Genomic DNA, 56,424 nt, shown 5'->3' on the forward strand with positions numbered 1-56,424 from the left:
GGCACGCTGACGGCACCCCGGACTTCGGGGCTCCCGGGCGCTCCTGAGCGGGTTTCCACACGGCTCCTGCGGGGCCCGCCTTCCGGCCGGAACCGGCGGGTCCCCGCGTACGGAACGGCGGGTCTGCCGTGCGGAAGCGGCGAGGCTCCTCGGGCGGGAACCGGCGGGTCTCTTCCCGTCGGTTCCGGAGCCGGAGAGGCCCCGTCATTTCCGGAGCCGGAGAAGCCCCCGTAGGTTCCGGCGGAGGAGTCGACGACCTCGCCGGACGGGCACCCGGGATGTGGTCACCCGGGACGACGCGAAACGCCCTGGACGGCGGATGTCAGGCCCCGCACCGGCCTCGAGGCGGAGCCCGCCTCGCGGAGGGCCCGGCCGACCACGCTCCAGGCCGAGAAACAGAAAAAACCCCAGATGCACTGGGGTTTTTCTCTGGTGTCCGAGGGGGGACTTGAACCCCCACGCCCGATAAAGGGCACTAGCACCTCAAGCTAGCGCGTCTGCCATTCCGCCACCCGGACCGGGTGTGTCTCCCGGGCCTTGCCCGTTCCGACGTGGAAAACCATAGCAAACATTCGAGGGTGCTCGATCACGCCCCCGGTCACGTGAAAGGCGTATGACGGGAGCCGGGCGGCCTTGGGTGCGCGGGCCGGGCGCGGGAGGATGAGGGGGAGTACGACCGCGACAGTGGAAGGAAGCAGCGTGAGCGAGACCAACCCGGCTCCGGCCGGCATCGGCACAACCGCCGAGAACGAGGTCGTGGACCTCTGTCGTGACCTGATCCGTATCGACACCAGCAACTACGGCGACCACTCGGGGCCGGGGGAGAGGGCCGCCGCCGAGTACATCGCGGAGAAGCTGGCCGAGGTCGGGCTGGAACCGCAGATCATCGAGTCCCACAAGGGCCGCGCCTCCACCGTGGCCCGGATCGAGGGCGAGGACCCCTCCAAGCCCGCACTGCTCATCCACGGGCACACCGACGTCGTCCCCGCCAACGCGGCGGACTGGACGCACGACCCCTTCTCCGGGGAGATCGCGGACGGCTGCGTGTGGGGCCGCGGCGCGGTCGACATGAAGGACATGGACGCGATGACGCTCGCGGTCGTACGCGACCGGATGCGGACCGGCCGCAAGCCCCCGCGTGACATCGTGCTGGCCTTCCTCGCGGACGAGGAGGCGGGCGGCACGTACGGGGCGCGCCACCTCGTGGACAACCACCGCGACCTCTTCGACGGCGTCACCGAGGCGATCGGCGAGGTCGGCGGCTTCTCCTTCACCGTCAACGAGAACCTCCGCCTCTACCTCGTGGAGACCGCGGAGAAGGGCATGCACTGGATGCGGCTCACCGTGGACGGCACCGCGGGGCACGGGTCGATGACCAACACCGACAACGCGATCACCGAGCTGTGCGAGGCCGTCGGCCGCCTCGGCCGCCACAAGTGGCCGGTCAGGGTGACCAAGACCGTGCGGTCCTTCCTCGACGAGCTGTCCGACGCGCTCGGCACCCCGCTGGACCCGGAGGACATGGAGGCGACGCTCGCCAAGCTCGGCGGGATCGCCAAGATGATCGGCGCGACCCTGCGCAACTCGGCGGCCCCCACCATGCTCGGCGCCGGTTACAAGGTCAACGTGATCCCGGGGCAGGCCACGGCACACGTCGACGGCCGGTTCCTGCCCGGTTTCGAGGACGAGTTCCTCGCGGACCTCGACCGGATCCTCGGCCCGAAGGTGAAGCGCGAGGACGTGCACGGCGACAAGGCCCTGGAGACCAGTTTCGACGGCTCCCTGGTCGACGCGATGCAGCTCGCGCTGAAGGCGGAGGACCCGATCGCCCGCGCGGTGCCCTACATGCTCTCCGGCGGCACCGACGCGAAGTCCTTCGACGACCTCGGCATCCGCTGCTTCGGCTTCGCCCCGCTGAAGCTGCCGCCGGAACTCGACTTCGCCGGCATGTTCCACGGCGTGGACGAGCGGGTTCCCGTCGAAGGCCTGACCTTCGGCGCCCGGGTGCTCGACCGGTTCATCGATCACTCCTGACCCTGCCGGGTGATCACATTCGCCCGCCTGTGCGCACCTCACCGGAAAGGGTGAAAGGGGCCGCTCGCTCGTAGCCCCCTCACCCCCTCCTCGTTACACGTGATGCGGTCCGCGGCTGGGACCGCACTTGTCAACCAGGAGGAATAATGATCAAGAAGGTCGTCGCAATCGCGGCTGCTACCGGCGGTCTCGTGCTCGCGGGTGCGGGTATGGCTTCCGCCGACGCCGGCGCCCAGGGTGCCGCCATCGGCAGCCCCGGCGTGCTCTCGGGCAACGTCGTCCAGGTGCCGGTCCACGTTCCGGTGAACGTGTGCGGTAACACCATCTCCGTGATCGGTCTGCTGAACCCCGCCTTCGGCAACACCTGCGTCAACGCGTGACGATGCGCGTCAACCCGTGAGGGTTTGAGCCCGGTCGGCCCCGGAGTGCGCGCCATGCACTCCGGGGCCGCTGGGCATTCGGCCCCCGCGCGGCTGTGCCGGGGGCATTTCGGTAGGCAGAAGGCAGGAAAGCAACCTATGCGACAGGTCACACGCAAAGGCCTGATCACCATGGCAGCGGCGGGCGGCGTGCTCGCGCTCGGTGGTGGCTACGCACACGCCGACGCGGGAGCGTCCGGCGGTGCGTCGAATTCACCGGGAGTGCTCTCGGGGAACTCGATCCAGGTCCCGGTCGACGTCCCCGTGAACGTGTGCGGAAACTCCGTGAACGTCGGCGGACTGCTCAATCCCACGAGCGGCAACGAGTGCGGAAACGGCTCCTCGGACTCCGCGCACACCTCCGGCCACGGCGGCGACTCCGCGTCCGGCCATGGCTCCGGCAGCCACGCGTCCGGACACCAGGACGGACGCGAAGGCGGTGAGGGGACCGGCAGGCACCGGGCCTCCAGCACCTCCGCGCAGGCGGAGACGACCGGTTCGCCCGGCATCCTCTCCGGCAACCAGGTGCAGGTGCCGGTCGAGATCCCCGTGAACGTCTGCGGCAACAGCGTCACCGTCGGCGGACTGCTGAACCCAGTCTTCGGGAACGACTGCGAGAACGACAGTGAGACGGCCCCGCCTCCGGTCGTACCGCAGACGCCGCACACCCCGCAGACGCCGGCCACCCCCCATGCTCCCGAGCCCCAGCTCGTGACGGGCGAGCAGCTCGCGCACACCGGTGGAGGCGGGCTCGACCTGCTGATCCCGGCGAGCGCGGGCATGCTGCTCGCCGGTGCGGGCACGGTCCTGTACCGGCGCTCGCGCAGCGCCGCGTAACGGCAGCCCTACTCCGGGCGACGAGCGGGTTCCGCACACGCGGGACCCGCTCGGTGCTACCAGGTGGCCCGGAGCTGGCGGATGATCCGGCGGCGCAGCCGGACCCGGCGGCTGCCGTCCAGGCGCAGCGTCAGCCGGTCCAACTCCCAGTGCCCGTACTCGGCATGGTCGGTCAGCAGTCGGGCCGCCTCCTGGCGGGAGACCCCGCGCGGCACGTACACGTCGATGAATTCGTATTCCGGCATCGCATCTATTGTGCGGGCAGACCCCCGGTACGGATAGCGTCTGTCCCATGTCTGATGCTGCGCAGCCCACCGCTGCCGAGGTACGCGCCGCCGCCGATGCAGTCAAAACCGCGCTCGACCGCCACCTCGAGGCCGTCGAACGCCGTACCGGGGACGACGACCCCGCCGTCTACGACGCGTTCAACGCACTGGCCGCCGCTGCCGAGGTCTACGACGAACTGCTCTACGACCGCTACGACGAGGTCACCCCCTTCGAGATCCCCGGCGCGGAGGACTCCCTCCCGCCCTACGAGGGTCCCGAGGAGCCGCACGCGCTGAGCGTGCTGATCCGACGCGACTACGCGGTGGCGGAGCCCGCACGGCTGATCGCCCAGGCCCAGCGGCTCGCCGATCTCGACCCCGACGCGCAGGACAGCGCGTCGGTGGCGGTCGCCGGTGCCGGGGTGCATGCCGCGCTGGGCGTGCTGTTCGGGGAGTACGAGGCCGACGAGATCGCCTCCCGGCACAAGGAGTTCGGCCTGGAGGAAGGCGACTCCACGCTGTGGGTCTCCGCCGCCGACGAGCTCCCCGAGCCGGGGGAGTGGCTCGGGGCGCCTTTCGACGAGGCCGACCCCGCGCTGGTGGTCTGCCGCTTCGACGTCAGCGCGGTCTTCGACGAGGAGGACGAGCCGGACCCGGACCGGGGAGACCGGTCCTGACGGCCACGAGTCGTCCGGCGGGCCGCGCGGCCCTTTGACGGCTGCGCGGCCCTCCGGCCGTTACGAGGCGTCCGGCGGGGCTACGACGCCCTCCGGCGGTTTATGAGGCGCCCGGCGGGCTGCGAGGCCCGTCGGGGGTTACGCGAGGCGTCCGGCGAGGCCCCTCGGGGGTTACGACGCGGCCGGCGAGGCCCGTCGGGGGGTACGAGGCGTCCGGCGAGGCCCGCCGGGGGTTACGAGGCGTCCGGCGTCGGCAGCGCCTCCAGGAGGGGGCGCAGCCGGGTCGTACGTTCCTGGGCCGGGACCTCGGCCACCGCCCGGGGCAGGGCCTGGTCGACCCCGTGCACCACGGACAGATGCCGCTCCCCGCGGCTGAACGCGGTGTACACCCACGGCCGGCTGAGTCCCTGCGCGGCGTCGCCCGGCAGGACGACGACGGCGGCGGGCCACCTCATCCCGGCCGCCTGGTGCGCGCTGAGCGCCCAGCTGTGGCGCACGGAGGTATCCACACGGTCCGCCGGTACGACGACGGGGGTGCCCGCACAGTCCAGGTGCAGGCCCTCCGCGTCGGCCGAGACCACCGAACCGGGCACCACCCTGCCGGGGGCCGGGACGTGCACCACGCGGTCGCCCGGGTCGAAGCCGCCGAACCGCCCGGGTCCCGGGTTGAGCCGCTGCTTCAGTGCCGTGTTCAGCGCCTTGGTGCCCGCGGATCCGCCGTGCCCGACGGTGATGACCTGCGTGTCGTCCGAGGGCACGCCGATGGCGCGGGGGACCGAGTCGGCCACCAGCTGCACGGTGCGGTGGACGGCCTCGCCCGCGTCACGGACGGGCACGATCACGACCTCCTTGCCCGGCGCCTCGACCTGGGCGAGCTCTCCGATGCCGATGCCGGACACCAGCTCGCCGATCGGCCCGGGATCGGGCGTACGCGAGACCACGTGAGGGCAGGCGCGCGCGGCGATCACGTCCGCGAACACCCGGCCCGCGCCGGCGGACCCCAGCACCCCCGGGTCACCGCTCAGCACCAGACGCGTCCCGTCGGCGAGGGACTCCACCAGCATCGCGGCCGTCTCCACGTCGAGCTGTGGGGCGTCCAGGACGACCAGCAGGTCCAGCGCGAACGCGCCGTCCGCGTCCCGGCCCGGCCCGCTCTCTCCGGAGAGCAGTGCGGACAGGGTGACGGCGGACCGCGGGTCACCGACGGCAGCGGCCAGCCGGCGCTGCCCGTCCGCGCTGTGCGTGGTGCCGAGGGCCCGCAGACCGAGAGCGTGCGCCGCGGCGATCAGCGCGGCGGGCTCGGCACGGGCGCTCTCACCGCCGCTGTGCACGACGAGGCCCGTCGTGGCGGCCGTCCGGATCAGCTCACCCGCGGAGGGGGAAGGAGCGGCGGCCGCCGGCTCCGTCCAGTCGGCGCCCTTCTCGCAGGAGTTCACCAGCCGGCCCAGGCCGTCGGCGAGGCTCTCCTCGGCCAGCGCGTATCGATCGAGGCCCAGCAGGACCTGGACCGGCTCCTCCTCGTCCGCCGCACCGTCCTCGGCAACCTCGGCGTCCTCGTGGGACTCCGCCGTGCCGTCCGGTGCTCCCGTGCCTGCGGCGTCGACGCCTTCCTGGAAGACCAGCACGACACCCTCGGCGACGGCGTTCTGCACAGCCGCCTCCGGATCGGCCACGGCGAAGCCCGCCAGCCCCGCGCGGACCTCGTCCGCTTCCAGAGCGGTGTGACCACGCAGCGCGGCCCGCTCCAGCAGCCAGGCCACGAGCGCCGCCGTACGCATGCCGTCGTCCGGGCCGCACTCCGGGCCGAGCAGCGCGCGGGCGAAGCCGTCCGCCTGCTCCGGCCGCACGCCGGGCACGGACAACAGCTGCCAGGGGTCCTGCCGGAGGATGTCCGCGGCCTGCTCGCCCAGCGTCGCGGCGGCCGGGGCCGCCAGGGTCCCGGGGGCCCCGCCCTCCGTGAGCACCTGCGCGACCGACGCCGCGGCCTCGGGAGAAGCCGACCGTGCGGCGGCCGGCCGGGGGCCGGGGGAGGGCCGGTGGGGCGTGGGCGCGGGTGCGGGAGCCCTGCGGGGGGCGGGGGCCGGTGAGGGGGAGTCGAAGAACGCGGTGCCCGGCTTCTCGCCGCTCTCCACGGCCCGCACGGCCGCGAGCAGATCGGCGGCCGGGCCGCTCAGCTTGGCGCCGGCCTCGATGGGACCTTCCTTCTCGGCCTTGCGCTGCTCGATCCGACGGCGGAGCTCCCGCTGTGCGGCCAGCTCGGCCTCGGCCTCCGAGAGCTCGGCCGTGCCGGAGCCCTCCTTCGTCTCCTGCGCGCCCGTCTCCTGCGCGCCCGTCTCCTGCGCGCCCGCCTCTGCCGCGCCCGTCTCCTCCGCGCTTGCCGCGTCCGCGTCCTGCGCGTGCTCGGCGCCGGCGTCCCGCGCGTCTCCCGTGCCGGTGCCGGTGCCGGTGCCCGTCGCGACCGCGCTGGTCCCGTCCGTGTCCGCCGCGGTGGTCGCGTCGCCCTCGTCGGCCGCGGCGTCAGCCGTGCCGGGCGTCCCGGCGGCCGGGGTGCCGGTCTCCTCGCGGTCCTCTTCGTTCTCGGCCGCGGAGTCCGGGGCCTCTCCCCGGGGATGCGCAGTCACAGCGTGCTCCAGTCCTGGTCGGGATAGCGGTGCACGGGCGCCGACACATCGTCGAGCGCCTGGCAGATCTCGTCAGGAAGACTAAGCGCCTCCACTGACAACGCCTCCGTCAGCTGCTGCGCGTTGCGCGCGCCGACCACCGGGGCCACCACTCCCGGCCGGTCCCGCACCCAGGCGAGGGCGACCTGCAGAGGCGTCGTGGCGAGGCCGTCGGCGGCCGTGGCCACGGCGTCCACGATGCTCCTCGCCTGGGCGTCGAGATACGGCTCGACGAACGGGGCCAGGTGCTCGGAGGCGCCGCGCGAACCCGAGGGCGTGCCGGTGCGGTACTTGCCCGTCAGCACGCCCCGGCCGAGCGGGGACGACGGCAGCAGGCCCACCCCGAGGTCCAGCGCCGCCGGGAGCACCTCCCGCTCGATGCCCCGCTGAAGCAGCGAGTACTCCATCTGGGTGCAGGCGAGCCGCGTGCGCAGCCCGGGCGCGGCGAGCTGCCAGGTGGCCGCCTTGGCCAGCTGCCAGCCGCTGAAGTTGGACACCCCGGCGTAGCGGACGCGGCCGGACGAGACCGCCAGATCCACGGCCTGCAGGGTCTCCTCCAACGGCGTCACGGGGTCGAAGGCGTGGATCTGCCACACATCGACGTGATCGGTCCCGAGCCGCCGGAGCGAGGCGTCGAGCGCGGCGAGCAGGTGCCCGCGCGATCCGTCGTGGCGGCGGTAGGGGTCGGGCACGCTGCCCGCCTTCGTCGCGATGACCAGATCCTGCCGCGGCACCAGGTTGCCCAGGAGCCGCCCCAGCACGTACTCGGCCTCCCCGCCGCCGTACGCGTCCGCGGTGTCGACGAGGGTGCCGCCCGCGTCCCAGAAGGCTTTCAGCTGGTCGGCGGCGTCGTGTTCGTCGGTGTCCCGGCCCCAGGTGAGGGTGCCCAGCCCGATCCGGGACACGCGAAGGCCGGTACGGCCGAGATGCCTCTGCTCCATGGGCGCTGAGATTACTGGCCAAGGCCCCACCGGGTGGAAGCCTGTGGACGACGGACCGCACCCGGGCGAGCCTGCCGGAATCCGGCACCCCGCGCTAGAGTCCGGGACACAGGAACGTTACTGATCAGTAGAGGGAGCGTGGGTATGCGGCTCGGCATCAATCTCGGTTACTGGGGAGCGGGCATGGACGGCGACAACCTCGCCGTCGCCCAGGAGGCCGACCGGCTCGGCTACGACGTCTGCTGGGCGGCCGAGGCCTACGGTTCCGACGTACCGACGGTGCTGGCCTGGGTCGCGGCACAGACGGAGTCCATCGACGTGGGCTCCGCCATCATGCAGATCCCGGCCCGCCAGCCCGCCATGACGGCCATGACCGCGGCCACCCTCGACTCGCTGTCCGGCGGCCGTTTCCGCCTCGGCCTCGGCGTCTCCGGACCGCAGGTCTCCGAGGGCTGGTACGGCGTCAAGTTCGACAAGCCGCTGGCCCGCACCCGCGAGTACGTCGAGATCGTGCGCAAGGCGATGTCCCGCGAGCGGCTCTCCTACGAGGGCGAGCACTGGACCCTGCCGCTGCCCGACGGCCCCGGCAAGCCCATCAAGCTGACCGTCCACCCGCAGCGCGAGCACATCCCGCTCTACATCGCCGCCATCGGCCCGAAGAACCTCGAGCAGACCGGCGAGATCGCCGACGGCGCCCTGCTGATCTTCCCGTCCGCGGAGCACATCGAGGAGACCGCGGTGAAGCACCTGCGGGCCGGGCGCGAGAAGGCGGGGAAGACCATGGAGGGCTTCGACGTCTGTCCCACCCTGCCGCTGGCCGTCGGCGACGACATCAACGGGCTCGCCGACATGTTCCGCCCGTACACCGCCCTCTACGTCGGCGGCATGGGCAGCCGCAAGCAGAACTTCTACAACCAGCTCGCCCAGCGCATGGGGTACGAGAAGGAAGCGGCCGAGATCCAGGACAAGTACCTCTCCGGGGACAAGGCCGGGGCGGCGGCGGCCGTGCCTCACGAGCTCATCGACCGGACCACGCTGCTCGGCTCGGTGGAGCGCATCGCGGACCGCATGCAGGCCTACGCGGCCGCAGGCGTCACGACGCTGACCCTCGCTCCGGCCGGCTTCACGCTCGACGAGCGGATCGCGGCCCTGCGCGCCGGCACCGACGCCCTGGAGCGCTCCGGCCTCGCCGCGTAACCCGGGCAGCACTACGGCCGTGGTGGGGGCTCGGGGGGCCTCCCCGCCACGGCCGTCGTAGGGAACAACGCGCCGCGCGTCTCCCGGTTACGCTCCGTCCCCCTCCCGGGGCGCCGGAGCAGGTCCGGGCGCCGCGCGGCGCCCGTTCGGACCTGTCCGGGCACCGCTCGTGTTGCCTACCCACGCGTACCGACTTTGACTGTTCCTCTGCGGACACCGGTGCGAAAGGTGGCAGTGATGCTCTCGGCAAAGAGTCTGTTCCAGGAGATCCTCGACGACGACGCGTCGTTCCGGCTGTTCTGCTCGATCGCCGCCGGCGGGGAGTCGCAGGGCGGCTGGGAGAACGGGCGCATCTCCGCCCTCGTCCCCGCCGGACAGCGCGAACTCGCCCCCAAGGTCGCCCGGCACGGTGCCGACGAGGACAAGCACGGCCGTATCTTCAACGCCCTGCTGAAGCAGCGCGGGCTGGAACCCGTCGCGGTGCCCTACGAGACGGACTACACCCTCCTGCTGGAGCGCCAGGGCATCGGCCTCGCCCACGACCGGCTCAGCCGCGAGGAGCCGCTCACCGAGCGGGACATCATCGTCTACCTCGCCCACAGCCGGGTCACGGAACAGCGTGCCTCCGAGCAGATGCGTCTCCTGCTCAAGCACTTCGCCGGCCACCCCACCCTCGGCCGCGCCGTGAAGATGATCTCGCGGGACGAGGACAACCACCTCGCCTACTGCCACGAGGAGCTCCTCCGCTTCGCCCGGGCCGGGCACGGCCGGACGATCCAGTCCGTGCTGCGTGAGTGCGCGCACGCCGAGATCCGGGTGTACCGGGACGTCAGCCTCGCCGTGATGAGCCACATGGGCCGCCTGCTGCGCTGGCCCCGTGCCAAGGCGGCCGTCCTCGCGGCGGGGATCCACGCGATGTACGCCTACGAGCGGCTCGTGGGCTGGCGGCGCATGGTGAGCCTCGAACAGCCCGCACTCCGCGACGCGCTGGGCGGCCAGGCCGTACCCGAGAGCGAGTACGCCTGACACGGGCCGGACGCACCCGGGCCCCGCCCCGCCGCCGGGGCCCGCGCTACAACCAGCCGCGTCGCTTGAACAGGCGGTGCAGGCCGAAGACCGCGAAGGCCATCAGGGCTATCACCGCCGGATAGGTCCACACGTAGTCGAGCTCCGGCATGTGGCGGAAGTTCATGCCGTAGATCCCGGCCACCATGGTCGGGACGGCCGCCATGGCGGCCCATGCCGAGATCTTCCGCATGTCGTCGTTCTGCCGCACGCCCACCTGCGCCAGATGCGCCGACAGGATGTCCGAGAGCAGGCGGTCGAGCCCTTCCGCGTGTTCGACGGCGCGGGTCAGATGGTCGTTCACGTCCCGGAAGAAGGGCTGCGAACCCGCGTCGACGAACGGCACGCCCGCTCCGGCCAGCCGGGCCATGGGGGCGCCGAGCGGATTGGTCGCCCGCCGGAATTCGAGCACCTGCCGCTTGAAGGTGTAGATGGCCGCCGCGGTGTTGGAGGAGTCCCCGGCGCCGGTCGGGGCGAACACCTGGGCCTCCAGCTCCTCCAGGTCGATCTGGAGCTCGGCGGCGACCTCGATGTAGTGGTCCACCACCGCGTCGCTGACCGCGTAGAGCACCGATGTGGGCCCGTGCTTGAGGACCTCGGGCTCGGCCTCCAGCCGTTGGCGTACCGCCGCGAGAGGCGCGCCCTCACCGTGCCGCACCGTCACCACGAACGAGTCACCGATGAACAGCATCAGCTCGCCGGCGCTGACCGTGTCGTTCTCCGGCTCGTAGACCACCGGCTTGATGACCACGAACAGTGAGTCGTCGTAGATCTCGAGCTTGGGCCGCTGATGGGCGCGCAGTGCGTCCTCGACGGCCAGCGGATGCAGTGAGAACTCGCTGGTGACGAGGTCGAACTCCTTCTCCGTGGGTTCGTGCAGCCCGATCCAGAGGAACGCGTCCCCGCTCGCGCGTGCCTCGTCGAGGGCATCGGAGAAGTCGGCGGGACCCTCGGTCCTGCGCCCGTCCCGGTAAATTCCGCAGTCGACGATCACCCCGCGCATTCTTCCCTGCCGCGCGCCTTTCACGCACCTCTACGCTGGCAGGTATGCCCACGCTCATCCTCGTACGTCACGGACGCTCGACCGCCAACACCTCCGGAGTGCTCGCCGGGCGGACCCCCGGCGTCTCCCTCGACGAACGCGGCGCCGGACAGGCCGCCGCGCTGCCCGGACGCTTGGCCGCCCTGGACCTCGTCGCGGCGGTCAGCAGCCCGCTCCAGCGCTGCCGCGAGACCCTCCAGCCGCTGCTCGACGCCCGCCCGGCCCTCCCGCTGCACATCGAGGAGGGGATGAACGAGTGCGACTACGGCGACTGGTCGGGACGCAAACTCGCCGAGCTCTCCGACGAACCGCTGATGACCGTCGTGCAGCAGCACCCCTCCGCCGCCCGGTTCCCCGGCGGGGAGTCGATGCGGGCCATGCAGGAACGGGCCGTCGGGGCCGTGCGGGAGTGGAACGCGCGTATCGGCGCCGAGCACGGCGAGGACGCCACCTACGTGATGTGCTCGCACGGCGACATCATCAAGTCGGTCGTGGCCGACGCGCTCGGCATGCATCTCGACCTCTTCCAGCGCGTCCACGTGGACCCGTGCTCCGTCACCGCGATCCGCTACACGCGGCTGCGCCCCTTCCTGCTCCGGCTGGGCGACACCGGTGACTTCGCCTCCCTGGCGCCCCACGAACGGTCCACCGGGGCCGACGCCGACGGTGACACCGCAACCGATGCGGCCGTCGGGGGCGGCGCTGGGGCACCGTGATCTCTCCGCGCAGTAGGGTGGACGCGCCGTAGAGGCCTCGTGGGAGATCCCGTGGGGCCCGGGGCCGCCCACCCGCCATCACACTCGCAAGGGAGACAGGACGTGTCCCGTCAGGTGTTCCTCTACGACCCGCCGGACCGTTTCGTGGCCGGCACGGTCGGGCTGCCTGGACGCCGTACGTTTTTCCTGCAGGCATCCTCGAGGGGACGGGTCACCAGCGTGGCCCTGGAGAAGACCCAGGTTGCCGCGTTGGCGGAACGGATCGACGAGCTCCTCGACGAGGTCGTCCGGCGGACCGGCGGCAATTCACCGGTGCCCGCCGTGGCCCCCATGGACGTCACCGACACCGCTCCGCTCGACGCGCCCGTCGAGGAGGAGTTCAGGGTCGGCACGATGGCGCTCGCCTGGGACGGCGAGGAGCAGCGCATGATCGTCGAGGCCCAGGCACTCGTCGAGCTGGACGCCGACTCCGAGGACGACCTCGCGGAGGCCGAGGAAAGGCTTCTGCAGGACGAGGAGAACGGCCCGCCGATGCTCCGCGTCCGCCTCAGCGGCGCGCAGGCGCGGGCGTTCGCCAAGCGCGCCCTGGACGTCGTGAACGCGGGCAGGCCGCCCTGCCCGCTGTGCAGCCTGCCCCTGGACCCGGAAGGACACGTATGCCCGCGCCAGAACGGATACCGTCGCGGGGCCTGACGGAGGCCGGGCTGCGCACCCTGCTCGCCGAAGGGGAGCTCACCGTCCTCGGCCAGGTCCGTGGCGCGTCGAACGCGGTGCTGTACTGCACGGTCGCCCACGAGGGCGAGCAGCGCACCTGTGTCTACAAACCCGTGGCGGGCGAGCAGCCGCTGTGGGACTTCCCGGACGGCACCCTCGCCCAGCGAGAGGTCGCGGCGTACGAGATCTCCGAGGCCACCGGATGGGGCCTCGTACCGCCGACCGTGCTGCGCGAGGGCCCCTACGGCGAGGGGATGTGCCAGCTGTGGATCGAGGCGGACGAGAGCGCGAGCGCCGCCGGGGCCGGTGCGGACGAGAGAGCGAACGCCACCGGCGCCGGTGAGGCGCACGGGCTGCCGCCGCTCCTCGCGCTCGTCGAGGGCGAGGAGCCGGGGGACGGCTGGAAAGCGGTGGGTTTCGCCGAAGTGGGGGAGGGGAGGACCGCCCTGCTGGTGCACGCCGACGACCCCCGGCTGCGCAGGCTCGCGGTCCTCGACGCGGTGATCAACAACGGTGACCGCAAGGGCGGGCACCTGCTGCCCGCGCCCGGTGGCCGCCTGTACGGCATCGACCACGGGGTCACCTTCAACGCGGACGACAAGCTGCGGACCCTGCTGTGGGGCTGGGCGGGCGAGCCGCTGACCCCCGAGGCAGCCGAGGTGCTCGACCGCCTGGGGGCGGACCTGGCGCCCGGCACGGCGCTCGCCACCCGGCTGGGGGAACTGATCACGGCGGCGGAACTCGACGCCCTGCGGGCCCGCGTGGAGGACCTGCGCAGGTCCGGCCGTCACCCGCAGCCCAGCGGCGAGTGGCCGGCCATCCCCTGGCCGCCGGTGTGACCCTGCCCGTCGGGCAGCCGGTCGACGGGGGCCCCGGGGCGGCTCACGGGAGGCCATGGGGCACGTGCCCCCGTCGCGCAAGACCGCCTCTTCAGCCACGATCTGCCATCCGGTTCGTATCCGGAAGCATCATCCGGTTACGCTCATGACATGCATGCCTGGCCCGCTTCTGAGGTCCCCGCCCTGCCTGGCAAGGGCCGCGACCTTCGGATCCACGACACCGCGACCGGCGGACGGATCACCCTTGACCCCGGTCCCGTCGCCCGCATCTACGTCTGCGGCATCACGCCGTACGACGCGACCCACATGGGTCATGCGGCGACCTACAACGCGTTCGACCTCGTTCAGCGCGTGTGGCTCGACACCAAGCGGCAGGTTCACTACGTCCAGAACGTGACCGACGTGGACGACCCGCTACTGGAGCGGGCCGTGCGCGACGGCGAGGACTGGACCGAGCTCGCGGAGCGCGAGACGGCCCTCTTCCGGGAGGACATGACCGCGCTGCGCATGCTCCCCCCGAAGCACTACATCGGTGCGGTGGAGGCCATACCCGGCATCGTTCCGCTCGTCGAACGGCTCCGCGACGCCGGCGCCGCCTACGAACTCGAAGGCGATGTGTACTTCTCCGTCGAGTGCGACCCGCACTTCGGCGAGGTCTCGGGTCTCGACGCCGACGCGATGCGTCTGCTCTCCGCCGAGCGCGGCGGTGACCCGGAGCGACCCGGCAAGAAGAACCCGCTCGACCCCATGCTCTGGATGGCGGCCCGTGAGGGCGAGCCGAGCTGGGACGGCGGCAGCCTGGGACGCGGCAGGCCCGGCTGGCACATCGAGTGTGTCGCCATCGCGCTGGACCACCTCGGCATGAGCTTCGACGTGCAGGGCGGCGGCTCCGACCTCGCCTTCCCGCACCACGAGATGGGCGCCTCGCACGCCCAGGCGCTCACCGGCGAGTACCCCTTCGCCCGCGCCTACGTGCACGCGGGCATGGTCGCCCTGGACGGCGAGAAGATGTCCAAGTCCAAGGGCAACCTCGTCTTCGTGTCGGCGCTGCGCAGGGCCGACGTGGACCCCGCGGCGATCAGGCTGGCGCTGCTCGCGCACCACTACCGAGCCGACTGGGAGTGGACCGACCAGGTGCTCGCCGACGCCGTCGAGCGTCTCGCGCGGTGGCGCGCCGCGGTCTCCCGGCCCGACGGAGTCTCCGCGGACGCACTCGTCGAAGAGGTGCGGGAGGCGCTGGCCGACGACCTGGACGCCCCGGCCGCACTGGCCGCGGTGGACCGCTGGGCCGCACGGCAGAGCGCGGACGGCGGGACGGACGAGGGAGCTCCCGGTCTCGTCTCGCGCACGGTCGACGCCCTGCTGGGTGTAGCCCTTTAACCCACGCACACGCACAGGACGGCCCCGGACTTCGCGAGCGATCGCAGCAAGTCCGGGGCCGTCCCTGTGTGGTCCGGCTGTCCGGGGCCGTCCTGTGTTGCTCCGGCGGTCCGGGGCCGTCCCTGTGTGCTCCTGCTGTCCGGGGCCGCCCGGGCCGGTACGGGGCCGGCGCCGGCGAGGACCGGACGGGCGGACCCGGGCGCCGTGACGGGTCAGCCGTCCGAGGGGTCCTCGTCCGGGCCGGTGGCCGGCGGGTCGTCCGGCGCGCCGCCCTCGCCGCCTTCCTTCGGCCGCCCCTTCTCGGGGCGCTGCGGCTTGGGCGGTCTGTTACGTCCGCCGGAGGTGTCCCGCAGATAGGGCACGTCCCCGCTCTCCGTGGCATGACCGCCGGGCGCCTGGCCGGGACCGCCGTCCCTGCGCCGCAGGTACCGCTCGAACTCACGGGCGATGGCCTCGCCGGACGCCTCGGGGAGCTCGGCGGTGTCCCGTGCCTCCTCGAGCGTCTGCACGTACTCCGCGACCTCGCTGTCCTCGGCGGCCAGCTGGTCCACCCCGAGCTGCCAGGCGCGGGCGTCCTCGGGCAGCTCGCCCAGCGGGATCCGCAGTCCGAGCAGGTCCTCGAGGCGGTTGAGGAGAGCCAGCGTGGCCTTCGGGTTCGGCGGCTGCGACACGTAGTGGGGCACGGCGGCCCACAGGCTCACCGCGGGCACGCCCGCGTGCGTGCAGGCCTCCTGGAGGATGCCCACGATGCCGGTCGGGCCCTCGTATCTCGTCTCCTCCAGATCCATGGTCCTGGCCAGATCGGGGTCGGAGGTGACCCCGCTGACCGGTACCGGCCTGGTGTGCGGGGTGTCGCCGAGCAGCGCGCCCAGGATGACGACCATCTCGACGCCCAGTTCATGGGCGAAGCCCAGGATCTCGTTGCAGAACGAACGCCAGCGCATGGAGGGCTCGATGCCCCGGATCAGGACCAGGTCACGGGGTTTCTCGCCGCCGACCCGGACCACGGACAGCCGTGTGGTGGGCCAGGTGATCTTGCGCGTCCCGCCGTCCATCCACACAGTGGGCCGGTTGACCTGGAAGTCGTAGTAGTCCTCGGCGTCGAGCGCCGCGAAGACCTCGCCCTTCCATTCCCGGTCCAGATGCCCGACCGCAGTGGAGGCGGCGTCGCCGGCGTCGTTCCAGCCCTCGAACGCGGCCACCATGACCGGGTCGATCAGCTCGGGTACCCCCTCGAGCTCGATCACCCAGGCCTCCTTCCGAAGTTCCCTTGTGTACAGACCAACCTTACGGCTTCCGCCCTGGTGTGCCGCAGCCCGTTTGCCCCGAGAGCTGAACCGTGCAACCGATGGAATCATCCGAGCTGTGCCGACCCGAAGTGATCAAATTTCGCCCGAACCCTGGACTTCTGCCCCTGCGGGGAGTTATACATCGGATGACCGTAGAGAGATCCGATGTTAATTCTTTGGGGGCACACGCATGAGTCCGACCGTCACGGGCTTCGAGGTCGACGACATCCGGTTTCCCACCTCGGAACAGCTGGACGGCTCGGACGCGATGAACCCCGACCCCGACTACTCCGCCGCCTATGTCGTGCTGCGCACGGACGCCACAGGCGGCCCGGACGGCACAGGCGAGGAAGGACACGGGTTCTGCTTCACCATCGGCCGTGGCAACGATGTCATGGCAGCCGCCGTCGAGACGCTCCGGCACTACGTGGTGGGGCGGCCCGCGCCGCGTACCGCCGCCGATCTCGCCACGCTCCACCGCGCGCTCACGCACGACTCCCAGCTGCGCTGGCTCGGCCCCGAGAAGGGCGTGATGCACATGGCGGCCGGAGCCGTCGTCAACGCGGCCTGGGACCTCGCGGCGAAGCTCGCCGGGAAGCCCGTCTGGCAGTTCCTCGCCGAGATGACGCCCGAGGAGCTCGTCTCCCTCGTCGACTTCCGCTACCTCACGGACGCGCTCACCCCGCAGGAGGCGCTGGCCATCCTCCGCGACGCGGAGCCCGGCAGGGCCGAGCGCTCGGAGCGGTTGCTGGCCGAGGGGTATCCCGCGTACACGACCTCGCCCGGCTGGCTCGGATACGACGACGACAAGCTCGTACGCCTGGCCGAGGAGGCCGTCGCCGACGGTTTCACCCAGATCAAGCTGAAGGTCGGCGCCGATCTCGACGACGACATCCGCCGGCTCTCGCTCGCCCGGAAGGCCGTCGGCCCCGGCATCCGGATCGCCGTCGACGCCAACCAGCGCTGGGACGTGGCCGACGCGGTGTCCTGGATGAACGCGCTCGCCCCGTACGACCCGTACTGGATCGAGGAACCCACGAGCCCCGACGACGTGCTCGGCCACGCCGCCGTGCGCGCCGGGCAGCCGGTCAAGGTCGCCACCGGTGAACACGTCGCCAACCGCGTCGTGTTCAAGCAGCTGCTCCAGGCCGGCGCGGTCGACTTCGTCCAGATCGACGCCGCACGGGTGGCCGGCGTCAACGAGAACCTCGCGGTGCTGCTGCTCGCCGCCAAGTTCGGGGTCCCGGTCTGCCCCCACGCGGGAGGCGTCGGCCTGTGCGAACTGGTCCAGCACCTCTCGATGTTCGACTACGTCGCCGTGTCCGGCAGCCAGGAGGACCGCGTCATCGAGTACGTCGACCACCTCCACGAGCACTTCGCCGACCCGGTCGTCATCGAGGGCGGCCGCTACGTCACCCCGCGCGCACCGGGATTCTCGGCGCGGATGCTCCCCGCGTCGATCGCCGCGCACCGCTACCCGCAGGGCCCCGTCTGGCAGGCCCGGCGCACCCCCGAGGAGAGGGACCGATGACTGGTACACGAGATTTCGACGGACTGTCCGCCCTGGTGACGGGCGGTGCATCGGGTATCGGCGCCGCCGTGGCGACCCTGCTGCTCACCCGCGGAGCGCGCGTCGCCGTACTCGACCGCGATCCGAAGGGCGCGCCGGACGGGACGCTCGCCCTGGAGGCGGACGTCACGGACGACGCGGCCGTACGGGACGCGGTCGACCGGGCCGCCTCGGAACTGGGAGGGCTGCACACCCTGGTCTCCAACGCGGGGATCGGCTCGATCGGCACCGTGGAGGACAACGCCGACGACGAGTGGACCCGTGTCCTGGACATCAACGTGCTCGGCATGGTCCGCGCCGCCCGTCACGCCCTGCCTCATCTCCGCCGGGCCGCCCCCGCGCGGCCGGGGGCGGTGTCGATCACCCAGACCTGCTCGATCGCCGCCACCGCCGGTCTGCCGCAGCGCGCCCTCTACAGCGCGAGCAAGGGAGCCGTCCTCTCCCTGACCCTCGCGATGGCCGCCGACCACGTGCGCGAGGGGATCAGGGTCAACTGCGTGAACCCCGGGACCGCGGACACCCCGTGGATCGGCCGGCTGCTCGGGCAGGCGGACGACCCCGTCGCCGAGCGTGCCGCGCTCGACGCCCGCCAGCCGCTGGGACGTCTCGTGTCCGCCGACGAGGTGGCCGCCGCCGTCGTGTACCTGGCGAGCCCGTCGGCCGCGTCCGTCACCGGCACCGCGCTGGCCGTCGACGGGGGGATGCAGGGTCTGAGACTGCGGCCGGCCGGCCCCTCACAGAGTTGAACGCAGCCACTGCTCCACGCTGGCCACGTGAACCGTCGCCCAGGACCGGGCCGCCTCCGCGTCCCGGTCCCGCAGCGCGGCGACGATCGCCCGGTGCTCGTGCAGGGTGCGGCTGACGGCGTCCTCCTGGGTCAGTCCGCGCCACACCCTGGCCCGGGTGGTCGGGCCGGACAGACCGTCCAGCAGCGAACAGAGCACCGAGTTGCCGGAGGACCGGACGATGCCGCGGTGGAACTCCAGATCACAGGCGACCAGCTCCTCCACCGAGGGGGAGTCGCCCAAGGCGTCCAACTGGGCGCTCAGCGCGTCCAGCTGCGCCTCCTCGATGCGGAGCGCGGCCATCGCCGTCGCCGCGGGCTCCAGGATGCGGCGGACGGCGAGGAACTCCAGCACGGTGTCGTCGCGGTGGAAGTCCACCACGAAGCTGAGGGCCTCCAGGAGGAGTTGCGGGTCGAGGCTGGTGACGTACGTGCCGTCGCCCTGCCGGACGTCCAGGATCCGGATCAGCGACAGGGCGCGCACCGCCTCGCGCAGCGAATTGCGGGACAGGCCCAGCTCGGCCGCGAGCTCGCTCTCCTTGGGAAGCCGGTCCCCGGGGCGCAGAGCGCCCGAGACGATCATTCCCTTGATCTTCTCGATCGCTTCGTCGGTGACGGCCATGGAGGGCCTCCTCGTACACAAGACATCCGATGTATCTGCCTCATTATGCGGCCCATGACCGATGCTGTGCCCACCCCGTCCGTTCAGCGGTGCTCCACGCCTGCCCCGCGGGTCGCGCGAGCGGGAGCGGAGGCCCGGCCGCGCCGGAGCCTCACGGCGGGCGCACTCGACTGCCGGCACCGGACATGGCTAGTCTGACCGGCATGGACGACGGACAGAATCTCACGCAGCGACGTCATGTCGACCTCGCACGTGTGGCCAGTGCGTTCTGTTGTCGCGGAGTCTGAGAAGTCCCTCCTCCGCGCGCCGTCCGGCGGCGCCACGATCCTGACGGATCGGCCCGCGCCGGTGAAGGGCTCTCCGGCCCGGTGACCCGGCCGGTTGGCCTGCGCCCCCGTGCTCCTGGCCTCCGTGCTCCTGGCCTCCGTACCCCGCCGGGGCCCCGCGCCGCTCCACACCCCCGCTCCGCGCCGGTCCACGCCTCCGCTCCGCGCTGCTCGTGCGCTTCATGCGGTGGTGCTCTCCGGCGTACGCGACACCCCGGCGCGGCGCTCCGCGCACCCCGCACGCTTCCCGCCCCCGACGGCGCCCGTCCTGCCACTGCCCGCTGTGACACCCGAGATCGGAGATCACCGGTGACTCTCACCTTCCACTGGTTCCTGCCCACCAACGGCGACAGCCGCCACGTCGTCGGAGGCGGCCACGGTGCCCCCGTCACCGCGACCGGCGGCGACCGCCCGCCCGCTGTCCGCTACCTCGCCCAGATCGCCCGCGCCGCCGAGGACCTCGGCTTCGAAGGGGTCCTGACCCCCACCGGCGCCTGGTGCGAGGACGCCTGGCTGACCACGGCCATGGTCAGCCAGCACACCGAGCGGCTGAAGTTCCTGGTCGCCTTCCGGCCCGGTTTCGTCTCGCCCACGCTCGCCGCACAGATGGCCTCCACCTTCCAGCGCCAGTCCGGGGGGCGCCTGCTGCTCAACGTGGTGACGGGCGGCGAGAGCCAGGAGCAGCGGGCCTACGGGGACTTCCTCGACAAGGAAGCGCGCTACGCCCGTACCGGCGAGTTCCTGGAGATCGTCCGTGACCTGTGGGAGGGCAGGACGGTGAATCTGAAGGGCGAGCACCTCACCGTCGAGGACGCCCGGCTGACCCGCCTCCCCGACCCGGTGCCCCAGGTGTACTTCGGCGGTTCCTCACCCGCCGCCGGGGTGGTCGCGGCGCGGCACGCGGACGTCTACCTCACGTGGGGCGAACCGCCCGCGCAGGTGGCCGGGAAGATCGCCTGGATACGCGGGCTCGCGGAGCGGGAGGGGCGCACCCCGCGCTTCGGCATCCGGCTCCACGTCATCGCCCGGGACACCTCGGAGCTGGCATGGGCGGAGGCCGACCGCCTCCTCGCGGGCTTCGACCCCGCGACCGTGCGTACCGTCCAGGAAGGCCTGGCCCGCAGCGAGTCCGACGGGCAGAAGCGGATGCTCGCCCTGCACGGCGGCGGCCGTGACGGCCTGGAGATCCACCCCAACCTGTGGGCGGGCATCGGGCTGGTCCGCGGCGGCGCGGGCACCGCGCTGGTCGGCAGCCACGAGGAGGTCGCCGACCGCATCGAGGAGTACCACCGCCTCGGTATCGACGAGTTCGTCCTCTCCGGCTACCCCCACCTGGAGGAGGCGTACTGGTTCGGCGAGGGTGTCCTGCCCCGGCTCGCGGCGCGCGGGCTCTGGGCCCACCCGGACTCCCCGGCCGGCGCCGAGCCCGTCCCGGCCCAAGCCACGTCCGGGGCCTGAGGGCCGGACACCTGACCCGTCCGGCACCCGCCTCGGGGACCGGACGGGCCGGGCGCGGAGAGCGGCCCCGCACGGACCGTGCGTCACTCCTGGGGCGGGGCCGGGCGTGGGGCGCGGCCCGCGCGGTCCGTGCGTCACTCCCAGAGCGGGGACGGCACCTCGCGCCGCAGCACCGGGGCGACCTCCTCGGCGAACCGCTGGAGCGTCTCCAGCTGTTCGGGGTGCGACAGCCCGAAGCCGTCCACGGTGACCGACTGCAGGTCGTGCCGGTACACCGCGTGGTAACCGAGGATCTTGTCGATGATCTGCTGAGGTGAGCCGATGAGCTGGGGCCCGTCGGCGATCGCCTCCTCGATCGTGCGGAAGGGGGTGTTGTAGCCCGCCCTGCCCTCCAGATGCGGTCTGAACGACTGGGCGACCTTGGCCTCGTACAGCTCCTTGTAGCGGGTGACGGCCTGTCGCGCGGTGTCCGCGATCAGCAGCCCTCCGGACCCCGCCGCCACCCTCGCCCCGGCCGGATCGTGTCCGTAGGCCTCGAACCGCTCCCGGTAGTACGCGATCAGGCGGGCGTAGGCCCCACGGGGCTGGACCGCGTTGGCCGTGAACAGCGGATCGCCGTGCTTCGCCGCGAGCTCGGGGGAGTTGCGGCTGGTCGCCGAGCCGTGCCAGACGCGTGGCGCACCGGCGTACGGACGCGGCAGGGTCGTCACGCCCTTCAGCGGCGGACGGAACTCACCCTTCCAGTCCACCCCCTCCTCGGTCCACAGCCGCCGCAGCAGCTCGTACTTCTCCTTCTGCAGGTCCCACTGCCGCTCCTCGTCCAGTCCGAACAGGTCGAAGTGGCCCGCCTCCGCGCCCTTGCCCACGACCAGCTCGATCCGGCCCCGGGAGATCTGATCGAGAGTCGCGAAGTCCTCCGCCACCCGCACCGGATCGAGGATCGCCACGACGGTGACGCCCGTCAGCAGCCTGATCCGGGAGGTCCGCGCCGCCAGCGCGCCGAGGACCACGCCGGGGCTCGACGAGAGGAACGGACCGGCGTGCCGCTCACCGACCGCGTAGGCGTCGAAACCGAGGCGCTCCGCCTCCGCACCGGTCTCGATCACCTCGCGGAATCGCTGCGCGGCCGAGGGGAGTTCGCCCGTCAGCGGGTGCGGGGCATGCCCGACGAGGGAGAGCACGGAGAACTTCACGAGGGTTCCTTCCGTAGTCGCGGGTCCGGCGAAGAGGTGTCAGACAGCGGCGAGGCCGAGGTGGCCGCGCAGGGTCCGGGCGGTGTACCCGGTACGGAAGAGCCCGCGGCGTTGCAGCACGGGCACCAGCCCGGCGACGATCGCGTCCAGGTCGTCGGGGAGCACCGCGGGCCGCAGCCGGAAGCCGTCGGCGCCACCGTCGCGGAACCACTCCTCCAGGAGGTCCGCCAGGCCCTCGGGGGTGCCGGTGAACACGGCCGCGTCCGACGTGAAAGGAGTACCGGCGGCCTCGTCCAGTTCGGCCAGGCGCGCCTCGGCCGCCGTCGGGGTCTCGCCCAGTACGACGTTCACGTCGGCGAAGACACGCAGCGCTCCGGCGGGACGCCCCTCCTCCTCACGCAGCGCCTCCACCTCCGCGCGTATGGAGACCAGATGGGAGGTGTCCGCCGGGGTCACCAGGACGACGTCGCCGTGCGAGGCCGCCAGACGGTACGGAACGGTGGCGTGCGCGAGCAGCGTCACCGGCGGTCTGCCCTGCGGGGCCGGCACGTCCTTCTCCCAGGCGGCCGTCGCCTGCGTGAGGAACTCGGCCGCCCGTGCGAAGAGTTCGGCCACCCGGGCGTCCCCCTCGGGGGTCCCGAGCAGCGCCAGCAGCCGTGCGTGGTCCGGGCCGCTCGTCGTCGCCCTCGGCCGCACCCCCGCCCGTCCCTCGCTCAGCCGGTCGAGTGTCGCGACCCGCGTCGCCCAGGCCACGGGATCACCCGTCGTCGGCCCCAGCGGGACGAGCCCGATACGGTCGGTGACCTGCGCCGCCAGGGCGAGCAGCAGCCCGGAGTCGAGCCGCCCGGGGCCGTCCTCCACCGTGATGAAGTCCAGCAGCCCGGCCTCGGCCCCGCGCACCAGGGACGCGTACGCCCCGGGCGTGAACGGCCGCGCGGGAGCGGCGGGATGGGACCCGGCACCGTCGAGCGCCACCGACAGATGAATGTTCTCGTGTGCGGTCATCCTTCCACTGTCCCCGCGTCGTATTGCGCCCGTGTGGCCGCGGTGTGGCACAGCCCCGGGGCACGGCTGAGGGGCGGCTCCCCTCCGTGGAGCCGCCCCTCTTCCCGCTGCGGACCGTCAGCGCCTGTCGGCGAGCATGTCCTCGACGCCGGCCCGGATCTCGTCCGTCGCCAGGCCGCGGATCGTCAGTGTCGTGCGCCGGCGCAGGACGTCGTCGGCGGTCTCGGCCCACTCCCGGTCGCGTGCGTACGCCACCTGCGCCCAGATCTCGGGGGCGTCCGGGTGGACGCGCTCGGCCAGGGCCGGGTTCTCCTCCGCCATCCGCGCGATGTCGAAGGAGAGCGAACCGTAGTGCGTGGCGAGGTGCCGGGCCGTGTCCGCTTCCATCCGCGGGCCCGGAGTGCCGCCGCCGGCCAGCAGCCGGTGCGCGACCGCGTTCGGGCTGGCGATGCCGGGAAGGGGCATCTTCCTCGGCAGCCGGGCCATGGGCTCCATGTCCTCGGAGAGGGGGTGCCCGGGCAGTTCGGCCAGCTTGTTCATCACCGTGCGCCCGATGTGACGGAACGTCGTCCACTTGCCGCCCGCGACCGACAGCATCCCACCCCGGCCCTCGGTCACGACCGTCTCCCGCTTGGCCTTGGACGTGTCGCCCGGGCCGCCCGGCAGCACCCGCAGTCCTGCGAAGGAGTACGTGATCAGGTCACGGGACAGCTGCTGGTCGCGTACGGAGAACGCGGCCTCGTCCAGGATCTGCGCCGTGTCCTTCTCGGTGACCGCGACATCGGCCGGATCGCCCTCGTACTCCTCGTCCGTCGTGCCGAGCAGCAGCATGTCCTCCCACGGCAGGGCGAAGGTGATGCGGTACTTGTCGATCGGCGTCGCCAGCGCGGCCTTCCACGGGCGGGTGCGCTTGAGGACGAGGTGCGCCCCCTTGGAAAGGCGTATGGAGGGCGCCGCGTTCGGGTCCTCCAGCTTGCGCAGGTGGTCGACCCACGGGCCGGTCGCGTTGAGCACGAGCCGGGCGTTCACGCCGAACTCCGTGCCGTCCTGACGGTCCTCCAGCTCGGCCCCCGTGACCCGGCCCCTGGTGAACCGCAGTCCGGTGACCGCGGCGTGGTTGAGGACCACGGCGCCCGCGTCCACGGCCGCGCGGACCGTCATCAGCGCCATCCGGGCGTCGTTCATCTGGTCGTCGCCGTAGACCGCGACGGCCTTGAGGTTGTCCGTGCGCAGCTCCGGCACGTCTCGCCGGGCCCTGGCAGGGCTGATCACATGGCCGACGCCGTCACCGAACGCGGACAGCGCGGAGTAGGCGAAGACGCCCGCGCCGAGCTTGGCCGCGCCGTGCGGCCCGCCCTTGTAGACGGGCAGGTAGAAGGTGAGCGGGTTGGCCAGGTGCGGGGCGACCTGGCGGGAGACCGCGCGCCGCTCGAAGTGGTTCTCCGCGACCAGCTTCACCGCGCCGGTCTGGAGGTAGCGCAGGCCGCCGTGGAGCAGCTTGGAGGAGGCGGAGGAGGTGGCGCCGGCGAAGTCGCCGGCGTCCACCAGGGCCACCCGCAGTCCGGACTGCGCCGCATGCCAGGCGGTGGAGATGCCCAGGATGCCGCCGCCGATCACCAGGAGGTCGTACGTCGCCTCGGAAAGCCGCTCCCGGGTCTCGGCGCGGCTCGGGAGGGAGCCGGAGGCCGGATGCGTCCCGAGGGCGGGGACGCTCTGCAGGGTGGTCATGTCGATTGCTCCTCAGCTCTCTTCGTCCTCGATCCAGCCCATGGTCCGTTCGACGGCCTTGAGCCAGCTCTTGTACTCGCGGTCACGGGTGGCCGCGTCCATACGGGGGGTCCACTCGGCGGCCCGGCGCCAGTTGGCGCGCAGCGCGTCGGTGTCCGGCCAGAAGCCGACGGCGAGACCGGCGGCGTAGGCGGCGCCGAGGCAGGTGGTCTCGGCGACCATCGGGCGCACCACCGGTGCGTCCAGGAAGTCGGAGAGGGTCTGCATCAGCAGGTTGTTGGAGGTCATGCCGCCGTCGACCTTCAGCGCGGTCACCTCGACGCCGGAGTCCTTGGTCATGGCGTCGCTGATCTCGCGCGTCTGCCAGGCGGTGGCCTCGAGCACGGCACGGGCGATGTGCGCCTTGGTGACGTACCGGGTGAGGCCGGCGATGACACCGCGGGCGTCCGGCCGCCAGTAGGGGGCGAACAGACCCGAGAACGCGGGTACGAAGTAGGCGCCGCCGTTGTCCTCGACCGAGGACGCGAGCGTCTCGATCTCGGCCGCCGACTTGATCAGGCCCATCTGGTCGCGCATCCACTGGACCAGCGACCCGGTGACGGCGATGGACCCCTCGAGGGCGTACACCGCCTTCTGGTCGCCGATGCGGTACCCGACGGTCGTCAGCAGCCCGTTGTACGAGTTCACGGGGGTGTGGCCGGTGTTGATCAGCATGAAGGTGCCGGTGCCGTACGTGGACTTGGCCTCGCCCTGGGCGAAACACGTCTGGCCGAAGAGCGCGGCCTGCTGGTCGCCGAGCGCCGAGGCGACCGGCACACCGTCCAGCACCCCGCCCTTGGCGTTGCCGTAGACCTCGGCGGAGGACCGGATCTCCGGCAGCACGGCGGACGGGATGCCGATGGAGCTGAGGATCTTGTCGTCCCACTGCATCGTGTGCAGGTTCATCAGCAGGGTGCGCGAGGCGTTGGTGACGTCGGTGACGTGGACCCCGCCGTCGGTCCCACCGGTCAGGTTCCAGATGACCCAGGAGTCCATGGTGCCGAAGAGGATCTCGCCCCGCTCGGCGCGCTCCCGCAGCCCTTCGACGTTGTCGAGCAGCCAGCGGACCTTGGGACCCGCGAAGTACGAGGCGAGCGGCAGCCCGGTCTCGCGGCGGAAGCGGTCCTGGCCGACGTTGCGGCCGAGCTCCTTGCAGAGCGCGTCCGTGCGGGTGTCCTGCCAGACCAGCGCGTTGTGGACCGGCTCGCCGGTGTTCTTGTCCCAGAGCAGGGTGGTCTCGCGCTGGTTGGTGATGCCGATGGCCTTGACGTCGGCGGCGGTGATGCCCGCCTTGACGATGGCTCCGGCGACGACCTCCTGGACGTTCTCCCAGATCTCCTTGGCGTCGTGTTCGACCCAGCCCGGCTTCGGGAAGATCTGCTCGTGCTCCTTCTGGTCGACGGAGACGATCCGGCCGTCCTTGTCGAAGACGATGCAACGGCTGGACGTGGTGCCCTGGTCGATGGCCGCGATGAACGGGCCGGTGGTGTGTGCGTCGGTCACGGTGTGCTCCCGGAAGTCTGTGTGTGGTGCGGGCTGTGGCTCAGGCGAAGGCGAGGTTGTAGAGACCGCCCGCGAGCGCGGCCCCGATGAGCGGTCCTACCACCGGTACCCAGACGTAGCCCCAGTCCGAACCGCCCTTGTTCGGAAGCGGCAGCAACGCGTGCACGATCCGCGGGCCGAGGTCGCGCACCGGGTTGATGGCGTAACCGGTCGGGCCGCCGAGCGACAGGCCGATGCCGACGACCACCAGCGAGGTGATCAGGGCGCCCAGCGTGCCGAGGCCGTTGCCCTCGTTGTTGAGGCCCTGCGTGAGGATCGCCAGGATCAGCACGGCGGTGGCGATGATCTCCGTGACCATGTTCTGCACGGCGTTGCGGATCTCCGGGCCCGTGCTGAAGACGCCGAGCACGGGGCCGGCCTTCGGCGCCGAAGTCTGGTCGACCATGCCCTCCTCGCCCGGCTGGTCCCGGATGATCTCCGGATCCGTGAGGTGCGCGTGGAACTGGCCGTAGTACACGGCCCAGACCAGTACGGCACCGATCATCGCGCCGAGCAGCTGGGAGGCGAAGTACAGGGGCACGTCACCCCACGGGGTGCCGCCCTGGATCGCCAGGCCGAGCGTGACCGCCGGGTTGAGGTGGGCGCCGGAGACTCCGGAGGCGATGTAGGCGCCGGTCAGCACGGCGAAGCCCCACCCGAAGGTGATGGCCAGCCAGCCGGCGTTCTGCGCCTTGGAGCGCTTGAGCGTGACGGCGGCACAGACACCGCCGCCGAGCAGGATGAGTATGGCGGTACCGATGGTCTCGCCGATGAAGATGTCGGAGCTGGACACCCGCGACTCCTTTGTCCTTCGTCCAGGGGAAGGCGAAACACCGGGTCCCTCCGGTGGATCGCGCCCACGATGGGTACCCCTCCGGAGAGGGGGACACCGCCTGTAGGGCTTGACCGGCCCTCGGCACTGTCACACCCTAACGCGTATTGCCGTTAGGTGTTCGGCAATGCCGACCGGTGAGCGGCAATGTTTCTCCCCGACGAGGGGTGCGTCAAGAGGTGTGTGACGTGCGACTCGATCGTTACGAGGCCGGGAGCGCCCACGAGCGCGTTCCGCCGGTGCGCCGCAGCGCGCCGCAGCGGCACGTGTGCGGGCGTGGCCGGGGTGCGCCTCGGGGCCGTCGCAGGGCGCGTGCCGGCTGTCGCGGGGCGCTTACCGGGGAGCTCCAGGGTGGGTCAGGGGGCGGCGCGGGACGCTTCCCGGGGGAGCCCCGGGCGGGTCCGGCGGGCGGCACCGTGCGCCTCCCGCGAGCGTCGTGCGGGGGCTGTGCGGGGAAGTCCGCAGTACGTGGTGCCCGAACAGGGGGAGGCGCTCAGAAGCGTCCGGCGCCCAGGTCCCGGGAGACGGCGCGCGCGCAGTCCCGGACGGCCGCGACCAGTTCGGGGCGCAGCTCGCCCCCCGCGCAGACACGCTCCACCGCACCCGTCACCGCCACGGCGCCGACGGGCATCCTGCGCCGGTCGTGGACCGGGGCCGCCACCGCCGCCACGCCCTCCCAGGTCTCCTCCACGTCGGAGGCCCAGCCCTGTGCCCTGATCAGGTCGAGCAGGGACTCGAACTCCGTCTCGTCCGTGACGGTGCGCGGCGTGAAGGACCGCCGTTCCACCTCGGTGACCTCGCTGTGGGCGACCGGATCGTACGCGGAGAGGACCTTGCCCAGGGCGGTGGAGTGCAACGGCTGCATGGCTCCGACCTCGAGGACCTGGCGACTGTCGTCCGGCCGGAAGACGTGGTGGACGATCAGGACGCCGTGCTGGTGCAGCACGCCCAGGTGCACGCTCTCGCCGCTGGACCGGGCCAGGTCGTCGGTCCACACCAGCGCCCGTGCCCGCAGCTCGTGCACGTCCAGGTAGCTGTTCCCCAGCCGCAGCAGTTCGGCCCCCAGCTGGTAGCGGCCGGACGCCGCGTCCTGCTCCACGAAGCCCTCGTGCTGGAGCGTGCGCAGGATGCCGTGCGCGGTGCCCTTGGCCAGGCCGAGCGAGGACGCGATGTCGGACAGGCCGAGCCGACGCTCGCCGCCTGCCAGCAGACGCAGCATGGCCGCTGCCCGCTCGAGCGACTGGATGTTCTTCGCCATCGCGCCGTACTCCTCCACCTCGGTTCGACAATGCTGAACACTATCGGTCGATGCCGACCTCTGTCCGGTGGCGCGAAGATTATGCGTCACACCCCTGAGTGGGCCCGTTCCCCGCACAGCATGCAGTCCGCCCCGTGGGACACGGCGACCGCCCCGGTCGCCTCCCGGCTACGCTGGCCGCGTGCCCCCTCTGCAGAAGGGCGCAAAGCCGACAGCCGTCGCATCCCAGGGAGAACATCCATGGCCTCGTCGCCGACCCCCACAGCCGACAGCCGGAACCGAGCCGCAGCGCTCCGTGAGGCGCTCGCCACCCGGGTGGTGGTGGCCGACGGCGCCATGGGCACCATGCTCCAGGCGCAGGACCCCACCCTCGAGGACTTCCAGAACCTCGAAGGGTGCAACGAGGTCCTCAACGTCACCCGGCCCGACATCGTCCGCTCGGTGCACGAGGAGTACTTCGCGGTCGGCGTGGACTGCGTCGAGACCAACACCTTCGGGGCCAACGCCTCCGCCCTGGGTGAGTACGACATCCCCGGCCGCATCCACGAGCTCTCCGAGGCCGGCGCGCGCATCGCCCGCGAGGTCGCCGACCGGTTCACCGAGGAGACGGGACAGCAGCGCTGGGTGCTCGGGTCCATCGGGCCCGGCACCAAGCTGCCGACGCTCGGACACGCGCCCTACACCGTCCTGCGCGACGGCTTCCAGCAGAACGCCGAGGGCCTCATCGCGGGCGGCGCCGACGCCCTCATCATCGAGACCACCCAGGACCTCCTGCAGACCAAGGCCGCCGTGCTGGGCGCGCGGCGCGCGCTGGAAGCCATGGGCAGCGACCTCCTGGTGCTGTGCTCCCTCGCCTTCGAGACGACCGGCACCATGCTGCTCGGCTCCGAGATCGGCGCCGCGCTGACCGCGCTCGAACCGCTCGGTGTCGACATGATCGGCCTGAACTGCTCGACCGGCCCCGCCGAGATGAGCGAGCACCTCCGCTACCTCACGCGCCACTCCCGCATCCCGCTGCTCTGCATGCCGAACGCCGGGCTGCCCGTGCTCACCAAGGACGGCGCACACTTCCCGCTCGACGCGGAAGGCCTGGCCGAAGCCCAGGAGACCTTCGTCCAGGAGTACGGCCTCTCCCTCGTCGGCGGCTGCTGCGGTACGACGCCGGAGCACCTGAGGCAGCTCGTCGAGCGGGTCCGCGGCTCCGAGCTCACCCCCCGGGACCCCCGCCCCGAGCCGGGGGCAGCCTCGCTCTACCAGACCGTGCCGTTCCGCCAGGACACCTCGTACCTCGCGATCGGCGAGCGTACGAACGCCAACGGGTCCAAGAAGTTCCGCGAGGCCATGCTCGAGGCCCGCTGGGACGACTGCGTGGAGATGGCCCGCGACCAGATCCGCGAGGGCGCGCACATGCTCGACCTCTGCGTCGACTACGTGGGCCGCGACGGCGTCGCCGACATGGAGGAGCTGGCCGGCCGCTTCGCCACCGCCTCCACGCTGCCGATCGTGCTGGACTCCACCGAGGTGCCCGTCCTGCGCGCCGGTCTGGAGAAGCTCGGCGGCCGGGCCGTACTGAACTCCGTCAACTACGAGGACGGCGACGGCCCCGAGTCCCGCTTCGCGAAGGTCGCCGGGCTGGCCGCCGAGCACGGCGCCGCCCTGATCGCGCTGACCATCGACGAGGAGGGCCAGGCCCGCACCGTCGAGCACAAGGTCGCCATCGCGGAACGGCTCATCGAGGACCTCACCACCAACTGGGGCATCCACGAGGCGGACATCCTCATCGACTGCCTCACCTTCACGATCTGTACCGGTCAGGAGGAGTCCCGCAAGGACGGGATCGCCACGATCGGCGCCATCCGCGAGCTGAAGCGCCGCCACCCCGACGTGCAGACCACGCTCGGCCTGTCCAACATCTCCTTCGGCCTGAACCCGGCCGCCCGCGTCGTCCTGAACTCCGTCTTCCTGGACGAGTGCGTGAAGGCGGGCCTGGACTCCGCGATCGTGCACGCCTCCAAGATCCTTCCGATCGCCCGGCTGGACGAGGAGCAGGTCAAGGTCGCACTCGACCTGATCCACGACCGGCGCGAAGAGGGCTACGACCCCCTCCAGCGGCTCATGGAGCTCTTCGAGGGCGTCAACATGAAGTCGATGAAGGCGGGCAAGGCCGAGGAACTCCAGGCCCTGCCGCTCGACGAGAGGCTCCAGCGCCGCATCATCGACGGCGAGAAGAACGGGCTGGAGGCGGACCTCGACGAGGCACTGGGGACCACGCCCGCCCTCGACATCGTCAACAACACCCTCCTCGAGGGCATGAAGGTCGTCGGCGAGCTCTTCGGCTCCGGTCAGATGCAGCTGCCCTTCGTGCTGCAGTCGGCCGAGGTCATGAAGACCGCGGTGGCCTACCTCGAACCGCACATGGAGAAGACCGACGCCGAGGGCAAGGGCACCATCGTGCTGGCCACCGTCCGGGGCGACGTCCACGACATCGGCAAGAACCTCGTCGACATCATCCTGTCCAACAACGGCTTCAACGTCGTCAACCTGGGCATCAAGCAGCCCGTCTCCGCGATCCTGGAAGCCGCCGAGGAGCACCGCGCCGACGTGATCGGGATGTCGGGCCTGCTGGTGAAGTCCACCGTGATCATGAAGGAGAACCTGGAGGAGCTGAACCAGCGCAAGCTGGCGGCCGACTACCCGGTGATCCTCGGCGGCGCGGCCCTCACCCGGGCCTACGTGGAGCAGGACCTGCACGAGATCTACGAGGGCGAGGTCCGCTACGCCCGCGACGCTTTCGAGGGCCTGCGCCTGATGGACGCGCTCGTCGCGGTCAAGCGCGGTGTCCCCGGCGCCGTACTCCCCGAGCTGAAGCAGCGCCGGGTCCCCAAGCGGGACACCGCGCAGACCGAGGTCGTGGAGCCGGAGGACGGCGTGCGGTCCGACGTCTCCGTCACCAACCCCGTCCCCGAGCCGCCGTTCTGGGGCACCCGGGTCGTCAAGGGCATCCAGCTCAAGGAGTACGCGTCCTGGCTGGACGAAGGCGCCCTGTTCAAGGGCCAGTGGGGTCTCAAGCAGGCCCGCGCCGGCGACGGCCCCACGTACGAGGAGCTCGTGGAGCGCGAGGGCCGCCCGCACCTGCGCGGCTGGCTCGACAAGCTCCACACCGAGAACCTGCTGGAAGCCGCCGTCGTCTACGGCTACTTCCCCTGCGTCTCCAAGGGCGACGACCTGATCCTGCTGCACGAGGACGGCTCGGAGCGGACCCGCTTCACCTTCCCCCGCCAGCGCCGGGGCCGCCGTCTGTGCCTCGCGGACTTCTTCCGCCCCGAGGAGTCGGGGGAGACGGACGTGATCGGGCTCCAGGTCGTCACGGTCGGATCCAGGATCGGCGGCGCCACCGCGGAGCTCTTCGAGTCGAACTCCTACCGCGACTACCTGGAGCTGCACGGGCTGTCCGTGCAGCTGGCGGAGGCACTCGCCGAGTACTGGCACGCCCGCGTCCGCAGTGAGCTCGGCTTCGCGGGGGAGGACCCCTCCGACGTCGAGGACATGTTCGCGCTGAAGTACCGCGGGGCGCGCTTCTCCCTGGGTTACGGGGCCTGCCCCGACCTGGAGGACCGGGCCAAGATCGCCACGCTCCTGGAGCCCGAGCGGATCGGCGTGCACCTGTCCGAGGAGTTCCAGCTGCACCCGGAGCAGTCCACGGACGCCATCGTCATCCACCACCCCGAGGCGAAGTACTTCAACGCACGGTAAGCCGGTGTTCAACGCGCGGTGAGCGGCGCTTCGCGCGCCGTACGCGGACGAGTCGTAGAATGGTCGGTCCAGTGCAGGCCGGTCGTCGTTCCCACCGGGGAGACGGCCGGCCTTCTCGTCCCTCATGGAGGTGTGCCGGATGACCAGTACGGTCCCCGCGTCCCTGACCCGTACCGCCGAAGGGTCGGCGCTGCAAGCTGTCCTGCTCGACATGGACGGCACCCTGGTCGACACCGAAGGATTCTGGTGGGACGTGGAGGTCGAGGTCTTCGCCGACCTCGGGCACCGGCTGGACGAGGCCTGGCGGGACGTGGTCGTCGGCGGGCCGATGACCCGCAGTGCCGGATACCTCATCGAGGTCACCGGCGCCGCCATCACGCTCGAGAAGCTCACGGTGCTGCTCAACGACCGCTTCGAGGAGCGCATCGGGCACGGGGTGCCACTGATGCCGGGGGCGGCCCGGTTGCTCGCCGAGCTCGCGGCGCACGAGGTCCCCACCGCTCTGGTCTCCGCCTCCCACAGGCGCATCATCGACCGGGTCCTGGACTCGGTCGGCCGTCACCACTTCGCCCTCACGATCGCGGGCGACGAGGTCACCCGCACCAAGCCGCACCCCGACCCCTATCTCGCGGCGGCGGCGGGCTTCGGGGCGGACCCGTGGCGCTGCGCGGTCGTCGAGGACACGGCGACGGGCGTCGCCGCGGCTGAGGCGGCAGGCTGCCGCGTCGTCGCCGTACCCTCCGTGGCGCCCATCGCCCCCGCCCCCGGGAGAGCCGTCGTGCCCTCCCTGGAGCAGGTGGATCTCGCCTTCCTGCGCGGCCTGATCACCCCTGCCTGAGAAAGCGTTTTCCCGGCGGGGGCGCGGCTTTCCGGCGATGCGCCCCCGCGCGCAAATCAGGTCCATGTCAATAACTGCATCTGCATGCAGACGTGATGTTCGTCACTCCATGTGACGTCGGGCGCCCCTCAAGATCGACCGGGCTGTCCGTTTTGGGCGCCCATACGTCCGGGTTGGTGGAGTCGTGCACGAAACATTCCCGGACGCGACATGGACAACCCGTGATCGGTGATCACCGAGTGGATACGCCCGCGATCGGCACCGGTCAGGTCCCCCTGCGGCGCCTACTAATCTCGTTTTTCTCACATGCCGGAATGAGGGAGAACGTCCAGATGAACCGCAAGACGCTGGTGTTGCCGGCCGTAGCCGGCCTGCTCGCGCCTGTGCTCGCCGCCTGTGGTGGGTCGGACGACGGGGGCGATGCCATCGTGGTCGGGACGACGGACCAGTTCATCGCCTCGGCGGACAACCCCGCCCCGCTCGACCCGGCGATCGGCTACGAGGCGGGCGTCTGGAACGTGCTGCGCCAGACCGTGCAGACCCTGACCCACATACCGCGCGGCGGCGGGGAGCCGGTCCCCGAGGCGGCCGAGAGCTGCGCCTTCACGGACACGGAGAACGAGAGCTACCGCTGCACGCTGCGCGAGGGCCTCACGTTCGCCGACGGCACCCCCGTCACCCCGGAGGACGTGAAGTACTCCATCCAGCGCGTCATCGACATCAAGGACAAGAGCGGCCCGGTCGGTCTGCTCGCCAACATCGACACGATCGAGACCAAGGGCGAGAACCAGGTCGTCTTCCACCTGAGCACCCCGGACGCGACCTTCCCCTACAAGCTCGCCACCCCGCCCGCCGGCATCGTCCAGAAGGCCAAGTACCCGGCCAAGTCGGCGCGTGAGGGCTTCCAGGTCGACGGCTCCGGCCCCTACACGATGAAGCCGGAGGTCGAGGGCGACCAGGTCGTCAAGGTGGTCTTCACCAAGAACCCGAAGTACAAGGGCGATCTGAAGATCAACAACGAGAAGGTCGAGCTTGACCTCTTCCCCGACGCCGCGGCGATGGGCAAGGCGCTCGACGAGAAGAAGATCGACATGATGACGCGCACCATGTCGCCCGAGCAGGCCCAGCAGATGCTGGCGAAGCCGAAGGAGGGCGTGAAGCTCACCGAGATGCCCGGCCTCGCCATCAGCTACCTGGCCTTCAACACCGAGGACCCGGTGGTGAAGGACAAGGCCGTACGCCAGGCCATGGCCCAGGTCATCGACCGCGGTTCCATCGCGAGCAAGGTCTACGGCAGCACCGCCGAGCCGCTGTACTCGCTGATTCCGTCCGGCATCACCAGCCACACCAACTCGTTCTACAACGAGTACGGCGAGCCCAGTGTGGAGACGGCCGCAGGGATGCTGGAGAAGGCGGGCATCAGCACGCCGGTGAAGTTCACCCTGCACTACACGACGGACCACTACGGTCCCGCCACCAAGACCGAGTTCGAGGCACTGGCCGAGCAGCTCAACAACACAAAGCTCTTCGAGGTCGACGTCCAGGGCACCCCGTGGGCCAAGTACCGCCCGGCCCAGAAGAAGGGGGACTACGCGGTGTACGGCATGGGCTGGTTCCCCGACTTCCCGGACCCGGACACCTACATCGCGCCGTTCCTCGACGAGGGCAACTTCCTCAACTCGCCGTACAAGTCGGCCGAGGCGCAGAAGACGCTCATCCCGCAGTCCCGTCGCGAGGCGGACCGCAGCGCCGCGTCGCCGGCCTTCGAGAAGCTCCAGGACATCGTTGCCACCGACGTCCCCGTGCTCCCCATCTGGCAGGGCAAGCAGTACGTCGCCTCGCTGGACGGGCTGTCCGGTGTCGAATGGGCCGTCAACTCCTCGGCCGATCTCCAGCTCTGGGAGCTGGGCCGCGGCAACTCCTGACGCGGACGTCCCACAAGACCGGCGCGGGGCGGGGGGGCCGCCCCCCGCCCCCCCCCCGGCCCGCGCCCCCCCCCCCCCCCCCGGGGGGCCGGGGCCCCCCCCCCCCCCCCCCGCGCCGGTCTCGCTCCTCGCCTCACTGGGCCCCGGGGCGCACCAGGCCGCTCTCGTAGGCGTAGACGGCGGCCTGCACACGGTCGCGCAGGCTCAGCTTCGTCAGCACATGTCCCACGTGCGTCTTGACCGTCGTCTCGCTCACGAACAGGTCGGCCGCGATCTCCGCGTTGGACAGGCCGCGCGCCACCAGCTTCAGCACCTCGACCTCGCGCTCGGTGAGGGTGTGCAGGGCGTCCGGGACGGGCTCCTCGCCCGAGGGCAGATGATCGGCGTACTTGTCGAGCAGCCGGCGCGTGATGCTCGGCGCCAGCATCGCCTCTCCCGCGGCCACCACCCGGATGGCCTGCACCAGCTCGTTGGCAGGCGCGTCCTTCAGCAGGAAGCCGCTGGCTCCGGCGCGCAGCGCCTCGACCACGTACTCGTCGAGGTCGAACGTCGTCAGGACCAGGACCTTCGCCGGACCGTCCCGGCCGGGGCCGGTGATCTGGCGGGTCGCCTCGACACCGTCCATCCGCGGCATCCGGATGTCCATGAGCACGACATCGGGCTGCAGGGCCCGCACCTGGTCGATGGCCTGCAGGCCGTCACCGGCCTCACCGACCACCGCGAGGTCGCCCTCCGCCTCCAGAATCATCCGGAAGCCCGTGCGCAGCAGCGGTTGGTCATCGACCAGCAGGACGCGGATAGCCACGTAATCTCCTTAAGGGCCTTCGAGGGGCACCGGTTGGCCGGCCTCGGACGGCACCGGCTCCATTCTGCCCTGCACACCCTCCACCGGTTCCGCAGGGCGGACCGACAGGGGATAGACCGGGGGAGTCCCGCCGAACTCGGGGCAGACCGCCCGGTGATCGCACCAGCCGCACAGCTTCGTCGGCCTCGGCCGCCACTCGCCCGTCTCCGTCGCCAGCCGGATCGCGTCCCACAGGGCCAGCAGCTTGCGCTCGACCCGTTCGAGGTCGGCGGGCACCGGGTCGTACGTCAGGACGTCGCCGCTGCCGAGATAGACGAGCTGGAGCCGGCGCGGCACCACGTTCTTCAGGCGCCAGATCACCAGGGCGTAGAACTTCATCTGGAACAGCGCGCCCTCGGCGTACTCCGGCCGCGGCGCCTTGCCCGTCTTGTAGTCCACGATGCGGACCTCGCCCGTGGGAGCCACGTCGATCCGGTCGATCACCCCACGCAGCCGCAGCCCCGAGTCCAGCTCCGTCTCGACGAACAGCTCCCGCTCGGCCGGCTCCAGGCGGGTCGGGTCCTCCAGCGAGAACCACCGCTCCACGAGCCGCTCCGCCTCGCCCAGCCACCCCGCGAGCCGCTCGCCCTCCGGATCCCCCGCGAAGAGCTCCGTCAGCTCGGGCTTCGACTCCAGCAGCCGGTCCCACTGCCCGGGGATCAGCGCCTTGGCCCTCGGCGCCGTACGGTCCACCGCCGGGGCGTCGAAGAGCCGCTCGAGCACCGCATGCACGAGCGTGCCACGGGTAGCAGCCTCACTGGGCTTCTCGGGCAGTTTGTCGATGACCCGGAAGCGGTAGAGCAGGGGGCACTGCATGAAATCGCTCGCGCGCGACGGCGACAGGGACGAGGGTGGCTGAGGCGGGCGCGGTACGGACGTCATGTCGCAGACCCTACGGCCCGCCACCGACATCCAGCGGCATACCATCGACCACAGAGCTCGCGCACAGCATGATCGTGGCACGCGCCACCGACCGAAGGGACCCCGTGGACGAGAGCGGCGACAGCGGGCGCCCGCAGCCCGGCGCAGGGGGAACGGACCCCGGCACCGGACCGGACAAGGGCAAACCGCGACGCCCGGAAGATCCAGGCGGCGGCCTCCTCATGGGCCGTCCCTTCGGCGTGCCCGTCTACGTGGCACCCAGCTGGTTCGTCGTCGCGGCCCTCATCACCTGGGTCTTCGGCGGCCAGCTCGACCGGGTCCTGCCCGAGCTCGGCGGGGCCCGCTACCTGGTGGCGCTCTTCTTCGCCATCGCCTTCTACGCGTCCGTCCTGGTCCACGAGCTCGCCCACACCGTCGCCGCGCTGCGCTACAAGCTGCCCGTGCGCCGCATCCAGCTCCAGTTCTTCGGCGGTGTCTCCGAGATCGAGAAGGAGTCCGAGACCCCGGGCCGCGAATTCGTCCTCGCCTTCGTCGGGCCCCTGCTCTCCCTGGTCCTCGGTGGCCTCTTCTACATCCCGCTGCAGTTCGTCGAGGCGGGGACCGTACCCGGTGTGCTCCTCGCCGGCCTGATGATCTCCAACCTCATCGTCGCCGCGTTCAACCTGCTGCCCGGTCTGCCCCTGGACGGCGGCCGGATGCTCCGCGCGGTCGTATGGAAGATCACGGGCAAGCCGATGAGCGGCACCGTCGCCGCCGCCTGGGTCGGCAGGGGCCTGGCCGTCACGGTGCTCATCGGCCTGCCCCTCCTCACCCACACCGGCGCCCTCGGCAACACCACCAGCGAGATCAGCGGCGTGGAGACCGTCATGGACGCCCTGCTCGCCGCGATCCTCGCCGGAATCATCTGGACCGGTGCCGGCAACAGCCTGCGCATGGCGCGGCTGCGCGAGCACCTCCCCGACCTGCGGGCCCGCACCCTCACCCGGCGCGCCGTCCCCGTCGAGTCCGCCACCCCGCTCTCCGAGGCCCTGCGCCGGGCCAACGAAGCGGGCGCCCGCGCTCTGGTCGTGGTCGACGGACAGGGCACCCCCAAGGGTGTCGTCAGGGAGGCGGCCATCGCCGGCGTCCCCGAACACCGCAGGCCCTGGGTGGCCGTCAGCAGCCTCGCCCAGGACCTCACCGACGGCATGAAGGTCCCCGCCGAACTCGCGGGCGAAGCCCTCCTGGACCGGCTGAAGGCCACCCCGGCCACCGAGTACCTGGTCGTCGAGGAGACCGGGGAGATCTACGGCGTCCTGTCCACGGCCGACGTCGAGCACGCGTTCGTCAAGGCCATGGCCCGGCCTTCCGCCTGACACCCGGAAAGCGGCTCACGAAATACCGGTAGGCTGGTCACATGTCCGAACCGACCGGTGCCGCCCGCCGTCGCGGCCCATTCAAAGTCGGGGACCAGGTCCAGCTCACCGACCCCAAGGGACGCCACTACACCTTCACGCTCGAGGCCGGAAAGAACTTCCACACCCACAAGGGTTCTTTCCCGCACGACGAGCTGATCGGTGCTCCCGAGGGCAGTGTTGTCCGTACCACGGGAAACGTCGCCTACCTCGCGCTGCGCCCCCTGCTCCCCGACTACGTCCTGTCCATGCCCCGCGGTGCCGCCGTGGTCTACCCCAAGGACGCGGGGCAGATCCTGGCCTTCGCCGACATCTTCCCCGGCGCACGCGTCGTGGAAGCGGGAGTCGGCTCCGGAGCGCTCAGCACCTTCCTGCTGCGCGCCATCGGTGAGCAGGGCATGCTGCACTCCTACGAGCGCCGCGAGGACTTCGCCGAGATCGCCCAGCAGAACGTCGAGCGCTACTTCGGCTCGCCGCACCCCGCGTGGGAACTCACCGTCGGCGACCTCCAGGACAACCTCTCCGACACCGACGTCGACCGCGTCGTCCTGGACATGCTCGCCCCCTGGGAGTGCCTGGAGGCCGTCTCCAAGGCCCTCGTGCCCGGCGGCATCCTCTGCGCCTACGTCGCGACCACGACCCAGCTCTCGCGGACCGTCGAGTCCATCCGCGAGATCGGCTGCTTCGCGGAACCGCAGCCCTGGGAGTCGATGATCCGCAACTGGCACGTCGAGGGACTGGCCGTGCGGCCCGACCACCGGATGATCGGCCACACCGGCTTCCTCGTCACCGCCCGCCGTCTCGCGGACGGCGTCGAACCGCCGCTGCGCCGCCGCCGCCCCTCCAAGGGTGCCTACGGCGAGGACTACGACGGTCCCGGCAGCCGCAGCGGCTCGGCCGCCCGCGACTGACCGTCACAACGCGCAGGCGCCGCCGCCGAGTTCCCCGGACCGACCCGGGAGCCCGGCGGCGCCTTTCCGTGGCCCGGGACGGCCCCCGCCGTTCCCCTCGGGTGTGAGGTGTGGCACGATGCTGGCCACCCCCGCCCGCCGACCCCGTTCGGCATCGCCTGCCCAGGCCCTCCAGGAACCACAGGAGACATACCGCGTGCAGACCTCCGCGCTCCCGGACCTCGCGCACACCGACGCCAAGCCGGTGCACTGGCTCGCGACGGCCACGGCGATGGCAGCCGTCGTCGCCCTCGCGGGAATGCTCCAGCCGGAGGCGGCCACCGCGACCGCCTCGGCGTCCGAGCCCCGCGTCACCACGCAGCAGGGCGCGGCCCCGCCCGCGAAGGCGCCCGACCCGGCCGGCGCGGCCTTCCCGCTCGACTGCGGCGCCTCGGGGCACACCGTGGCCGACAGCGCCTCCGGAGACCTGGACGGGGACGGAGGACCCGAGACCGTAGCGGTCGTCCACTGCGCCGCGGGGTCCGGCACCCCGCCCCAGGGCATCTACGTCCTGACACAGCGGAGCGGGGCCACACCCCGGGTCGTGGCGACCCTGGTGGACCCCGCCCAGAAGCTGACGGTGACCGATTTCACCGTCCGCGACGGTCTGGTCTCGGCGACCCTGCTCGGCTACTCCTCGATCGACGTACCGCGCTGCTGCCCCGACGAGCGGGAGAGCGCGACCTGGCAGTGGAAGGGCAACGCCTTCGTCAGGTCCGCCGGTTCCGGCGGGAGCGCCGCGCGGGCCGCCTGAGCGGTCACTCCGCGTCCGGCCCGAAAACCTCCACGTTGTCCGCGACGCGGCGCACGTGGATGCAGTCGCCCGGGCACTCCTTCGCCGAATCCACCACGTCCTGGAGCAGCGGCAGCGGCACCGGCGTGGTCGCGCCCTTGTCCTGGAGGAGCTCGTCGTCCGCGCTCTTCACGTACGCCAGACCGTCGATGTCCAGCTCGAACACCTCGGGCGCGTACTGCACGCAGATGCCGTCGCCCGTACAGAGATCCTGGTCGATCCAGACCTCGAGATCCTGGGTGTCGCTGTCGCCCGGAGCGTCCTGCTGCACGGTCATGTGTCCTGCCGTTCCTGCGTGTCTGCACCAATTGAAGCCAGCCCTGACGGGTGTTGAACGCTTCGACGATACAACCGGCTGCATTCCGGTGCCGAAGGGTGGGTATTCCCCTGGCGTGAGGGAGAGCGCAAGGGTGAAGATCGGACAGACTCCCGGGTCTTTGTGATCTAGGGGTTTCAATCATCACCCACCCAGGTAGGGTCAGGAAGCGTCCAGCTCCCCTTGGAGGAGGTGAGGACCGTGGCAGCCCACGACGACGACATCAACCGCGGCATCCGGCCCGGGCGGGGGTCAGAAGACCCAGCCGGCCAGGTTGCCTATCTCGAGCAGGAAATCGCCGTCCTGCGACGTAAGCTCGCCGACTCTCCGCGTCATACGAGGATTCTCGAAGAGCGGATCGTCGAGTTGCAGACCAACCTGGCAGGCGTGTCCGCGCAGAACGAGCGGCTCGCCGGCACACTCCGGGAGGCCCGCGACCAGATCGTGGCCCTCAAGGAGGAGGTCGACCGGCTCGCGCAGCCGCCGGCCGGCTTCGGTGTCTTCCTGCAGGCCAACGAGGACGACACCTGTGACATCTTCACCGGGGGCCGCAAGCTCCGGGTGAACGTCAGCCCCAGCGTCGAGCTGGAAGGCCTCCGGCGAGGCCAGGAAGTCATGCTCAACGAAGCGCTCAACGTGGTCGAGGCCATGGAATTCGAGCGGGCCGGGGACATCGTCACCCTCAAGGAGATCCTCGAGGACGGCGAGCGCGCCCTGGTCATCGGGCACACCGACGAGGAACGGGTGGTGCGGCTCGCCGAGCCTCTCCTGGACATCACCATCCGCCCCGGCGACGCCCTGCTGCTCGAACCCAGGTCCGGCTACGTCTACGAAGTGGTCCCCAAGAGCGAGGTCGAGGAACTCGTTCTCGAAGAGGTCCCGGACATCGACTACAACAAGATCGGCGGTCTGGGCGACCAGATCGAACTGATCCGCGACGCGGTCGAGCTCCCGTACCTCCACCCGGACCTCTTCAAGGAGCACGAACTGCGCCCGCCGAAGGGCATCCTGCTCTACGGCCCTCCGGGCTGCGGCAAGACGCTCATCGCCAAGGCGGTCGCCAACTCGCTGGCCAAGAAGGTCGCCGAGGTCACCGGACAGCCCGCGGGGAAGAGCTACTTCCTCAACATCAAGGGGCCCGAGCTCCTCAACAAGTACGTCGGAGAGACCGAGCGGCACATCCGCCTCGTCTTCCAGCGTGCCCGGGAGAAGGCGAGCGAGGGCACCCCCGTCATCGTCTTCTTCGACGAGATGGAATCCCTCTTCCGCACCCGTGGTTCCGGTGTCAGCTCGGACGTGGAGAACACCATCGTCCCCCAGCTGCTCGCCGAGATCGACGGTGTGGAGGGCCTGGAGAACGTCATCGTCATCGGTGCCTCCAACCGTGAGGACATGATCGACCCCGCGATCCTGCGGCCCGGCCGTCTCGATGTAAAGATCAAGATCGAGCGTCCGGACGCGGAGGCGGCGAAGGACATCTTCGCGAAGTACCTCACCCCCTCGCTGCCGCTGCACTCGGACGACCTGGCCGAGCACACCGGCTCGAAGGAGGCGGCCGCCCACGCGATGATCCAGTCCGTCGTGGAGCGGATGTACACGGAATCCGAGGAGAACCGCTTCCTCGAGGTCACCTACGCGAACGGCGACAAGGAAGTCCTGTACTTCAAGGACTTCAACTCCGGAGCGATGATTCAGAACATCGTCGACCGGGCGAAGAAAATGGCCATCAAGGCATTCCTCGAGCAGGGCCAGAAGGGCCTGCGCGTCTCCCACCTCCTCCAGGCATGCGTGGACGAGTTCAAGGAGAACGAGGACCTGCCCAACACCACGAACCCGGACGACTGGGCCAGGATTTCCGGAAAGAAGGGCGAGCGGATCGTGTTCATCCGCACACTCGTCACCGGAAAGCAGGGCGCGGACACCGGTCGCTCCATCGACACGGTGGCAAACACCGGACAGTACCTGTAAAACGCAGACCGGCTGCGGATTCCCGGAAGGGCATCCGCAGCCGGCCGTTTTCCCCGAAGTCCGGCCACACCCGAACAATGACGTAATTGATCTCCCCACCGGCGCAGAGGCGCTCTAGGCTCTGCGGTACCGCCGAGTCGCGCAGCGCGGGTACGGACACCGCACGCGTACCGGCCAGCAGCGGTACGTGAGCGCCGCTCCCGGACGGGAGCGACGCCGGGCAAGGAGGGCCGCATGACCGTACGGCGAGTAATGGGCATCGAGACGGAGTACGGGATCTCCGTCCCCGGTCAACCCAACGCCAATGCCATGCTCACCTCGTCCCAGATCGTCAACGCCTACGCGGCGGCGATGCACCGGGCGCGCCGCGCCCGCTGGGACTTCGAGGAGGAGAATCCGCTGCGGGACGCGCGAGGCTTCGACCTCGCCCGTGAGACCGCCGACTCCAGCCAGCTCACCGACGAGGACATCGGCCTGGCCAATGTCATCCTCACCAACGGCGCGCGGCTCTACGTCGACCACGCGCACCCCGAATACAGCTCACCCGAGATCACCAATCCGCTGGACGCGGTGCTCTGGGACAAGGCCGGCGAGCGGGTGATGGCCGAGGCCGCCGAGAGGGCGGCAGCCATCCCCGGGGCCCAGCCGATCCATCTCTACAAGAACAACACCGACAACAAGGGCGCGTCCTACGGCACGCACGAGAACTACCTGATGAAGCGGGAGACCCCGTTCTCGGACATCGTGCGCCACCTGACCCCGTTCTTCGTCTCCCGCCAGGTCGTCACCGGCGCGGGCCGGGTCGGCATCGGCCAGGACGGCCATGAGCACGGCTTCCAGATCAGCCAGCGGGCCGACTACTTCGAGGTCGAGGTCGGCCTCGAGACCACCCTCAAGCGCCCCATCATCAACACCCGCGACGAACCCCACTCCGACGCGGAGAAGTACCGCAGGCTGCACGTCATCATCGGCGACGCCAACCTCTCCGAGATCTCGACCTACCTGAAGCTCGGCACCACCTCGCTGGTCCTGGCCATGATCGAGGACGGCTTCATCAACGTCGACCTGGCCGTCGACCAGCCGGTGCGCACCCTGCACCAGGTCTCGCACGACCCGACGCTGAAACAGCTGGTCACACTGCGCAGCGGCAGGACACTCACCGCTGTCCAGCTGCAGATGGAGTACTTCGAGCTCGGCCGCAAGTACGTCGAGGAGCGGTACGGGGCCGACGCCGACGAGCAGACCAAGGACGTCCTGGCCCGCTGGGAGGACACCCTGAACCGTCTGGAGAACGACCCGATGAGCCTGTCGGGCGAGCTGGACTGGATCGCCAAGCGGGAGCTCATGGAGGGCTACCGGCGCCGTGACGGCCTGGACTGGGACGCCCCCCGGCTGCACCTGGTGGACCTCCAGTACGCCGACGTGCGGGCCGAGAAGGGCCTGTACAACCGCCTGGCGGCCCGCGGGAAGATCAAGCGCCTGCTGGACGAGGCCGACGTCGAGCGGGCCCGTACGAAGCCGCCCGAGGACACCAGGGCCTATTTCCGGGGCCGCTGCCTCGAGCAGTACGCCGACGACGTCGCCGCGGCCTCCTGGGACTCCGTGATCTTCGATCTGCCCGACCGTGACTCCCTCCAGAGGGTGCCCACCATGGAACCGCTGCGGGGTACACGTAGTCACGTCAAGGACCTCCTGGACCGCTGCCGCACCGCGGAAGAGCTGGTCCGCACGCTCACAGGGGGCTGAAAGGCGCTCCGGCTGGGAATCAATGAGATGACCTCCGGACGTTGAGGAAAGTACCGGGCCAATGTCGGACCCCGTAGGTAGGGTCTGATCAAGTGCTTCGAACCGAGCGGGGTGAGCTACATGGCGACCAAGGACACCGGCGGCGGACAGCAGAAGGCCACACGTTCCACCGAGGAGACCGAGGAGCAGGCGCAGGAAGCGCAGGCGTCCGAGGACCTCGCGGAGCGACAGGAGAAGCTCAGCGAGGACGTGGACGACGTCCTCGACGAGATCGACGACGTACTCGAGTCCAATGCCGAGGATTTTGTTCGAAGCTTCGTACAAAAAGGCGGACAGTAAGAAAAAATGTCCGAATCGGGCGAAGAGAAGTGGTGCTCCGGCTGTAAGAGGAACTTGCCACTCCCCTCCTTCGCGTCGGACAAGAACCGACGTGACGGGCTTCAACCTCGGTGCCGGGGGTGCGTGGCTGCCTATGGGGCCGCGCACTACCGGCGCCGCCGGGAGGCTGAAGGCAAGCCGGTAAGGCAGCGCGTGGACGTTCCGCAGGGGCACAAGGAGTGCCGGACGTGTGGAGAAGTCAAGCCGCACGGCGAGTGGCACCGTAACTCCACTGCCACCGACGGCTCGGCGACGCGCTGTAAAGCATGCAAGGCCATTCAGGGACGCGCAGGTCATCTGAAGCGCCACTACGGCATGACCGAGGCTCAGCGCGACGCCATGGTCTCGTCGCAGTCGGGTGTCTGCACGATCTGTCTAGCTGCGCCCGCCGTTCATGTGGATCACTGTCACAGGACGGGTAGGGTCCGAGGCGTACTGTGCTTCAACTGCAATTCGGCCATCGGCAAGTTGGGAGATGATCCTGACTCCTTGCGCAGGGCCATCGCATACCTGGAGGGAAACGCGTGGAAGCCAACACTCGTAGCACCGGGCGTCTACCAGCTGCCTTCCTGACGCCGGGTTCGTCCTCGTTCATGGACTTCCTGTCCGACCACTCTCCCGAGATCCTGCCCGGCAACCGCAGTCTGCCGCCGCTGCAGGGCGCGATCGAGGCGCCGCACGGCACCACCATCGTGGCCGCCTCGTTCCCCGGCGGAGTGGTGCTGGCCGGTGACCGGCGGGCCACCATGGGCAACATGATCGCGCAGCGCGACATCGAGAAGGTCTTCCCGGCCGACGAGTACTCGGCGGTGGGCATCGCCGGCACGGCGGGTCTGGCCGTGGAGATGGTCAAGCTGTTCCAGCTGGAGCTGGAACACTTCGAGAAGGTCGAGGGCGCCACGCTCTCCCTGGAGGGCAAGGCCAACCGGCTCTCCACGATGATCCGCAGCAATCTGGCGATGGCCATGCAGGGCCTCGCGGTCGTCCCGCTCTTCGCGGGGTACGACCTCGACCGCGAGAAGGGCCGGATCTTCTCGTACGACGTCACGGGCGGGCGCTCCGAGGAGCACGGCTACGCGGCCACCGGTTCCGGCTCGGTCTTCGCCCGCGGCTCCATGAAGAAGCTGTACCGCGACGACCTGACGGAGGAGCAGGCGCTCACCCTGGTCGTGCAGGCGCTGTACGACGCCGCCGACGACGACTCGGCGACCGGCGGCCCGGACGTGGCCCGCAGGATCTACCCGATCGTCACCGTCATCACCGACGAGGGCTTCCGCAAGCTGAACGACACGGAATCCTCGGAGATCGCGCGCGCGATCCTGGAGCGCCGGCTGGAGCAGCCCGACGGCCCCCGCGCCGCGCTGCTCTGACCGGTCCCAAGCCTCTCCGACGCACTCGTCACTGACAGAAAGGGACGGATAGCCGGTGTCGACGCCGTTCTATGTCTCACCCCAGCAGGCGATGGCCGACCGGGCGGAATACGCCCGCAAGGGCATCGCCCGTGGTCGCAGCCTGGTTGTGCTGCAGTACGCCGACGGCATTGTGTTCGTCGGCGAGAACCCGTCCCGCGCGCTGCACAAGTTCAGCGAGATCTACGACCGGATCGGCTTCGCCGCCGCCGGGAAGTACAACGAGTACGAGAACCTGCGGATCGGCGGTGTGCGCTACGCCGATCTGCGCGGCTACACCTACGACCGCGACGACGTGACGGCGCGTGGGCTGGCCAACGTCTACGCGCAGACGCTGGGCACCATCTTCTCCAGCGCGGCCGAGAAGCCGTACGAGGTGGAGCTGGTGGTCGCCGAGGTGGGCGCCGGCCCCGAGGGCGACCAGATCTACCGGCTGCCGCACGACGGCTCGATCGTGGACGAGCACGGCTCGGTCGCGGTCGGTGGCAACGCGGAGCAGATCAGCAGCTTCCTGGACCAGCGTCACCGGGACGGGATGTCGCTCGCCGAGGCGCTGAAACTGGCGGTGCAGGCGCTGTCCCGCGAGGCCAACGGCAACGAGCGGGAGATTCCCGCCGAGCGGCTCGAGGTCGCGGTCCTGGACCGCACGCGGCCGCAGCAGCGCAAGTTCAAGCGGATCGTCGGACGGCAGCTGGCCCGCCTGCTGGAGGCGGACGGTGCGGGCGCCACCCCGACGGACGCTCCGTCCGACACGGAGGAGCCGGAAGGCACCGCCACGCCGGACGCCGGGAACGGCACCCCGGCGAAGGGCCCCGAGAGTCCCTCCGGGGACACGGACGGGTCCGCCAAGGAGTAGATCACCTCTGACCTTGCCCCCGGACGCTCGGCGCGCCTCCGGGGGCACTGTCATGCGGTGGGCGGGGGCGCGGTGGAGCCGCGTACCACCAGGCGCACGGGAAGGTCGTGACGGGCCGCGGGGCGGCCCTCCAGGACGTCCAGCAGAGCCGTCATACCCCGCTCGCCGACCTGCTCCGCCGGGAGGCGCACGGTGGTGAGCTCGGGCTCGACCGCCGTGGCGAGCGCCAGGTCGTCGAAGCCCGTCACGGAGATGTCGCCGGGGACCCGCAGGCCCCTTCTGCGGGCAGCCTTGCAGGCGCCGGCGGCCAGGATGTCGTCGTCGCACACGATCGCGGTGGGCGGCGGGCCGAGGGCGGACAGCACCGCCTCCATCGCCTCGCGCCCCGCCCCGACGTCCAGCGTGGCCGTGACCGTGCGCAGGGTGGTCCCCGGCACCTCCCGCACGGCCTCCCGCAGCGCGCGGGCGCGCACCGCGAAGGTCCAGGTCTCCACCGCCGAGGCGAGATGGACGATCCGGCGGTGCCCGAGTCCCAGGAGGTGGCCGGCCACCTGGTGCATGCCGTGCGCGATGTCGAGGTTCACCCGTGCGGCGGCCTCCCCGTCCTCGGGGTCGCTGTCCAGCATCACCAGCGGCAGACCGGCGCCCCGGAGCGCACCGAGAGCGCCGGTGGCCATCGAGGACGCGATCACACCGTCGAGTGCGGCGCGCGCGGAGGCGAACGGGTCCCGGGCGGGACCGGTGCCGTCGGGGGAGGGGTAGAGGACCACGCCGAAGTCGTGCTCGGCCGCCACGGCGGCCGCACCGGTGTACACGCGGGCGAAGAACTCGTTGGTCAGCGCGGGGACGACGAGCAGGGCCGTACGGGTGCGGCCCATCCGCAGGCTGCGGGCGGCGAGGTTCGGCCGGTAGCCGAGCTCCCTGGCGCTGTCGCGGACCCGGTCGGCCGTCGACGACGACACGCGGCCCCGCCACTTCTCGCCGAGCACCAGCGAGACCGTGGCCTGCGAGACGCCCGCGGCCCTCGCCACGTCACGGCTGGTGGGCCGGGGTGGGGCGGGCTGCTGCGCGCTGCTCACTCGTGCCTCCGTGCTGGCCGGTCAGGTGCGGTGGGATGGACTCGCGGACTGTCCACATGGTACGTATGAACGCCGACGTTATACGTAAAACCCCGAGGCTGTGACGCCGGCGGGGGAGAGGGGCGGACATGGCCGCGGGATATCTGGACATCCTCCGGGCGCGGCACGCCGCCCGGCTGCTCGCGGGAACGCTGGTGGGGCGGCTCCCCAACGGCACCGCCCACATCGCGATCGTCCTGTTCACCCGGGCCGAGGGCGGCAGCTACACCCTGGCCGGCGCACTTGCCGCGGCGTACGGCCTCGCCACGGCCGTGGGCCAGCCCCTGCTGGGCCGGGCCGTCGACCTGTACGGCCAGCCGCTCGTCCAGCTGCCCGCGGCGGTGGTGTCCGCGCTCGGCATGGCCGCGCTCGCCCTGGCAGGTCTCGGTTCGCTGCCCGCCGCCTACGCGTCGGTCGTCGTGGCCGGTGTCTTCACGCCACCGCTGGAGGGCGGCCTGCGCGCCCTGTGGCCGACAGTCCTCGGCCGGGAGGACCGGGTGCACCGCGCGTACGCCATGGACGCCGTCGCGCAGGAGATCATGTTCACCGTCGGACCGCTGCTCGTCACGGTCCTGGTCTCGCTGTGGTCCCCTGCCGCCGCTCTCCTGGTCATCAACGCCATCGGGGTCCTGGGCGCCCTGTCCGTCGTCCTGTCCGAGCCCTCCAGGGCCTGGCGCTCCGAGCCCCGCGAGGCGCACTGGCTGGGCGCGCTGCGCTCGCCCGGACTGCTCGCCCTCCTGGGGGCCTTCTTCTTCGTCGGGCTCGCCCTCGGCTCGATCACGGTGGCGGGGGTCGCGTACGCCGACGACCACGGCCGGGAGTCCGTCTACGGCTGGCTGATGGCCGCGCTGGGCCTCGGCGCGCTGATCGGGGGCGTGGTGTACGGGGCGCGGCAGTGGGCCGGAGCGCCCGAGCGGAGACTGCGGGTCATCCTCGCGCTGCTGGCCCTGGGCTACCTGCCGTTGACGCTGACGCCCGGGGTGCCCGCCATGACGGCGCTGGCGGCACTGGCCGGTGTGTTCCTCGCCCCGGCGATCGCCTGTTCGTTCATCGTGGTGGACAGGCACGCGCCGCGCGGGACCGTGACCGAGGCGTTCTCCTGGCTCGTGACCACCTTCGGCGTCGGCGCGGCGGCCGGAACGGCGGTGGCGGGACCGGCCGTCGAGCTCGGCGGGACGGCGTGGAGTTTCGCCGTCGCGGGGGCCGGTGGAGTGGCGGCGCTGCTGGTTCTGCTGGCCACCGGAAGGGTCCTCGCAGCTCCCGGGCGTACGCCCGCGGTTGTGGCCGGTTCGGAAAATGATCGAAACGGTGCTGCCGAACCCGGTTTCAGCTCAGGCCATAAGGCGTAATGTTCAGTCATGGACCGCCGCATTTTCGGGCTGGAGAACGAGTACGGCGTCACGTGCACGTTCAGGGGACAGCGCCGACTGTCACCTGACGAAGTGGCGCGCTACCTCTTCCGCCGTGTTGTGTCATGGGGCCGCAGCAGCAATGTCTTCCTGCGGAACGGCGCCCGCCTGTACCTCGACGTGGGATCGCATCCGGAATACGCAACCCCCGAATGCGACAACGTGACCGAACTGGTCACGCACGACAAGGCAGGCGAACGCATTCTCGAGGGCCTGCTCGTCGACGCCGAACGCCGCCTGCACGAGGAGGGAATCGCGGGCGACGTCTATCTCTTCAAGAACAACACCGACTCGGCAGGAAACTCCTACGGATGTCACGAGAACTACCTCGTGGCCCGGCACGGGGAATTCTCCCGGCTCGCGGACATCCTCATTCCGTTCCTCGTCACCCGTCAGCTCATCTGCGGCGCCGGCAAGGTGCTGCAGACGCCGCGCGGCGCCGTCTACTGCGTCAGCCAGCGGGCCGAGCACATCTGGGAGGGCGTCAGCTCCGCGACGACGCGCTCCCGCCCGATCATCAACACCAGGGACGAACCGCACGCCGACGCGGAGCGGTACCGCCGCCTCCACGTCATCGTCGGTGACTCCAACATGTCCGAGACGACCATGCTCCTCAAGGTCGGCGCCACCGACCTCGTGCTGCGCATGATCGAAGCGGGCACGGTGATGCGCGACCTGACCCTGGAGAACCCGATCCGGGCCATCCGCGAGGTCAGCCACGACATCACGGGCCAGCGCAAGGTGCGCCTCGCCAGCGGCCGGGAGGCCTCGGCCATCGAGGTCCAGCGCGAGTACTACGAGAAGGCCGTCGACTTCGTCGAACGCCGTGGCATCCGCACCGGCACCGTCGACCAGGTCCTCGAACTGTGGGGCCGCACCCTCGACGCCATCGAGGCCGAGGACCTCGACCGGATCGGCACCGAGATCGACTGGGTCATGAAGTACAAGCTCATCGAGCGGTACCGGGCGAAGAACAACATGACCATGTCGAACCCGAGGGTCGCTCAGATAGACCTCGCCTACCACGACATCCACCGGCGGCGCGGGCTCTACTACCTGCTGGAACGCAAGGGCCAGGCCGCCCGCATCTGCAACGACCTGAAGATCTTCGAGGGCAAGTCGGTGCCCCCGCAGACGACCAGGGCGCGGCTGCGCGGCGACTTCATCCGCCGGGCCCAGGAGCAGCGGCGGGACTTCACCGTCGACTGGGTCCACCTCAAGCTCAACGACCAGGCGCAGCGCACCGTGCTGTGCAAGGACCCCTTCCGTTCCGTCGACGACCGCGTGGAGAAGCTGATCGCCGGCATGTGATCCGGGACGTGCGCGTCCCGCCCCTCGCGCGACCGGGCCCCGTACGTTCCTCGTACGGGGCCCTTCGCTCGGCCTAGAGTGGCGGGGACCAATCACGTGTCGTCTGAGATCTGAGGAACCAGTGCGCCGACTTGCCGGCCTTCTCGTTGTCCCCCTTCTGCTGCTGTCCGCGGTGGCATGCGGCGACGACAAGGCCTCCGACTCCGCCTCGTCCACGAACGGCGTGCCCGCGATCACCGCGGGAGCCGAGTTCGGCGAGAAGCCCACTCTGGCGAAGGGCGAAGGTGACCCCCCCAAGGAACTGAAGACCGAAGTCATCAGTGAGGGTGACGGCGCGAAGCTCAAGAACGGCGACGCGATCCAGGTGAACTACCTCGGACAGGCGTGGGATTCCACCAAGCCGTTCGACAACAGCTTCGACCGCAAGCAGCCCTTCGACCTGACGCTGGGCGCGGGCATGGTCATCCAGGGCTGGGACAAGGGGCTCGTGGGCCAGAAGGTCGGCAGCCGCGTCGAGCTGGTCATTCCGCCGGACCTCGGTTACGGCGAGCAGGGGCAGGGCGACATCAAGCCCAACGCCACCCTGGTCTTCGTCGTCGACATCGTGAAGGCCACACAGATCCCGGCCTCCGCCGAGGGCACCCCGGTCGCCCAGGACAACATCGACCTGCCGAAGGTCGGGACCAAGACGGACGGCAAGGCGCCGACGGTCACGATCCCCAAGAGCGACCCGCCGAAGAAGCTGGTCTCCAACTACATCCTCGAGTCCAAGGGTGAGGTCATCAAGGAGACCGACAGCGTCGTCGTGAACTACGTGGGGCTGCTCTGGAAGGGCAGCAAGGCCTTCGACAGCACCTACGAGGCGGGCAAGACCCAGACCTTCCCGCTGGCCCAGGTCACCCTCAAGGGCCTGAAGAACGGCCTGGTCGGCAAGAAGGTCGGCAGCCGTGTTCTGCTCGTCATCCCGCCGGACCAGGGCTTCGGCTCCGAGGCGCAGCAGACCGTCCCGGCCAACTCCACTCTCGTGTTCGCCGTGGACCTCCTGGCAAAGATGTAAGACTGTCCCGGTTGCACAGTTCATCGTAGGAGGAGCAGTTCAGTGAGCATCGAGAAGCCCGAGATCGACTTCCCGGGTGGCGAGCCGCCGGCCGACCTGGAGATCAAGGACATCTGGGAAGGCGACGGCCCGGTGGCCCAGGCAGGCCAGACCGTCTCCGTCCACTACGTGGGCGTGGCGTTCTCCACCGGCGAGGAATTCGACGCCTCGTGGAACCGCGGCACCCCGCTGCAGTTCCAGCTCGGTGCCGGTCAGGTCATCGCGGGCTGGGACAAGGGTGTCCAGGGCATGAAGGTCGGCGGCCGTCGTCAGCTGACGATCCCCGCCCACCTCGCCTACGGCGACCGCGGCGCGGGCGGCGGCGCCATCGCGCCGGGCGAGACGCTGATCTTCGTCTGCGACCTCGTCGGCGTCTGATCCGTCCGTCTACAGCAGCCAGGGCCCGCGCCGCAAGGCGCGGGCCCTCGCTTTGGTCCGGACACCCCGGGGCGGTACGGTCGACGGTCAAGGAGCACGTCGAGAAAGGGCGTCGATGGCGATTGCCAAGGCCGAACGGCTGATGAACCTGGCACTGTGTCTGCTGGGTACCCGGCGCCCGCTCAGCAAGCGCGAACTCCGTGGGTCGATCGAGGCCTACCTGGAGGCGGGCTCCGACGAATCCTTCAACCGGATGTTCGAGCGCGACAAGGACGACCTGCGCGAACTCGGCCTGGTCATCGAGACCGTGGAGAACCTGGACGGCGACACCGGCTATCTCGCGCGCCGTGACAGCAACCGGCTGCCCCCCATCACGCTGGACGCCGAGGAGGCCGCGGCCCTCGGGCTGGCCGCCAAGGTCTGGCAGCAGGCCCGGCTCGCCGGGGCCGCCAGTGGCGCCCTGCAGAAGCTGCGCGCCGCGGGCATGCCGGAGGCCGAGGACGCGTACGAGGTGCACAGCGCCCTCGAACCCCGCATCCCGGTCCACGAGGCCGCGTTCGAACCTCTGATGCTCGCCTGCCGGGACCGCCGCCCGGTCACCTTCGACTACCGCAAGGGCAACGCCGCCCGGCCCGAGCAGCGTCAGGTCGAACCCTGGACGCTCGAGTGCTGGCGCGGCCACTGGTATCTGGCCGGCTGGGACCGGGAGCGGGGCGCCGAGCGGGTCTTCAGGCTCTCCCGGATCTCGGGGAAGGTCCGCTCCCGCGCGGGCGCGTTCACCGCCGCGGTCCCGGATGTCGTCACCGTACGGGAGACGGTCGAGAGCTGGGCCGGTGAGACCGCCACCAGGACCGCCCGCATCAGGCTGCGTACCGGCGCCGGCTACCCCCTGCGTTCCCGCGCGATATCGGTACGGGAACTCGGTGACGGCTGGGACGAGCTGGAGATTCCGTACGGACACGGGCTGGATGCCTGGCTCGTGGAGTTCGGGGCGGACGTGATCGTGAGCGAGCCCGCGGATCTGCGGGCCGATGTGATGGACCGGCTGCGCGCCGTGGCCAAGGACTGAGGGGGAGACGTACTCGTGGCCACGAACGCGATCGACCAGACCCGGCGGATGCTCTCCCTGGTGACGTACCTGCGCGAGCGCCCCGGCGCGCACGTGCAGGACGTGGCCCGGGCCTTCGGGATCACCGAGGACGAGCTGATCTCCGACCTCGACGTCCTGCCGATGTGCGGCACCAGCTTCCGCGGCGGGGACCTGTTGGACATCGACACCGACGGTGACCGGATCTGGTGGCACAACCCGGACGACGTCGCGGAGCCGCTGCGGCTCGCCGCCGACGAGGCGACCGCCCTGCTCGTCGCCGCCCGGGCCGTCGCCACGCTCCCTGGCCTGCGCGAGAGCGACCGGCAGGCGCTCGTGCGCGCGACCGCGAAGCTGGAGACGGCTGCCGGGGAGGTGGGGGCCGCCAGTTCGAGGCTCTCGGTCACCTTCGAGTCGGAGGGCGGCGTCTTCGCCGACGTGGACCGGGCGATCTCCGAGCGACGCCGGCTCTGGCTGCGCTACTACTCGCCCGCCCGCGACGAGCTGACCGAGCGCGAGGTGGACCCGATCCGGCTCTTCGCCGTCGGCCACACCTACATGGAGGGCTGGTGCCGGCTCACCGAGGCCCGGCGTACGTTCCGGCTCGACCGGGTCGCCGAGATCAGGCTGCTCGACGCCCCCTCGGCCCCGCCCGAGCTGGAACTGCGCGACCTCTCCGAAGGGCTGGTGCAGCCTGCCGCCGAGGACCCGGAGGTCGTGGTCGAGGTCGGTCCCGGCGGGCGGTGGGTGGCCGAGTACTACCCTCACGACAGTGCGGAGGAGCTGCCCGACGGTGGCTTGCGGATCACCCTGCGCACCCCCGACCCGGCCTCCCTGCGCAGACTCGCCCTGCGCCTGGGCGGCGAAGGACGCATCACCGCCCCCGAGGAGCTGGCCGAGAGCGCCCGGCTCGCTGCGCGTGAGGCTCTGGCCGCCTACGACGGCGCGCTCTGAACGGCGGCCGCAGGTGCACCGAGGAGACAGAGACAGAGGTCACATGAGTGCGATATCGAGCCCGCGGACCGGTCCGGTCGCGGCCCCGGTGCCCGCCGCCGTGCGCTTCCGGGCCGCGTGCCCGGACTGCCGCGGGCGGTTCGAGCTCCCGTCGGCCGCGCTGCGCCTCGCCATAGGCGCCAGCCACCGTACGACCTTCTACTCCTTCACCTGCCCCGAGTGCGGGTCCGCGGTCCGCAAGCCGGCCGGGGAGCGCATCATCGAGCTCCTCAGCGGCGGTGGCGTGCGCACCCTGCGCCTGCACACCGCCCTGGGGTGACGAGACATCGAGGAACCGTCCATGTTCTGGCCCATGCTCGCCATCGCCCTGGGTTTCGCCGGCCTGGCCGTGCTCGGGGTACTGGCCGTCAAGGTCTTCGTCGAGGCACAGCGGCTCGCCGGTCAGGTCGCCGAGACCACGCGGCGGATCAACCGAGCGGCCGAGGATCTCGAACGAGCGGCCACCACGCTCGCCGACACCGGTGACGCCCTGAGATAGCGGAGCGCGCCCTCCAGATTCACTGGTTCGGGGGGTACTCTGCTGGAGCGGCCCAGGCAGGGAGGTGCGGGCCGCAAGCGGGAGTACGCACGGGCATTGCCTCGTGTTCACCCCTGCGGGTTACGATCGCTGCCAGCGCGAAGGTCGGACACATGTCCGTTCACACGGGTAGCGAGCCCACCCTCCAGACGCCTCAGTGAGAAGGAAGTCGCACATGATCGGCAATCTGAAGCCCCTCGAGATCGTTCTGATCATCGCTGTCATCCTGCTGCTCTTCGGTGCCAAGAAGCTTCCCGACATGGCGCGTTCGCTCGGCAAGTCGGCCCGCATCCTCAAGAGCGAGGCCAAGGCCATGAAGAAGGACGACGCGGAGTCCGCGGCGCCCACCACGGAGACCGTCGCGGACCCCACCCCGCCCGCGGCCACCGCTCGCACGATCCAGGCCGCCCCGGGAGACGTCACCAGCTCCCGCCCGGTCAGCGACGCCAAGCCCACCACCCAGAGCTGACAGCCGCCCCGTACCACCGGAAGCTGCCGCACGAGACGAGGGAAGTGGGTTGCTCAAGTCTGCCCGCAAGCAGGAGAAGGACGACGAGGGGCGGATGCCCCTCCTCGATCACCTGCGTGAGCTGCGCAACCGGCTGCTGAAGTCGGTCCTGGCGATCGTCGTCGCCGTGATCGTGGCAGCGTTCTTCCAGAAGGAAATCTTCGAGTTCCTGATGAAGCCGATCCTCGACTCGGTCGGCTGCAAGGACGGCGCCTTGACCATGGTCAACGGCCGGCCCTGCGCGGAGATGACCACCAACGGTCTGCTGTCGCCGTTCACCATCGCGCTGAAGGTGTCCCTGATGGCGGGCGTGCTGGTGGCCACCCCTGTGTGGCTCTACCAGCTGTGGGCGTTCGTCGCCCCGGGCCTGCACAAGCAGGAGAAGCGCTACTCGATGGCCTTCGTCGCGGCGGGGGTCCCCCTCTTCGTGGGCGGCGCCTACCTCGCGTACGCGATCCTGCCGCAGACCGCCGAGATCATGCTCGGCTTCACGCCCGACAACGTGAAGAACCTGCTGCCGCTCGACGACTTCCTGGACCTGATCACCCGCATGGTGATCGTCTTCGGACTGGCCTTCGAGCTGCCGCTGCTGCTCATCCTGCTCAACATGACCGGCGTCCTGTCCGGCGAACGCATGCTGCGCTGGTGGCGCGGCATGCTCGTGGGCCTCACCGCTTTCGCGGCCATCGCGACCCCCGGCGGCGAGCCCATCTCGATGCTGCTGCTGGCGGGCCCGCTGGCCGTCCTCTACTTCATCGCGGTCGGTGTCTCCCTGCTCAACGACAAGCGCAGGCGACGGGCGAACCCCGACGCCGAGCTCGACGACGACGAGGCCTCGCGGCTGGACCTCACCCCCGAGGCGGTCGGTGCGGTCGAGCCGGTGTCCTCCCGCGCCGCCCTGCCCGAGCAGTCGGACGGTGACGCCGACGGGGGCCGGTCCCCCCGGCTCAACGGTTACGACGACATCACCTGACCTTGTAGGGTCCGGCGGGTGACCAGCGAGATCACCCTCTTCGTCAATCCCACCGCGGGGAGCGGCCGGGGCGCGCGTGCCGCGCAGCCGGCCGCTTCCGCGTTGCGGGACGCCGGCTTCTCCGTACGCACGGTCCTCGGGGAGGACGCCGACGACGCCCTGAGGCGGGCGCGGGAAGCCGTGGCCGGCGGGACCGGAGCGCTCATAGCCGTGGGCGGGGACGGCATGATGTCCCTCGCCCTGCAGGCCGTGGCGGGCACGTCGACACCCCTCGGCGCCGTGGCCGTGGGCACCGGAAACGACTTCGCCCGGGCGCTGGGGCTGCCGATCCGTGAGCCGGCGGCCGCCGGGAGGCTGGCCGCCGAGGCGCTCAAGGCCGGGACGGTACGCACGATCGACCTCGGCCGGGTGGGGGAGCGCTGGTTCGGCTCCGTGCTGGCCTCCGGCTTCGACTCCCGCGTCAACGACCGCGGCAACCGGATGCGCTGGGTCGGCGGGCGGTTCAAGTACGACCTCGCGATCCTCGCC

Annotated in this window: 54 protein-coding genes and 1 tRNA gene (2 of these 55 only partly in view); 38 read left to right on the forward strand and 17 right to left on the reverse strand. The window is 70.9% G+C overall.

What is annotated here, in order from left to right:
- Positions 1–47, forward strand: the final stretch of a protein-coding gene (locus ACFYQ6_RS24905; protein ID WP_361574695.1) for a glycoside hydrolase family 43 protein. Its footprint begins 907 nt before the window's first position; only the last 47 of its 954 coding nucleotides appear in the window; its start codon lies beyond the left edge, outside the window; its stop codon occupies positions 45–47.
- A 383-nt stretch (positions 48–430) separates the two neighbouring features.
- Here the strand turns inward: ACFYQ6_RS24905 and ACFYQ6_RS24910 are convergent.
- Positions 431–518 (reverse strand) — tRNA-Leu (locus tag ACFYQ6_RS24910).
- A 181-nt stretch (positions 519–699) separates the two neighbouring features.
- On the opposite strand from ACFYQ6_RS24910, the gene ACFYQ6_RS24915 reads away from it, so the two are divergent.
- From ACFYQ6_RS24915 to ACFYQ6_RS24925, 3 genes are all read left to right on the forward strand, one after another.
- The gene (locus ACFYQ6_RS24915) at positions 700–2,034 is read left to right on the forward strand and encodes a M20/M25/M40 family metallo-hydrolase (protein WP_356740164.1); all 1,335 of its coding nucleotides are present in this window, start codon (positions 700–702) and stop codon (positions 2,032–2,034) included.
- 146 nt (positions 2,035–2,180) lie between these two features.
- A complete protein-coding gene (chpH, locus tag ACFYQ6_RS24920) occupies positions 2,181–2,414 on the forward strand; it encodes a chaplin ChpH (RefSeq protein WP_014157166.1) in 234 nt (77 codons plus the stop codon).
- A 138-nt stretch (positions 2,415–2,552) separates the two neighbouring features.
- Positions 2,553–3,290: a chaplin gene (locus tag ACFYQ6_RS24925; RefSeq protein ID WP_361574691.1), complete on the forward strand. Its 738-nt coding sequence runs from the start codon at positions 2,553–2,555 to the stop codon at positions 3,288–3,290.
- A gap of 56 nt (positions 3,291–3,346) precedes the next feature.
- Here the strand turns inward: ACFYQ6_RS24925 and ACFYQ6_RS24930 are convergent, their stop codons facing one another.
- Positions 3,347–3,535, reverse strand: coding sequence for a DUF5703 family protein (locus ACFYQ6_RS24930; RefSeq protein ID WP_145806600.1), 189 nt, complete (start codon positions 3,533–3,535; stop codon positions 3,347–3,349).
- A gap of 47 nt (positions 3,536–3,582) precedes the next feature.
- Between ACFYQ6_RS24930 and ACFYQ6_RS24935 the strand changes: the two genes are divergently transcribed.
- Positions 3,583–4,233 carry a hypothetical protein gene (locus tag ACFYQ6_RS24935; protein WP_361574686.1) on the forward strand — a complete coding sequence of 217 codons (651 nt, stop codon included), beginning with the start codon at positions 3,583–3,585 and terminating at the stop codon, positions 4,231–4,233.
- A gap of 233 nt (positions 4,234–4,466) precedes the next feature.
- Here the strand turns inward: ACFYQ6_RS24935 and ACFYQ6_RS24940 are convergent, their stop codons facing one another.
- Complete coding sequence (locus tag ACFYQ6_RS24940) at positions 4,467–6,854, reverse strand: helix-hairpin-helix domain-containing protein (RefSeq protein ID WP_388764998.1); 2,388 nt, start codon at positions 6,852–6,854, stop codon at positions 4,467–4,469.
- The gene (locus tag ACFYQ6_RS24945) at positions 6,851–7,834 is read right to left on the reverse strand and encodes an aldo/keto reductase (protein ID WP_361574680.1); all 984 of its coding nucleotides are present in this window, start codon (positions 7,832–7,834) and stop codon (positions 6,851–6,853) included. The genes ACFYQ6_RS24940 and ACFYQ6_RS24945 overlap by 4 nt, the downstream gene beginning before the upstream one ends.
- Before the next feature lie 144 nt (positions 7,835–7,978).
- Between ACFYQ6_RS24945 and ACFYQ6_RS24950 the strand changes: the two genes are divergently transcribed.
- The gene (locus ACFYQ6_RS24950) at positions 7,979–9,031 is read left to right on the forward strand and encodes an LLM class F420-dependent oxidoreductase (protein ID WP_356740154.1); all 1,053 of its coding nucleotides are present in this window, start codon (positions 7,979–7,981) and stop codon (positions 9,029–9,031) included.
- Between the two features lie 237 nt (positions 9,032–9,268).
- Positions 9,269–10,057: a ferritin-like domain-containing protein gene (locus tag ACFYQ6_RS24955; RefSeq protein ID WP_388765001.1), complete on the forward strand. Its 789-nt coding sequence runs from the start codon at positions 9,269–9,271 to the stop codon at positions 10,055–10,057.
- 46 nt (positions 10,058–10,103) lie between these two features.
- Here ACFYQ6_RS24955 and ACFYQ6_RS24960 read toward each other — a convergent pair whose 3' ends face one another.
- Positions 10,104–11,099 carry a magnesium and cobalt transport protein CorA gene (locus tag ACFYQ6_RS24960; protein WP_361574674.1) on the reverse strand — a complete coding sequence of 332 codons (996 nt, stop codon included), beginning with the start codon at positions 11,097–11,099 and terminating at the stop codon, positions 10,104–10,106.
- 44 nt (positions 11,100–11,143) lie between these two features.
- Here ACFYQ6_RS24960 and ACFYQ6_RS24965 point away from each other — a divergent pair, with 44 nt between their 5' ends.
- The 4 genes from ACFYQ6_RS24965 (at position 11,144) to mshC (ending at position 14,787) form a co-directional block, all read left to right on the forward strand.
- Positions 11,144–11,854 carry a histidine phosphatase family protein gene (locus ACFYQ6_RS24965; RefSeq protein ID WP_361574671.1) on the forward strand — a complete coding sequence of 237 codons (711 nt, stop codon included), beginning with the start codon at positions 11,144–11,146 and terminating at the stop codon, positions 11,852–11,854.
- Between the two features lie 102 nt (positions 11,855–11,956).
- The gene (locus ACFYQ6_RS24970; RefSeq protein ID WP_033304581.1) at positions 11,957–12,547 is read left to right on the forward strand and encodes a DUF3090 domain-containing protein; all 591 of its coding nucleotides are present in this window, start codon (positions 11,957–11,959) and stop codon (positions 12,545–12,547) included.
- Positions 12,511–13,407 (forward strand): SCO1664 family protein, encoded by an 897-nt coding sequence (locus ACFYQ6_RS24975; protein WP_388765005.1) that lies wholly within the window; start codon positions 12,511–12,513, stop codon positions 13,405–13,407. Before ACFYQ6_RS24970 ends, ACFYQ6_RS24975 begins: the two co-directional genes overlap by 37 nt.
- A 150-nt stretch (positions 13,408–13,557) precedes the next feature.
- Positions 13,558–14,787, forward strand: coding sequence for a cysteine--1-D-myo-inosityl 2-amino-2-deoxy-alpha-D-glucopyranoside ligase (mshC, locus tag ACFYQ6_RS24980; RefSeq protein ID WP_361574664.1), 1,230 nt, complete (start codon positions 13,558–13,560; stop codon positions 14,785–14,787).
- Positions 14,788–14,999: 212 nt separating this feature from the next.
- Here mshC and ACFYQ6_RS24985 read toward each other — a convergent pair whose 3' ends face one another.
- Positions 15,000–16,034 carry a PAC2 family protein gene (locus tag ACFYQ6_RS24985; protein ID WP_361574661.1) on the reverse strand — a complete coding sequence of 345 codons (1,035 nt, stop codon included), beginning with the start codon at positions 16,032–16,034 and terminating at the stop codon, positions 15,000–15,002.
- 232 nt (positions 16,035–16,266) lie between these two features.
- On the opposite strand from ACFYQ6_RS24985, the gene ACFYQ6_RS24990 reads away from it, so the two are divergent.
- Positions 16,267–17,607, forward strand: coding sequence for an L-fuconate dehydratase (locus tag ACFYQ6_RS24990; protein ID WP_361574658.1), 1,341 nt, complete (start codon positions 16,267–16,269; stop codon positions 17,605–17,607).
- Positions 17,604–18,392: an SDR family NAD(P)-dependent oxidoreductase gene (locus ACFYQ6_RS24995; RefSeq protein ID WP_388765008.1), complete on the forward strand. Its 789-nt coding sequence runs from the start codon at positions 17,604–17,606 to the stop codon at positions 18,390–18,392. Before ACFYQ6_RS24990 ends, ACFYQ6_RS24995 begins: the two co-directional genes overlap by 4 nt.
- Here the strand turns inward: ACFYQ6_RS24995 and ACFYQ6_RS25000 are convergent.
- Positions 18,381–19,052 carry a FadR/GntR family transcriptional regulator gene (locus tag ACFYQ6_RS25000; RefSeq protein ID WP_361574652.1) on the reverse strand — a complete coding sequence of 224 codons (672 nt, stop codon included), beginning with the start codon at positions 19,050–19,052 and terminating at the stop codon, positions 18,381–18,383. The two genes, ACFYQ6_RS24995 and ACFYQ6_RS25000, sit on opposite strands and share 12 nt — an antisense overlap.
- A gap of 203 nt (positions 19,053–19,255) precedes the next feature.
- Here ACFYQ6_RS25000 and ACFYQ6_RS25005 point away from each other — a divergent pair, with 203 nt between their 5' ends.
- A complete protein-coding gene (locus ACFYQ6_RS25005; protein ID WP_388765198.1) occupies positions 19,256–19,339 on the forward strand; it encodes a putative leader peptide in 84 nt (27 codons plus the stop codon).
- A gap of 348 nt (positions 19,340–19,687) precedes the next feature.
- The gene (locus tag ACFYQ6_RS25010; protein ID WP_388765010.1) at positions 19,688–20,836 is read left to right on the forward strand and encodes an LLM class flavin-dependent oxidoreductase; all 1,149 of its coding nucleotides are present in this window, start codon (positions 19,688–19,690) and stop codon (positions 20,834–20,836) included.
- Between the two features lie 134 nt (positions 20,837–20,970).
- Here ACFYQ6_RS25010 and ACFYQ6_RS25015 read toward each other — a convergent pair whose 3' ends face one another.
- From ACFYQ6_RS25015 to ACFYQ6_RS25040, 6 genes are all read right to left on the reverse strand, one after another.
- Positions 20,971–22,029 (reverse strand): LLM class flavin-dependent oxidoreductase, encoded by a 1,059-nt coding sequence (locus ACFYQ6_RS25015; RefSeq protein ID WP_388765012.1) that lies wholly within the window; start codon positions 22,027–22,029, stop codon positions 20,971–20,973.
- Between the two features lie 39 nt (positions 22,030–22,068).
- Positions 22,069–23,034, reverse strand: a complete 966-nt coding sequence (locus ACFYQ6_RS25020; RefSeq protein WP_361574640.1) for an LLM class flavin-dependent oxidoreductase — start codon at positions 23,032–23,034, stop codon at positions 22,069–22,071.
- Positions 23,035–23,151: 117 nt separating this feature from the next.
- Positions 23,152–24,762 carry a glycerol-3-phosphate dehydrogenase/oxidase gene (locus ACFYQ6_RS25025; RefSeq protein ID WP_361574637.1) on the reverse strand — a complete coding sequence of 537 codons (1,611 nt, stop codon included), beginning with the start codon at positions 24,760–24,762 and terminating at the stop codon, positions 23,152–23,154.
- Positions 24,763–24,774: 12 nt separating this feature from the next.
- Positions 24,775–26,304, reverse strand: a complete 1,530-nt coding sequence (glpK, locus tag ACFYQ6_RS25030) for a glycerol kinase GlpK (RefSeq protein WP_361574634.1) — start codon at positions 26,302–26,304, stop codon at positions 24,775–24,777.
- A 40-nt stretch (positions 26,305–26,344) separates the two neighbouring features.
- The gene (locus tag ACFYQ6_RS25035; protein ID WP_361574631.1) at positions 26,345–27,136 is read right to left on the reverse strand and encodes an MIP/aquaporin family protein; all 792 of its coding nucleotides are present in this window, start codon (positions 27,134–27,136) and stop codon (positions 26,345–26,347) included.
- 532 nt (positions 27,137–27,668) lie between these two features.
- Complete coding sequence (locus tag ACFYQ6_RS25040) at positions 27,669–28,433, reverse strand: IclR family transcriptional regulator (protein ID WP_361574628.1); 765 nt, start codon at positions 28,431–28,433, stop codon at positions 27,669–27,671.
- A 240-nt stretch (positions 28,434–28,673) separates the two neighbouring features.
- Between ACFYQ6_RS25040 and metH the strand changes: the two genes are divergently transcribed.
- The 3 genes from metH to ACFYQ6_RS25055 all read left to right on the forward strand — a co-directional run bounded on the left by metH (position 28,674) and on the right by ACFYQ6_RS25055 (position 34,949).
- Positions 28,674–32,186, forward strand: coding sequence for a methionine synthase (metH, locus tag ACFYQ6_RS25045; protein WP_388765016.1), 3,513 nt, complete (start codon positions 28,674–28,676; stop codon positions 32,184–32,186).
- 139 nt (positions 32,187–32,325) lie between these two features.
- On the forward strand, positions 32,326–33,024 hold the full coding sequence (locus ACFYQ6_RS25050; RefSeq protein ID WP_361574623.1) for an HAD family phosphatase: 699 nt from the start codon (positions 32,326–32,328) through the stop codon (positions 33,022–33,024).
- A 332-nt stretch (positions 33,025–33,356) separates the two neighbouring features.
- On the forward strand, positions 33,357–34,949 hold the full coding sequence (locus ACFYQ6_RS25055) for an ABC transporter substrate-binding protein (protein WP_361574965.1): 1,593 nt from the start codon (positions 33,357–33,359) through the stop codon (positions 34,947–34,949).
- 133 nt (positions 34,950–35,082) lie between these two features.
- Here ACFYQ6_RS25055 and ACFYQ6_RS25060 read toward each other — a convergent pair whose 3' ends face one another.
- Both ACFYQ6_RS25060 and ACFYQ6_RS25065 read right to left on the reverse strand, forming a co-directional pair.
- Positions 35,083–35,754, reverse strand: coding sequence for a response regulator transcription factor (locus ACFYQ6_RS25060; RefSeq protein WP_145806554.1), 672 nt, complete (start codon positions 35,752–35,754; stop codon positions 35,083–35,085).
- Positions 35,755–35,763: 9 nt separating this feature from the next.
- Positions 35,764–36,609 (reverse strand): PD-(D/E)XK nuclease family protein, encoded by an 846-nt coding sequence (locus ACFYQ6_RS25065; protein ID WP_361574962.1) that lies wholly within the window; start codon positions 36,607–36,609, stop codon positions 35,764–35,766.
- 170 nt (positions 36,610–36,779) lie between these two features.
- Here ACFYQ6_RS25065 and ACFYQ6_RS25070 point away from each other — a divergent pair, with 170 nt between their 5' ends.
- From ACFYQ6_RS25070 to ACFYQ6_RS25080, 3 genes are all read left to right on the forward strand, one after another.
- Entirely contained in the window at positions 36,780–38,030 is a 1,251-nt protein-coding gene (locus ACFYQ6_RS25070; RefSeq protein ID WP_361574959.1) for a site-2 protease family protein, read from the forward strand.
- A gap of 41 nt (positions 38,031–38,071) precedes the next feature.
- Entirely contained in the window at positions 38,072–38,980 is a 909-nt protein-coding gene (locus tag ACFYQ6_RS25075) for a tRNA (adenine-N1)-methyltransferase (RefSeq protein ID WP_145806550.1), read from the forward strand.
- A gap of 196 nt (positions 38,981–39,176) precedes the next feature.
- Positions 39,177–39,773, forward strand: a complete 597-nt coding sequence (locus tag ACFYQ6_RS25080) for a hypothetical protein (RefSeq protein ID WP_361574619.1) — start codon at positions 39,177–39,179, stop codon at positions 39,771–39,773.
- A 4-nt stretch (positions 39,774–39,777) separates the two neighbouring features.
- Here the strand turns inward: ACFYQ6_RS25080 and ACFYQ6_RS25085 are convergent, their stop codons facing one another.
- Complete coding sequence (locus tag ACFYQ6_RS25085) at positions 39,778–40,089, reverse strand: ferredoxin (RefSeq protein WP_361574616.1); 312 nt, start codon at positions 40,087–40,089, stop codon at positions 39,778–39,780.
- A 240-nt stretch (positions 40,090–40,329) separates the two neighbouring features.
- Here ACFYQ6_RS25085 and arc point away from each other — a divergent pair, with 240 nt between their 5' ends.
- The 6 genes from arc to prcA all read left to right on the forward strand — a co-directional run bounded on the left by arc (position 40,330) and on the right by prcA (position 46,485).
- Positions 40,330–42,096 (forward strand): proteasome ATPase, encoded by a 1,767-nt coding sequence (gene arc / locus ACFYQ6_RS25090; RefSeq protein WP_361574613.1) that lies wholly within the window; start codon positions 40,330–40,332, stop codon positions 42,094–42,096.
- Between the two features lie 234 nt (positions 42,097–42,330).
- Positions 42,331–43,842 (forward strand): depupylase/deamidase Dop, encoded by a 1,512-nt coding sequence (gene dop, locus ACFYQ6_RS25095; protein WP_361574610.1) that lies wholly within the window; start codon positions 42,331–42,333, stop codon positions 43,840–43,842.
- Positions 43,843–43,962: 120 nt separating this feature from the next.
- The gene (locus tag ACFYQ6_RS25100) at positions 43,963–44,181 is read left to right on the forward strand and encodes a ubiquitin-like protein Pup (RefSeq protein WP_361574607.1); all 219 of its coding nucleotides are present in this window, start codon (positions 43,963–43,965) and stop codon (positions 44,179–44,181) included.
- Between the two features lie 6 nt (positions 44,182–44,187).
- Positions 44,188–44,793 carry an endonuclease VII domain-containing protein gene (locus ACFYQ6_RS25105; protein ID WP_361574604.1) on the forward strand — a complete coding sequence of 202 codons (606 nt, stop codon included), beginning with the start codon at positions 44,188–44,190 and terminating at the stop codon, positions 44,791–44,793.
- On the forward strand, positions 44,745–45,590 hold the full coding sequence (gene prcB, locus ACFYQ6_RS25110) for a proteasome subunit beta (RefSeq protein WP_361574601.1): 846 nt from the start codon (positions 44,745–44,747) through the stop codon (positions 45,588–45,590). Before ACFYQ6_RS25105 ends, prcB begins: the two co-directional genes overlap by 49 nt.
- A gap of 55 nt (positions 45,591–45,645) precedes the next feature.
- Positions 45,646–46,485 carry a proteasome subunit alpha gene (gene prcA, locus ACFYQ6_RS25115; protein ID WP_361574598.1) on the forward strand — a complete coding sequence of 280 codons (840 nt, stop codon included), beginning with the start codon at positions 45,646–45,648 and terminating at the stop codon, positions 46,483–46,485.
- A 50-nt stretch (positions 46,486–46,535) separates the two neighbouring features.
- Here prcA and ACFYQ6_RS25120 read toward each other — a convergent pair whose 3' ends face one another.
- The gene (locus tag ACFYQ6_RS25120) at positions 46,536–47,564 is read right to left on the reverse strand and encodes a LacI family DNA-binding transcriptional regulator (protein WP_361574593.1); all 1,029 of its coding nucleotides are present in this window, start codon (positions 47,562–47,564) and stop codon (positions 46,536–46,538) included.
- Between the two features lie 128 nt (positions 47,565–47,692).
- On the opposite strand from ACFYQ6_RS25120, the gene ACFYQ6_RS25125 reads away from it, so the two are divergent.
- The 11 genes from ACFYQ6_RS25125 to ACFYQ6_RS25175 all read left to right on the forward strand — a co-directional run.
- On the forward strand, positions 47,693–48,952 hold the full coding sequence (locus tag ACFYQ6_RS25125) for an MFS transporter (protein WP_361574590.1): 1,260 nt from the start codon (positions 47,693–47,695) through the stop codon (positions 48,950–48,952).
- Between the two features lie 9 nt (positions 48,953–48,961).
- Positions 48,962–50,323 (forward strand): Pup--protein ligase, encoded by a 1,362-nt coding sequence (pafA, locus tag ACFYQ6_RS25130; RefSeq protein WP_099178033.1) that lies wholly within the window; start codon positions 48,962–48,964, stop codon positions 50,321–50,323.
- 121 nt (positions 50,324–50,444) lie between these two features.
- Entirely contained in the window at positions 50,445–51,380 is a 936-nt protein-coding gene (locus ACFYQ6_RS25135; protein ID WP_361574586.1) for an FKBP-type peptidyl-prolyl cis-trans isomerase, read from the forward strand.
- Between the two features lie 42 nt (positions 51,381–51,422).
- A complete protein-coding gene (locus tag ACFYQ6_RS25140) occupies positions 51,423–51,797 on the forward strand; it encodes an FKBP-type peptidyl-prolyl cis-trans isomerase (RefSeq protein ID WP_356740094.1) in 375 nt (124 codons plus the stop codon).
- A gap of 115 nt (positions 51,798–51,912) precedes the next feature.
- On the forward strand, positions 51,913–52,866 hold the full coding sequence (locus tag ACFYQ6_RS25145; RefSeq protein ID WP_361574582.1) for a WYL domain-containing protein: 954 nt from the start codon (positions 51,913–51,915) through the stop codon (positions 52,864–52,866).
- Between the two features lie 15 nt (positions 52,867–52,881).
- Positions 52,882–53,838: a WYL domain-containing protein gene (locus ACFYQ6_RS25150; RefSeq protein ID WP_361574579.1), complete on the forward strand. Its 957-nt coding sequence runs from the start codon at positions 52,882–52,884 to the stop codon at positions 53,836–53,838.
- 43 nt (positions 53,839–53,881) lie between these two features.
- Positions 53,882–54,157 carry a hypothetical protein gene (locus ACFYQ6_RS25155; protein WP_361574576.1) on the forward strand — a complete coding sequence of 92 codons (276 nt, stop codon included), beginning with the start codon at positions 53,882–53,884 and terminating at the stop codon, positions 54,155–54,157.
- Between the two features lie 21 nt (positions 54,158–54,178).
- Positions 54,179–54,376, forward strand: coding sequence for a hypothetical protein (locus ACFYQ6_RS25160; RefSeq protein ID WP_361574573.1), 198 nt, complete (start codon positions 54,179–54,181; stop codon positions 54,374–54,376).
- A gap of 214 nt (positions 54,377–54,590) precedes the next feature.
- Positions 54,591–54,884, forward strand: coding sequence for a Sec-independent protein translocase subunit TatA (tatA, locus tag ACFYQ6_RS25165; RefSeq protein ID WP_361574570.1), 294 nt, complete (start codon positions 54,591–54,593; stop codon positions 54,882–54,884).
- A gap of 49 nt (positions 54,885–54,933) precedes the next feature.
- Positions 54,934–55,896: a twin-arginine translocase subunit TatC gene (tatC, locus tag ACFYQ6_RS25170; RefSeq protein ID WP_388765024.1), complete on the forward strand. Its 963-nt coding sequence runs from the start codon at positions 54,934–54,936 to the stop codon at positions 55,894–55,896.
- Between the two features lie 18 nt (positions 55,897–55,914).
- On the forward strand, positions 55,915–56,424 hold the 5' portion of the coding sequence (locus ACFYQ6_RS25175) for a diacylglycerol kinase (protein ID WP_361574564.1). The gene runs 381 nt beyond the window's last position; only the first 510 of its 891 coding nucleotides appear in the window; it begins with the start codon at positions 55,915–55,917; its stop codon lies off the right edge, out of view.

Origin of the sequence: Streptomyces sp. NPDC005494 (genome assembly GCF_042872025.1) — a bacterium.
GTDB lineage: Bacteria > Actinomycetota > Actinomycetes > Streptomycetales > Streptomycetaceae > Streptomyces.

Coding starts and splice junctions, on each gene's coding strand:
- chpH (WP_014157166.1), top strand. CDS start 2,181: ATGATCAAGAAGGTCGTCGCAATCGCGGCTGCTACCGGCGGTCTCGTG.
- ACFYQ6_RS24925 (WP_361574691.1), top strand. CDS start 2,553: ATGCGACAGGTCACACGCAAAGGCCTGATCACCATGGCAGCGGCGGGC.
- ACFYQ6_RS24930 (WP_145806600.1), bottom strand. CDS start 3,535: ATGCCGGAATACGAATTCATCGACGTGTACGTGCCGCGCGGGGTCTCC.
- ACFYQ6_RS24935 (WP_361574686.1), top strand. CDS start 3,583: ATGTCTGATGCTGCGCAGCCCACCGCTGCCGAGGTACGCGCCGCCGCC.
- ACFYQ6_RS24945 (WP_361574680.1), bottom strand. CDS start 7,834: ATGGAGCAGAGGCATCTCGGCCGTACCGGCCTTCGCGTGTCCCGGATC.
- ACFYQ6_RS24950 (WP_356740154.1), top strand. CDS start 7,979: ATGCGGCTCGGCATCAATCTCGGTTACTGGGGAGCGGGCATGGACGGC.
- ACFYQ6_RS24955 (WP_388765001.1), top strand. CDS start 9,269: ATGCTCTCGGCAAAGAGTCTGTTCCAGGAGATCCTCGACGACGACGCG.
- ACFYQ6_RS24960 (WP_361574674.1), bottom strand. CDS start 11,099: ATGCGCGGGGTGATCGTCGACTGCGGAATTTACCGGGACGGGCGCAGG.
- ACFYQ6_RS24965 (WP_361574671.1), top strand. CDS start 11,144: ATGCCCACGCTCATCCTCGTACGTCACGGACGCTCGACCGCCAACACC.
- ACFYQ6_RS24975 (WP_388765005.1), top strand. CDS start 12,511: ATGCCCGCGCCAGAACGGATACCGTCGCGGGGCCTGACGGAGGCCGGG.
- mshC (WP_361574664.1), top strand. CDS start 13,558: ATGCATGCCTGGCCCGCTTCTGAGGTCCCCGCCCTGCCTGGCAAGGGC.
- ACFYQ6_RS24990 (WP_361574658.1), top strand. CDS start 16,267: ATGAGTCCGACCGTCACGGGCTTCGAGGTCGACGACATCCGGTTTCCC.
- ACFYQ6_RS24995 (WP_388765008.1), top strand. CDS start 17,604: ATGACTGGTACACGAGATTTCGACGGACTGTCCGCCCTGGTGACGGGC.
- ACFYQ6_RS25000 (WP_361574652.1), bottom strand. CDS start 19,052: ATGGCCGTCACCGACGAAGCGATCGAGAAGATCAAGGGAATGATCGTC.
- ACFYQ6_RS25005 (WP_388765198.1), top strand. CDS start 19,256: ATGGACGACGGACAGAATCTCACGCAGCGACGTCATGTCGACCTCGCA.
- ACFYQ6_RS25020 (WP_361574640.1), bottom strand. CDS start 23,034: ATGACCGCACACGAGAACATTCATCTGTCGGTGGCGCTCGACGGTGCC.
- ACFYQ6_RS25025 (WP_361574637.1), bottom strand. CDS start 24,762: ATGACCACCCTGCAGAGCGTCCCCGCCCTCGGGACGCATCCGGCCTCC.
- ACFYQ6_RS25040 (WP_361574628.1), bottom strand. CDS start 28,433: ATGGCGAAGAACATCCAGTCGCTCGAGCGGGCAGCGGCCATGCTGCGT.
- metH (WP_388765016.1), top strand. CDS start 28,674: ATGGCCTCGTCGCCGACCCCCACAGCCGACAGCCGGAACCGAGCCGCA.
- ACFYQ6_RS25050 (WP_361574623.1), top strand. CDS start 32,326: ATGACCAGTACGGTCCCCGCGTCCCTGACCCGTACCGCCGAAGGGTCG.
- ACFYQ6_RS25055 (WP_361574965.1), top strand. CDS start 33,357: ATGAACCGCAAGACGCTGGTGTTGCCGGCCGTAGCCGGCCTGCTCGCG.
- ACFYQ6_RS25065 (WP_361574962.1), bottom strand. CDS start 36,609: ATGCAGTGCCCCCTGCTCTACCGCTTCCGGGTCATCGACAAACTGCCC.
- ACFYQ6_RS25075 (WP_145806550.1), top strand. CDS start 38,072: ATGTCCGAACCGACCGGTGCCGCCCGCCGTCGCGGCCCATTCAAAGTC.
- ACFYQ6_RS25085 (WP_361574616.1), bottom strand. CDS start 40,089: ATGACCGTGCAGCAGGACGCTCCGGGCGACAGCGACACCCAGGATCTC.
- dop (WP_361574610.1), top strand. CDS start 42,331: ATGACCGTACGGCGAGTAATGGGCATCGAGACGGAGTACGGGATCTCC.
- ACFYQ6_RS25100 (WP_361574607.1), top strand. CDS start 43,963: ATGGCGACCAAGGACACCGGCGGCGGACAGCAGAAGGCCACACGTTCC.
- ACFYQ6_RS25105 (WP_361574604.1), top strand. CDS start 44,188: ATGTCCGAATCGGGCGAAGAGAAGTGGTGCTCCGGCTGTAAGAGGAAC.
- ACFYQ6_RS25125 (WP_361574590.1), top strand. CDS start 47,693: ATGGCCGCGGGATATCTGGACATCCTCCGGGCGCGGCACGCCGCCCGG.
- pafA (WP_099178033.1), top strand. CDS start 48,962: ATGGACCGCCGCATTTTCGGGCTGGAGAACGAGTACGGCGTCACGTGC.
- ACFYQ6_RS25145 (WP_361574582.1), top strand. CDS start 51,913: ATGGCGATTGCCAAGGCCGAACGGCTGATGAACCTGGCACTGTGTCTG.
- ACFYQ6_RS25155 (WP_361574576.1), top strand. CDS start 53,882: ATGAGTGCGATATCGAGCCCGCGGACCGGTCCGGTCGCGGCCCCGGTG.
- ACFYQ6_RS25160 (WP_361574573.1), top strand. CDS start 54,179: ATGTTCTGGCCCATGCTCGCCATCGCCCTGGGTTTCGCCGGCCTGGCC.
- tatA (WP_361574570.1), top strand. CDS start 54,591: ATGATCGGCAATCTGAAGCCCCTCGAGATCGTTCTGATCATCGCTGTC.